Source organism: Oceanococcus sp. HetDA_MAG_MS8, assembly GCA_019192445.1.
GTDB lineage: Bacteria > Pseudomonadota > Gammaproteobacteria > Nevskiales > Oceanococcaceae > MS8.
Window position 1 is genome coordinate 575,942 of record JAHCMK010000001.1, and the last position, 56,607, is coordinate 632,548.

The 56,607-nt window shown below is 57.9% G+C and carries 55 protein-coding genes and 3 tRNA genes (2 of these 58 only partly in view); 40 read left to right on the top strand and 18 right to left on the bottom strand.

What is annotated here, in order from left to right; genetic code table 11:
* From KI787_02310 to KI787_02330, 5 genes are all read left to right on the top strand, one after another.
* A protein-coding gene (locus tag KI787_02310) for an adenosylmethionine--8-amino-7-oxononanoate transaminase (GenBank protein MBV6628765.1) crosses the window boundary here: on the top strand, window positions 1-533 show its final stretch. 820 nt of this gene lie to the left of the window's left edge; the window shows 533 of its 1,353 coding nt (coding positions 821-1,353); the start codon falls outside the window, past its left edge; it ends in the stop codon at window positions 531-533.
* Entirely contained in the window at window positions 533-1,171 is a 639-nt protein-coding gene (locus KI787_02315) for an RlmE family RNA methyltransferase (protein MBV6628766.1), read from the top strand. The genes KI787_02310 and KI787_02315 overlap by 1 nt, the downstream gene beginning before the upstream one ends.
* A 73-nt stretch (window positions 1,172-1,244) precedes the next feature.
* Window positions 1,245-3,152 (top strand): ATP-dependent zinc metalloprotease FtsH, encoded by a 1,908-nt coding sequence (gene ftsH / locus KI787_02320; GenBank protein MBV6628767.1) that lies wholly within the window; start codon window positions 1,245-1,247, stop codon window positions 3,150-3,152.
* A 75-nt stretch (window positions 3,153-3,227) separates the two neighbouring features.
* Window positions 3,228-3,614: an RNA-binding protein gene (locus tag KI787_02325; protein MBV6628768.1), complete on the top strand. Its 387-nt coding sequence runs from the start codon at window positions 3,228-3,230 to the stop codon at window positions 3,612-3,614.
* 211 nt (window positions 3,615-3,825) lie between these two features.
* A complete protein-coding gene (locus tag KI787_02330; protein ID MBV6628769.1) occupies window positions 3,826-5,763 on the top strand; it encodes a HAMP domain-containing histidine kinase in 1,938 nt (645 codons plus the stop codon).
* Between the two features lie 430 nt (window positions 5,764-6,193).
* On the opposite strand, the gene KI787_02335 is transcribed toward KI787_02330, so the two are convergent.
* From KI787_02335 to KI787_02345, 3 genes are all read right to left on the bottom strand, one after another.
* Window positions 6,194-7,384, bottom strand: a complete 1,191-nt coding sequence (locus KI787_02335) for a hypothetical protein (protein MBV6628770.1) — start codon at window positions 7,382-7,384, stop codon at window positions 6,194-6,196.
* A complete protein-coding gene (locus KI787_02340; GenBank protein ID MBV6628771.1) occupies window positions 7,381-7,842 on the bottom strand; it encodes a hypothetical protein in 462 nt (153 codons plus the stop codon). The genes KI787_02335 and KI787_02340 overlap by 4 nt, the downstream gene beginning before the upstream one ends.
* 158 nt (window positions 7,843-8,000) lie before the next feature.
* Window positions 8,001-8,882 carry a DMT family transporter gene (locus tag KI787_02345; GenBank protein ID MBV6628772.1) on the bottom strand — a complete coding sequence of 294 codons (882 nt, stop codon included), beginning with the start codon at window positions 8,880-8,882 and terminating at the stop codon, window positions 8,001-8,003.
* A gap of 63 nt (window positions 8,883-8,945) precedes the next feature.
* Here KI787_02345 and KI787_02350 point away from each other — a divergent pair, with 63 nt between their 5' ends.
* The gene (locus KI787_02350; protein MBV6628773.1) at window positions 8,946-9,383 is read left to right on the top strand and encodes a response regulator; all 438 of its coding nucleotides are present in this window, start codon (window positions 8,946-8,948) and stop codon (window positions 9,381-9,383) included.
* Complete coding sequence (locus KI787_02355) at window positions 9,380-9,745, top strand: DUF423 domain-containing protein (protein ID MBV6628774.1); 366 nt, start codon at window positions 9,380-9,382, stop codon at window positions 9,743-9,745. Before KI787_02350 ends, KI787_02355 begins: the two co-directional genes overlap by 4 nt.
* Window positions 9,746-9,786: 41 nt before the next feature.
* Here the strand turns inward: KI787_02355 and KI787_02360 are convergent, their stop codons facing one another.
* On the bottom strand, window positions 9,787-12,567 hold the full coding sequence (locus KI787_02360; protein MBV6628775.1) for a valine--tRNA ligase: 2,781 nt from the start codon (window positions 12,565-12,567) through the stop codon (window positions 9,787-9,789).
* A gap of 153 nt (window positions 12,568-12,720) precedes the next feature.
* On the opposite strand from KI787_02360, the gene KI787_02365 reads away from it, so the two are divergent.
* Window positions 12,721-14,937 carry a beta-propeller domain-containing protein gene (locus KI787_02365; GenBank protein MBV6628776.1) on the top strand — a complete coding sequence of 739 codons (2,217 nt, stop codon included), beginning with the start codon at window positions 12,721-12,723 and terminating at the stop codon, window positions 14,935-14,937.
* Between the two features lie 10 nt (window positions 14,938-14,947).
* Here KI787_02365 and KI787_02370 read toward each other — a convergent pair whose 3' ends face one another.
* On the bottom strand, window positions 14,948-15,682 hold the full coding sequence (locus KI787_02370; GenBank protein ID MBV6628777.1) for a hypothetical protein: 735 nt from the start codon (window positions 15,680-15,682) through the stop codon (window positions 14,948-14,950).
* Window positions 15,683-15,855: 173 nt separating this feature from the next.
* Between KI787_02370 and KI787_02375 the strand changes: the two genes are divergently transcribed.
* Together KI787_02375 and KI787_02380 are read left to right on the top strand one after the other, a co-directional pair.
* Window positions 15,856-16,239 (top strand): hypothetical protein, encoded by a 384-nt coding sequence (locus KI787_02375; protein MBV6628778.1) that lies wholly within the window; start codon window positions 15,856-15,858, stop codon window positions 16,237-16,239.
* A 15-nt stretch (window positions 16,240-16,254) separates the two neighbouring features.
* Window positions 16,255-17,925 carry a potassium channel protein gene (locus KI787_02380; protein MBV6628779.1) on the top strand — a complete coding sequence of 557 codons (1,671 nt, stop codon included), beginning with the start codon at window positions 16,255-16,257 and terminating at the stop codon, window positions 17,923-17,925.
* Between the two features lie 234 nt (window positions 17,926-18,159).
* Here KI787_02380 and KI787_02385 read toward each other — a convergent pair whose 3' ends face one another.
* From KI787_02385 to KI787_02395, 3 genes are read right to left on the bottom strand one after another with little or no spacing between them, the layout of a single operon-like run.
* Window positions 18,160-19,038: a DnaJ domain-containing protein gene (locus KI787_02385; GenBank protein ID MBV6628780.1), complete on the bottom strand. Its 879-nt coding sequence runs from the start codon at window positions 19,036-19,038 to the stop codon at window positions 18,160-18,162.
* 53 nt (window positions 19,039-19,091) lie between these two features.
* Window positions 19,092-19,571 carry a hypothetical protein gene (locus KI787_02390; GenBank protein MBV6628781.1) on the bottom strand — a complete coding sequence of 160 codons (480 nt, stop codon included), beginning with the start codon at window positions 19,569-19,571 and terminating at the stop codon, window positions 19,092-19,094.
* Window positions 19,558-19,920: a hypothetical protein gene (locus KI787_02395; GenBank protein ID MBV6628782.1), complete on the bottom strand. Its 363-nt coding sequence runs from the start codon at window positions 19,918-19,920 to the stop codon at window positions 19,558-19,560. The genes KI787_02390 and KI787_02395 overlap by 14 nt, the downstream gene beginning before the upstream one ends.
* 57 nt (window positions 19,921-19,977) lie before the next feature.
* Here KI787_02395 and mnmD point away from each other — a divergent pair, with 57 nt between their 5' ends.
* From mnmD to KI787_02415, 4 genes are all read left to right on the top strand, one after another.
* Complete coding sequence (gene mnmD / locus KI787_02400) at window positions 19,978-21,750, top strand: tRNA (5-methylaminomethyl-2-thiouridine)(34)-methyltransferase MnmD (GenBank protein MBV6628783.1); 1,773 nt, start codon at window positions 19,978-19,980, stop codon at window positions 21,748-21,750.
* 67 nt (window positions 21,751-21,817) lie between these two features.
* On the top strand, window positions 21,818-22,465 hold the full coding sequence (locus KI787_02405; protein ID MBV6628784.1) for a glutathione S-transferase family protein: 648 nt from the start codon (window positions 21,818-21,820) through the stop codon (window positions 22,463-22,465).
* The gene (locus KI787_02410) at window positions 22,462-23,151 is read left to right on the top strand and encodes a glutathione S-transferase N-terminal domain-containing protein (GenBank protein ID MBV6628785.1); all 690 of its coding nucleotides are present in this window, start codon (window positions 22,462-22,464) and stop codon (window positions 23,149-23,151) included. Before KI787_02405 ends, KI787_02410 begins: the two co-directional genes overlap by 4 nt.
* 230 nt (window positions 23,152-23,381) lie before the next feature.
* Window positions 23,382-25,565, top strand: a complete 2,184-nt coding sequence (locus tag KI787_02415; GenBank protein MBV6628786.1) for a malate synthase G — start codon at window positions 23,382-23,384, stop codon at window positions 25,563-25,565.
* A gap of 296 nt (window positions 25,566-25,861) precedes the next feature.
* Here the strand turns inward: KI787_02415 and KI787_02420 are convergent, their stop codons facing one another.
* The 4 genes from KI787_02420 to smpB all read right to left on the bottom strand — a co-directional run bounded on the left by KI787_02420 (window position 25,862) and on the right by smpB (window position 30,998).
* On the bottom strand, window positions 25,862-27,133 hold the full coding sequence (locus KI787_02420) for a 2-oxo acid dehydrogenase subunit E2 (GenBank protein ID MBV6628787.1): 1,272 nt from the start codon (window positions 27,131-27,133) through the stop codon (window positions 25,862-25,864).
* A gap of 1 nt (window position 27,134) precedes the next feature.
* Window positions 27,135-28,148 (bottom strand): alpha-ketoacid dehydrogenase subunit beta, encoded by a 1,014-nt coding sequence (locus KI787_02425; protein ID MBV6628788.1) that lies wholly within the window; start codon window positions 28,146-28,148, stop codon window positions 27,135-27,137.
* A gap of 11 nt (window positions 28,149-28,159) precedes the next feature.
* Window positions 28,160-29,398: a 3-methyl-2-oxobutanoate dehydrogenase (2-methylpropanoyl-transferring) subunit alpha gene (locus KI787_02430; GenBank protein MBV6628789.1), complete on the bottom strand. Its 1,239-nt coding sequence runs from the start codon at window positions 29,396-29,398 to the stop codon at window positions 28,160-28,162.
* Window positions 29,399-30,518: 1,120 nt separating this feature from the next.
* Window positions 30,519-30,998: an SsrA-binding protein SmpB gene (gene smpB, locus KI787_02435; protein MBV6628790.1), complete on the bottom strand. Its 480-nt coding sequence runs from the start codon at window positions 30,996-30,998 to the stop codon at window positions 30,519-30,521.
* A gap of 65 nt (window positions 30,999-31,063) precedes the next feature.
* Between smpB and KI787_02440 the strand changes: the two genes are divergently transcribed.
* Both KI787_02440 and KI787_02445 read left to right on the top strand, forming a co-directional pair.
* On the top strand, window positions 31,064-32,341 hold the full coding sequence (locus KI787_02440) for a hypothetical protein (protein MBV6628791.1): 1,278 nt from the start codon (window positions 31,064-31,066) through the stop codon (window positions 32,339-32,341).
* A gap of 58 nt (window positions 32,342-32,399) precedes the next feature.
* Window positions 32,400-32,681: an RnfH family protein gene (locus KI787_02445; GenBank protein ID MBV6628792.1), complete on the top strand. Its 282-nt coding sequence runs from the start codon at window positions 32,400-32,402 to the stop codon at window positions 32,679-32,681.
* A 32-nt stretch (window positions 32,682-32,713) separates the two neighbouring features.
* Here the strand turns inward: KI787_02445 and KI787_02450 are convergent, their stop codons facing one another.
* A complete protein-coding gene (locus KI787_02450) occupies window positions 32,714-33,040 on the bottom strand; it encodes an outer membrane protein assembly factor BamE (protein MBV6628793.1) in 327 nt (108 codons plus the stop codon).
* Between the two features lie 65 nt (window positions 33,041-33,105).
* Here KI787_02450 and fur point away from each other — a divergent pair, with 65 nt between their 5' ends.
* Entirely contained in the window at window positions 33,106-33,555 is a 450-nt protein-coding gene (gene fur, locus KI787_02455; protein ID MBV6628794.1) for a ferric iron uptake transcriptional regulator, read from the top strand.
* Window positions 33,556-33,605: 50 nt separating this feature from the next.
* On the opposite strand, the gene recN is transcribed toward fur, so the two are convergent.
* Complete coding sequence (gene recN, locus KI787_02460) at window positions 33,606-35,285, bottom strand: DNA repair protein RecN (protein ID MBV6628795.1); 1,680 nt, start codon at window positions 35,283-35,285, stop codon at window positions 33,606-33,608.
* Between the two features lie 4 nt (window positions 35,286-35,289).
* On the bottom strand, window positions 35,290-36,177 hold the full coding sequence (locus KI787_02465; GenBank protein MBV6628796.1) for an NAD(+)/NADH kinase: 888 nt from the start codon (window positions 36,175-36,177) through the stop codon (window positions 35,290-35,292).
* A gap of 156 nt (window positions 36,178-36,333) precedes the next feature.
* Here KI787_02465 and hrcA point away from each other — a divergent pair, with 156 nt between their 5' ends.
* The 6 genes from hrcA to KI787_02495 all read left to right on the top strand — a co-directional run bounded on the left by hrcA (window position 36,334) and on the right by KI787_02495 (window position 42,640).
* A complete protein-coding gene (gene hrcA / locus KI787_02470; protein ID MBV6628797.1) occupies window positions 36,334-37,464 on the top strand; it encodes a heat-inducible transcription repressor HrcA in 1,131 nt (376 codons plus the stop codon).
* 32 nt (window positions 37,465-37,496) lie between these two features.
* Complete coding sequence (gene grpE / locus KI787_02475; protein ID MBV6628798.1) at window positions 37,497-38,096, top strand: nucleotide exchange factor GrpE; 600 nt, start codon at window positions 37,497-37,499, stop codon at window positions 38,094-38,096.
* Window positions 38,097-38,180: 84 nt separating this feature from the next.
* On the top strand, window positions 38,181-40,094 hold the full coding sequence (gene dnaK, locus KI787_02480; protein MBV6628799.1) for a molecular chaperone DnaK: 1,914 nt from the start codon (window positions 38,181-38,183) through the stop codon (window positions 40,092-40,094).
* A 165-nt stretch (window positions 40,095-40,259) separates the two neighbouring features.
* Entirely contained in the window at window positions 40,260-41,378 is a 1,119-nt protein-coding gene (gene dnaJ, locus KI787_02485) for a molecular chaperone DnaJ (protein MBV6628800.1), read from the top strand.
* Complete coding sequence (gene dapB, locus KI787_02490; protein ID MBV6628801.1) at window positions 41,375-42,196, top strand: 4-hydroxy-tetrahydrodipicolinate reductase; 822 nt, start codon at window positions 41,375-41,377, stop codon at window positions 42,194-42,196. The genes dnaJ and dapB overlap by 4 nt, the downstream gene beginning before the upstream one ends.
* A gap of 12 nt (window positions 42,197-42,208) precedes the next feature.
* Window positions 42,209-42,640, top strand: a complete 432-nt coding sequence (locus tag KI787_02495) for an acyl-CoA thioesterase (GenBank protein ID MBV6628802.1) — start codon at window positions 42,209-42,211, stop codon at window positions 42,638-42,640.
* Between the two features lie 99 nt (window positions 42,641-42,739).
* Here the strand turns inward: KI787_02495 and KI787_02500 are convergent, their stop codons facing one another.
* Both KI787_02500 and purB read right to left on the bottom strand, forming a co-directional pair.
* A complete protein-coding gene (locus KI787_02500; protein MBV6628803.1) occupies window positions 42,740-43,351 on the bottom strand; it encodes a nitroreductase family protein in 612 nt (203 codons plus the stop codon).
* Entirely contained in the window at window positions 43,348-44,715 is a 1,368-nt protein-coding gene (gene purB, locus KI787_02505) for an adenylosuccinate lyase (protein MBV6628804.1), read from the bottom strand. Before purB ends, KI787_02500 begins: the two co-directional genes overlap by 4 nt.
* Window positions 44,716-44,891: 176 nt before the next feature.
* Between purB and KI787_02510 the strand changes: the two genes are divergently transcribed.
* Together KI787_02510 and rraA are read left to right on the top strand one after the other, a co-directional pair.
* The gene (locus tag KI787_02510) at window positions 44,892-45,398 is read left to right on the top strand and encodes a disulfide bond formation protein B (GenBank protein MBV6628805.1); all 507 of its coding nucleotides are present in this window, start codon (window positions 44,892-44,894) and stop codon (window positions 45,396-45,398) included.
* A complete protein-coding gene (rraA, locus tag KI787_02515) occupies window positions 45,395-45,877 on the top strand; it encodes a ribonuclease E activity regulator RraA (protein MBV6628806.1) in 483 nt (160 codons plus the stop codon). The genes KI787_02510 and rraA overlap by 4 nt, the downstream gene beginning before the upstream one ends.
* Window positions 45,878-45,937: 60 nt before the next feature.
* Here the strand turns inward: rraA and KI787_02520 are convergent, their stop codons facing one another.
* Window positions 45,938-46,564, bottom strand: a complete 627-nt coding sequence (locus KI787_02520) for a pseudouridine synthase (GenBank protein ID MBV6628807.1) — start codon at window positions 46,562-46,564, stop codon at window positions 45,938-45,940.
* A 183-nt stretch (window positions 46,565-46,747) separates the two neighbouring features.
* On the opposite strand from KI787_02520, the gene uvrY reads away from it, so the two are divergent.
* The 15 genes from uvrY to ccmI form a co-directional block, all read left to right on the top strand.
* On the top strand, window positions 46,748-47,395 hold the full coding sequence (gene uvrY / locus KI787_02525) for a UvrY/SirA/GacA family response regulator transcription factor (protein ID MBV6628808.1): 648 nt from the start codon (window positions 46,748-46,750) through the stop codon (window positions 47,393-47,395).
* A 61-nt stretch (window positions 47,396-47,456) separates the two neighbouring features.
* Window positions 47,457-49,274 (top strand): excinuclease ABC subunit UvrC, encoded by a 1,818-nt coding sequence (gene uvrC / locus KI787_02530; GenBank protein ID MBV6628809.1) that lies wholly within the window; start codon window positions 47,457-47,459, stop codon window positions 49,272-49,274.
* Window positions 49,275-49,283: 9 nt separating this feature from the next.
* Window positions 49,284-49,862, top strand: coding sequence for a CDP-diacylglycerol--glycerol-3-phosphate 3-phosphatidyltransferase (gene pgsA, locus KI787_02535; protein ID MBV6628810.1), 579 nt, complete (start codon window positions 49,284-49,286; stop codon window positions 49,860-49,862).
* 47 nt (window positions 49,863-49,909) lie between these two features.
* Window positions 49,910-49,985, top strand: a tRNA-Gly gene (locus tag KI787_02540).
* 50 nt (window positions 49,986-50,035) lie between these two features.
* Window positions 50,036-50,109 (top strand) — tRNA-Cys (locus tag KI787_02545).
* Between the two features lie 76 nt (window positions 50,110-50,185).
* Window positions 50,186-50,272: transfer RNA gene (locus tag KI787_02550), tRNA-Leu, on the top strand.
* Window positions 50,273-50,441: 169 nt separating this feature from the next.
* On the top strand, window positions 50,442-51,125 hold the full coding sequence (gene ccmA / locus KI787_02555) for a heme ABC exporter ATP-binding protein CcmA (GenBank protein MBV6628811.1): 684 nt from the start codon (window positions 50,442-50,444) through the stop codon (window positions 51,123-51,125).
* Entirely contained in the window at window positions 51,122-51,778 is a 657-nt protein-coding gene (ccmB, locus tag KI787_02560) for a heme exporter protein CcmB (GenBank protein ID MBV6628812.1), read from the top strand. Before ccmA ends, ccmB begins: the two co-directional genes overlap by 4 nt.
* Entirely contained in the window at window positions 51,775-52,518 is a 744-nt protein-coding gene (gene ccmC, locus KI787_02565) for a heme ABC transporter permease CcmC (protein MBV6628813.1), read from the top strand. Before ccmB ends, ccmC begins: the two co-directional genes overlap by 4 nt.
* Window positions 52,515-52,670 (top strand): heme exporter protein CcmD, encoded by a 156-nt coding sequence (gene ccmD, locus KI787_02570; GenBank protein ID MBV6628814.1) that lies wholly within the window; start codon window positions 52,515-52,517, stop codon window positions 52,668-52,670. Before ccmC ends, ccmD begins: the two co-directional genes overlap by 4 nt.
* The gene (gene ccmE, locus KI787_02575; protein MBV6628815.1) at window positions 52,667-53,134 is read left to right on the top strand and encodes a cytochrome c maturation protein CcmE; all 468 of its coding nucleotides are present in this window, start codon (window positions 52,667-52,669) and stop codon (window positions 53,132-53,134) included. The genes ccmD and ccmE overlap by 4 nt, the downstream gene beginning before the upstream one ends.
* On the top strand, window positions 53,131-55,095 hold the full coding sequence (locus KI787_02580) for a heme lyase CcmF/NrfE family subunit (GenBank protein ID MBV6628816.1): 1,965 nt from the start codon (window positions 53,131-53,133) through the stop codon (window positions 55,093-55,095). The genes ccmE and KI787_02580 overlap by 4 nt, the downstream gene beginning before the upstream one ends.
* Window positions 55,095-55,628 carry a DsbE family thiol:disulfide interchange protein gene (locus tag KI787_02585; protein ID MBV6628817.1) on the top strand — a complete coding sequence of 178 codons (534 nt, stop codon included), beginning with the start codon at window positions 55,095-55,097 and terminating at the stop codon, window positions 55,626-55,628. Before KI787_02580 ends, KI787_02585 begins: the two co-directional genes overlap by 1 nt.
* A complete protein-coding gene (locus tag KI787_02590; GenBank protein ID MBV6628818.1) occupies window positions 55,628-56,077 on the top strand; it encodes a cytochrome c-type biogenesis protein CcmH in 450 nt (149 codons plus the stop codon). The genes KI787_02585 and KI787_02590 overlap by 1 nt, the downstream gene beginning before the upstream one ends.
* Window positions 56,074-56,607, top strand: partial view of a c-type cytochrome biogenesis protein CcmI gene (gene ccmI, locus KI787_02595; protein ID MBV6628819.1) — the beginning only. Its footprint extends 663 nt past the window's final position; the window shows 534 of its 1,197 coding nt (coding positions 1-534); it begins with the start codon at window positions 56,074-56,076; its stop codon lies beyond the right edge, outside the window. Before KI787_02590 ends, ccmI begins: the two co-directional genes overlap by 4 nt.

Consider the following 56,607-nt stretch of genomic DNA (forward strand, 5'->3'; position numbering starts at 1 on the left):
CGGACTTTCTTTGCTTATCCAAGGGGATTACCGGCGGTTTTCTTCCATTGGCCGTGGTACTGACGCTGGATGAGGTTTACGCGGCGTTTTACGCCGAGTGGCAAGAGCAAAAAGCGTTCTTGCATTCTCACTCCTACACCGGAAACGCGATCGCCTGCGCTGCCGCCAACGCGGTGCTGGACATCTTTGCTGCTGAGCCAGTGTTTGAGCACCTGCAGACGATGGGCGAATTGATGGAGCTCAAGGTCCGGGATCTGCTCAGCGATCATCCACATGTGGCGCATATTCGGCGCCAGGGCATGATGTTGGCCTTGGACCTGGTTCACAGCAAAGACCCGCATCAGGCCTACCCGGCATTAGAGCGGCGCGGTCTGCGTGCCTACCAACACGCTTTGACGAGGGAAACCATGCTGCGCCCCCTCTACAACAGCATGTATTTGATGCCGCCCTACGTAGTGCAACCAGATGACGTGGAGCATTTGTGCAGCGTGTTAGCGGAATCCGTGGATGTGGCCACGCATGATCCCAGCTAATGCCTCGGCGTAGTCGCTCCTCAGGGCGCTGGTTGCAGCGACAGCAGCGCGATCCCTTTGTTAAACAGGCCCAAGGGGATGGTTGGCGCTCGCGGGCGGTGTTCAAACTGCAGCAAATCGATCAACGTGATCGGCTCATTCGTCCGGGCCAAACCATTGTGGACCTGGGCTGCGCTCCTGGGTCATGGAGCCAATACGCGCTGAAAAGGCTCAAAGGGCAGGGCCGGGTATTAGGCTTAGATCTACTGCCGACCGCGCCCTTATCGGGTTTAGAGTTTTTTCAAGGGGATTTTCTATCGGCTCAGGCTATGGCGTGGATAGAGAGTTGCATGCCACAAAAGTCCTCCGTCAACCTTGTAATTAGCGATATGGCCCCCAATCTCACAGGGAACCGGCTACTTGATCAGGCGCGCAGTTTGGAGTTGCTGGAAGCGGCCGCTGAATTTTGTCGTCATCACCTCAAAAATGGTGGGGATTTTCTGTTCAAGGCCTTCCAGGGTGAAGACCTACCGCAATTTGTGACAGGATTAAAGAACGAGTATGCATCTGTTAGCTGGCGTAAACCGAATGCTTCTAGAGACGAAAGTCGAGAGGTGTTCGTGCTGGCGCGGGGCTATCAGATGACGGACAATCGATGAACCGGGGTGGGACATCGTGGTCCACATTGGGCAATAGGCCCTAGGAGTGAAGGTGAACGATCTGGCAAAGAATATGTTGTTGTGGGTGGTGATCGCGGTCGTCTTGATGAGCGTGTTCTCCAGCTTCTCTCAAACCCGCGGCGGAAGCCAGGCAATTGCGTATTCGCAATTTCTTGAACAAGTGAAGAATGGCAATGTTGCCAGCGTGGCCTTAGAGGGCCAGCAGATTATTGGCGAGACGCGTAGCGGAACTCGATTTAGTAGTTACAGCCCCGAGTCTGATAACACCGCTATGATCGGCACGCTGCTCGACAATAACGTGCAGCTCACGGGTCGCCCCCCCAAAGGCCAGCCGCTGCTGCTGCAAATCCTCATCTCATCCTTCCCGATCTTGCTGTTGATTGGGGTGTGGGTGTACTTCATGCGCCAAATGCAAGGCGGCGGCAATGGCCGTGGCGCTTTGTCCTTTGGAAAAAGCAAAGCACGCATGCTGGCACCAGACCAGGTCAAAATCACCTTCGCCGATGTGGCTGGTGTGGAAGAGGCTAAGGAAGAAGTTGGCGAGTTGGTGGACTTTTTGAAAGATCCCTCCAAATTCCAACGGCTAGGCGGACGCATTCCTCGCGGGGTGCTGATGGCAGGCTCCCCGGGCACGGGTAAAACCCTGCTCGCCAAGGCCATTGCTGGCGAAGCAGGCGTTCCCTTCTTCACGATTTCTGGTTCTGATTTCGTGGAGATGTTCGTCGGTGTAGGCGCCTCCCGCGTTCGCGACATGTTCGAGCAAGCCAAGAAACACGCCCCCTGCATCATCTTCATCGACGAGATTGACGCCGTAGGTCGGCACCGTGGCGCCGGTCTTGGCGGCGGCCACGATGAACGTGAACAAACGTTGAACCAGCTTTTGGTTGAGATGGACGGCTTTGAGGGCAATGAAGGCATCATCGTCATTGCAGCGACCAACCGCCCGGATGTGTTGGACCCCGCGCTCTTGCGTCCCGGCCGCTTCGACCGCCAGGTTGTGGTGCCATTGCCAGACGTACGCGGTCGTGAGCAAATTCTGAAGGTGCACATGCGCCAAGTTCCGATTGCTGGCAATGTCAAACCCTCTGTGCTTGCCCGTGCAACCCCTGGTTTCTCTGGCGCTGACTTGGCCAACTTGGTGAACGAAGCCGCCTTGTTTGCGGCGCGTGGCAACAAAAAGCTCGTGGACATGGACGACTTTGAGCGGGCCAAAGACAAGATCATGATGGGCGCCGAGCGCAAATCTATGGTGATGTCCGACCAAGAGAAGAAGCTCACCGCGTACCACGAGGCTGGTCACGCCATCGTGGGTCTGACCGTGCCTGAGCATGATCCGGTGTACAAGGTCACCATCATTCCGCGTGGTCGCGCTCTTGGTGTGACCATGTTCCTCCCTGAAGAAGATCGCCACAGTTACACCAAGCAACGTTTGATGAGTCAAATTGATTCACTGTTTGGTGGGCGGATTGCTGAAGAGATGATCTTCGGTGACAACGCCGTCACCACCGGCGCTAGCAACGACATCGAACGCGCAACCGATATTGCGCGCAAGATGGTCACCAAATTCGGCATGAGCGAAAAACTAGGACCACTGACCTACGCCGAAGATGATGGCGAAGTGTTTTTAGGCCGGAGTGTGCAGCAGACCAAGCATGTCTCTGACGGTACGGCGAATCAGATCGACACTGAGATTCGTCGAATCATTGATGAGTCCTATGAGCGAGCTGTCTCAATACTGAACGACAACGCCGATAAGCTACACATCATGGCAGAGGCCTTGATTAAGTACGAAACCATTGACTCTGAGCAGATCAAGACCATCATGGAGGGTAAGCCCCCCGGTCCGCCAGAAAGTTGGCAGAACAAGGATGATGGTGACGGTGGTGCTACGGCCCAAGCCGACGATGCCAAGGGCGCATCGGACGTGCCTCCGGGAACGCGGCCTGCTGGCCAGCATTAAGCTACTTTCTTGCTAGGTCTTTAATCATGCGGCCCTGCAACATTGCAGGGCCGTTTGTTTTTTAAGCTGTGATGGATGAGTGATTCCGTACGTCTAGACAAATGGCTTTGGGCTGCGCGTTTTTACAAAATGCGGGGCCTGGCCACAGACGCCATCAAACATGGCCAAATTCAAGTGAATGGTCAGCGCCCTAAGCCTTCGCGGACGGTGCGGCTGGATGATGAAATCCACATTGAAAAAGCCGGCCAAACCTGGACCGTACGTGTCCTGGAGTTGAGCGACAAGCGCGGCAGTGCCGCCATCGCTCAGTCTTTGTACGCGGAAACGCCGGACAGCCTTGCTCGTCGTGAGCAGCAAGCCGCGCAGCGTAGAGCCGAGTGGCTGTCCCGCCCGCAACCACCGGAGCATCGGCCAGACCGTCGTGAACGAGCCCGGCTACGCAAGTTGCTGCAGAAAATTTAAGCCGACTTCCCGCAAGAGCGTGGTCTGCCGGCTCCTGTAGTGGAGAGTGAAGGACCTTCAGACTTGGCCGCAGCGCTCGTAAAAGGCAAATTTTTCACAAATTCTGCCTATTGTTGAGCCCGCGCCGGCTAGCGAGGCCTCGGACTTGCATGGCTGCTTCGTGCTTTTTGAGGTGTCGCAGCCAGAGGCTGCGACTTGTGTTGCCTTAGCCATGTCCGGATTCGCCTTCGTTAGTCTGCAGCAGCATTCGCTTTTTCGGCGGATTTTTCCGCTGATGTTTCTATTGGTGTTGCTCGGCGGTGGATTGCTCAGCTTTTTGACGCTGCGTGTGTTCCAGCAGCAGGTACAGCGTTTCCATATCGAAGTGGTCGAAAAGCAAGCGCAGGTTGCAGGACAAAGTTTGCGCTTGTTCATCGAAGAACTGAGCACGCGCAACTTTATGCTCAGCCAGTCACCGGTGCTGGCGCAGCTCGGCCTGCCGCCTGCCCATCAGGCCGACTGGAATAACCAGCCACTGAGCAATGAAACCTCGGCCTTACGACTTATCGACGCCATACTCCGTAGTCAGCCGCAACTACTCGAGGTTGCCGTGGTTCTGCGGGCCAATGATGGTGATGGCCGTAGCTTAAGAGCAACGCGAATAGCTGGTGGCGCCTATTCGCTGAGTGCAGAGCCACTTTACGCTGGCGATTACAACCAGTTTCAAGGAGTTGTGGAGCGTGCTCAGCAAGCTGTAGAGCTGATTGGTTTTGCCGACCCCTCAGACCCGGCCAAACGCGTCGCGGCGATTCAAACAACCGCGCCTTTTATTGCCAATAGAATGCAGGGCAGTGTAGTTCTGCGCAGTTTGGCCCGGCACAGTCTTGGCGCCTTGGATGGCGGCTTAGGCAACCCATCGCAGCTGTATTTGCTCAGCCGGAGTCAGCCTAATATGCCCGTGCCCATGGACGGGCACGAGCTCAGCTCGCCTACGCTCAACACCATCAACACCGAGCTTATTCCCAGCTTAGGGGAAGGAATTTCGCGGCAGGGAAGTTTGGTGTTTTATGCCTTGGGGGCTCAGGCAGGGCATGGCGATATCGTGTTATTGCACACCGCCGGAGAAGTCGGCTCGGCCAGCATTTTGCGCGATGCCTTGCATCAAAACCTGCAAATCCAACTCGTGCTCATTGGGATATTTCTGGTGGCCACCTTCTTGGTGGCTCGCTACATTGCCGCCCCCATTTCCAGTCTGCGGCAAACCCTGGCTGAAAAGCGTGAAAACATCGAAATGGGTGATCTGCCTGAGGGCTCAGATGCCGACCTGCAGGCCTTATTCGAAGTGATCGTGACCAACGCCGAGCGCATTCGTGAGCAGCAGCATAATTTGGCCAAACGTATGCAGACCATGGTGCGGATGCAAGAAGAGCTGAACGAAGCGTATTTGCAGCTCAAACAATCCGAGGCCGATAAGAATGAGCTGGTCAAAGTGACCGCGCATGACTTACGTGAACCCTTACTGGTGGTGAAATCCTGCGGCGCCCTGTTACCAGAGCTGGTTGCAGATCAAGACCTAGAGGGCTTAGAACAAACAGTAGGGTTCATCGATACCGCGATCTCGCGCATGGCGGAACAGCTGGAGCGAATGCGTCGGTACTTCCGCATTGGCGATCATGGTCCGCCTACCCAGGTTGCCGTAGCGGATGTTTGTCAACAGGTGATCTCCGAGCTGAGAGACCAGCAGCGTCTGCACAATGCCACAGTGTTCTTGCATGGCAATGGACAACTGTGGGCCCAAGCAGAAGATATTCACGTCCTGGTTTACAACTTGGTGGATAACGCGCTGCGCTATGCTCGTGACCACGCACCCTGCAAAATTCGCGTTGACGTCAAGCGCGAAGCCGATGCACTGCTGCTAGACATCTGTGATAACGGAATTGGTATCGACCCCGAAAATCACGACAAGATTTTTCGTATGTTCTACCGTCGTGGAAGCAGTGCAGGGTACCGAGGAGGCGGAACCAGTTTGGCGGAATGTCGCAAGATTGCGCGCCTACTGCATGGCGATATCCGCGTAGAAAGCAACCCGGATTATGGGGTGACTTTTCACGTGACCCTTCATGATCTGAAGCCTGACATCAAAGCGGTTCCTAAGCGCAGCGCCGCCTAGGTCTAAAGCTTCGGCCTCGTACTGCGAATGACTCCAAAATCCGGTTCACATCCGTCAGCGACAAGTAAGCGGCACCGCCTCAGAACCCTAGGTGCAACCAAGCCCTGCACATGACCTCCCAATCTAGCAGCCTGCGGTTAACGGTCAAAGACACGCTATAAACGCTGCGTGCCAGCGCACGAGGCTTGTACAAAGCCTAGCAGTTGCTGGTCTCATACATACCACTAGTCCCATGGAGCTCTGGTGCGTTTAGCGCCCAGACCACGCGCTTGCTGCGCTTAGGGTCGATGAGGGCACCAACGCAGGGGCAAATACCCGAAACAAAGGCATCGGATAAGCTTCGCCCAAGAAACCTGAAGGCACTGCCATTCAGCAAAGCAGGCGAGTACCACCGCTGCGATGAATGCCAACCCAATCAAAGCTGGGACGACTAGAAACGATATGCCAGCATCAAGTAAATTGCCTGGGTGTAGCGTTCCATTGGAACCTGAGCAGCGCTGGCACCCTGGCCCTCAGTGCCATCCACATAATGATATTCGGCGAATAGGCCCCAGTTTTGCGCGGGGGCGGAACGCCAGCCAAGGACATGATGGTAGGCAAATTGGGAGAAGCGAGGCTGCCCTGTGCTTTGCGCGAAGCTCCGTCCATCGCGGTCATTGCGATTGGCAAAAGAAGCGTCAAAGCGCAAATACCAGCTAGCGCCGCTGTCCAGGAATCTGCGGTACTGCACGTAGGCACCGTCGGAATCGATCTTCTCGCTGCCAAAAGGGCTTTCTGTAGCCACGTCTGCGAGACGATATTCCGCCGTCAGCTCATAATTTTGCGCACGCCATTGCAGGGAGGCGACGTACAAATCAGCGTCTAGGCTCGTACCGACCAAGGGGTCGCTAGATGGGTTATCGCTTTGGTAATCCAGCCGCGCTCCTAAGTAACTCAAGCCGCCGCGTAAACCGGTACCACCACTGGCTTCAACCAGCCATTGCGCTTGAATGAAGTCTTCGATGTCGATATCGCCCTGACTACCCGGGGGCAGCAAAGCGCCGAAGGCAGACTCAGAATCCCCATCGTAAAGCGTGGCCCCAATGGTGAACTCATGGGTGAGATGCGGCCCCAGATGGGTACCGTAGAGCTGGATGCCATCTGAGGAAAAGAACAAGTCCCGAAGCCCGGCTCCCTCAAAGTACACCGACGATGGCATGGTGATTCCAGGACGGGAGAACACCACATCTCGGGTGGTGTTGTAGAGCCCGTAGGGGTTCTTCACTCGGCCAGCACGCCCGCCAAGGTTGGTTCGCGCAGAGACGGGGCGCTGGTAGTCAAGTTGTAAGAAGTCCACCCGCAATGTGCCATCGGCAGCGTCTCCAAAGCGGCGGGACAATAATTGCCCCGAGAGCAGAGCATTACCGCCGATGACGGTACGCGCATTCAGGGCAACTTCATTGAGGTCAGTGCTGAAATCCTCACTGCCGCTAATCACCTCATTACCCTCAGAGTAAACAAGGCCTTGCGCCATGGCGCCATGGATGTCGAGGTCCAATGCGCCGGCGGCATGACTCATCAGCAGTGTTAGCGCAGCCACGCTCGATGCTGCGAAGGGGCAGCTATGCTTAGGAAGTTTCATGATTTCAGCTCGGTTCTAGCCAGACCTGGGGCGGCCAGAAGTTCTTGTGTCGATAAAGCGCCGTCGGTGACTGGCACATAGCCCAAGGCGCCTGGTGTTTCCCCCACCCGGCGACGCATTTCTTCTACGCTCTCCACCACCTGGGGCACCAAACCGGTTCCGGCAAACAAGGCCTGATCCCAGGCCCTGCGAAGAACATAGGGAAAGGTTCCCAGCAGGTCCCGGCAAAGGCTTTCATGCGCCGGATGTTGCTCGGGAAAAACGAATATTCGTACGGGGGTCCCATCAGGCCAGGTGCGGGTCCGCAGCGTGAAGACGGCGCGTAACAAAGCCTCTTGATCCAACACGGCCAGGTTGGCATCGGGGTTGGCAATGAGCTCTACGGCTCCAAGCCCGGCGGGCGTCTCCTGTGACCGACTCGGCAAGCTAAATAGCAGGCCGGCAAACAGAATTGCCACTAAGCATAAGCGGCTCGCTAGCGCCTGCGTTGCATGAGCAGAACTGCAACTACGCATGGCGATCTGGGAAACATGTGAATGCCCAAAGTCGGAACACTGGCGGCCTGTGGGTTCTTTGACGTGGGCCTCACTACAACCTGTAGAGCGTCAAATTTCCGTCAAGTGGGCGTGGGAAGTCTGGATTTGAGCCGTAAGGCCACAACGCTACTACCGATCACCAAAAAGGTTCCTACCAAGGCCCAAGGACTTGGTGACTCCGCCCATATCAACCAACCTAAAAGCATCGCGAAAACCACCACTAGGTAGTTCAAGGGAGCGACCTGTGCGGCAGGAATAAGCGCATAAGACCGGGTTAATGAGATCTGGGCGATGGTCGCGAACAACCCCGTCCCAAGCATCAGTAGCCATGCCTTGGGGCTAGGCATTTGCCATTGCAGCATGGCCGGGAAGGCGGTCAGCCCCACCGAGAAAGTGGAAAACCAAAACACGATGCGCGGAGCGGGCTCCGTCGATGACAGCTTGCGGATAGTCACAAAAGCCCACCCAGCGAAGACGCCTGCCATGACGGCTACAGCGCCAACCCATGGAGGGCCAGCGACGGCATCTTGATCCTGACCGGGGCCGATAATGAGGGCGACACCCACAAGACCCAAGAGAATGAGTGGCCAAATCCCCCAATGCGGTTGTTCGCGCAGCCAAAGCCAGGCAATGATGGGGACGTACAAAGGGGCGGCGTAATTCAGGAGCATCGCCTGTGCCAAAGGAATATGCGCAATGGCAAAAAAGAAGCTGTACATCGCTACTAAGCCCACCACTGTGCGCAACAAGTGCAGCCCCAAACGCTGAGTCTGCAACTGGCGCAAGGGTTGCCTCAGCAGCAAGGGCAATAAAAATAGCAGGCCAAATGCGTTGCGCAAAAAGGTCACCATAGGAATCGATAATTCCTCGGCGGCGAGCTTGATCAAGGCCCCCATGATGGCGAAGCCCATCGCGGCGGTGAGGGCATGTTGAACGCCGAGGCGGATATTGGTTGGCTGCATCCTCCCATTATCTCCTCTTCGCAGCCTACAATTGTGCTTTGGCGCCATTAATGACAGGACACCATGCAAGCGCGACATTCCAGAATCATGTTGGTCGAGGACAGCGAAGCCGATGTGGCCTTGGCCAAGGAAATTTTTAAAGAAGGCGGCCTTAGCTTCGACCTTCATGTGGCATACGACGGCGTTGAGGCCTTGGCCATGCTCCGCAGGGAGGGTGAGCATGCGGGCCTGCCGCATCCAGACTTCATCTTGCTGGACTTGAACATGCCGCGTATGGATGGACGCGAGTTTTTATCCATCATCAAGGCCGATGCCACACTCAAACGCATTCCCGTGCTGGTGATGAGCACCTCTGATTCGCCGCGCGATGTACTCACCTGCTACGAATTGCAGGCCAATGCCTACATCGCCAAACCTTTGGACATTGACGACTTCATCACTTTGGTGGAATCCATCCGGGATTTCTGGTGCCGCTTTGCGCTTGTGCCGCCCAAAGCATGACTAGTGCCACCTTACAGGGGCTTGCTGGGCTGTATGGACTGTGCGCAGTTGGCTTGGGCGCCTTTGCCGCGCACGGCCTGAAGGCGCGCCTGGATGATTACGCTCTAGACATCATGAATACGGCGACTCAATACGCTATGGTGCACGCCGTGGCCTTGCTGGCCCTGAGCTGTGCACCTGCGGCCAGCCAAGTCCGGCTCGCTGGTTGGGGTTTTGCCTTGGGAGTGGCCCTATTTAGCGGGAGTTTGTACGCCTTAGCCTTAAGTGGGCAGCGCTGGCTTGGTGCGATCACTCCTTTAGGCGGGCTCTTTTTACTAGCTGCTTGGGGATACTTGCTGTTTAGCGCTTTTCGTAATCCCTAGCAGGGCGCCGGGCAATGCCCGGCACCTACTACCTCAGGCATTCAGCTCGCGCCTGCTGCTTCGACCATCGATTGCATTTTTTGCTGCTGCTCGCGAAGTGTTTCCAGACTTTGCTGCTGCTCAGCGGCCAGAGCGCGAGCTCCTTCTACGACTTGCGCAGGTGCGCGGTCCACAAAATTGGCATTCCTGAGCTTAGCTGTTGTTGCTGCATAGTCTTTTTCCAGCTTGGCCACAGCCTTGCTCAATCGGGCCAGCTCAGCTTCAGGATCGATTAAACCGGCCAGCGGTACATGCACATTCATGGCACCAGCGCGCGCTAAGGCGGACTCAGGAGCCGTATCCTCCGAACCCAGAAGCTGTACGGACTCCACACGACCCAGAACGCGAATTTCCGCGTCCAAACGTTGTAGTCGCTGCTGGTCCTGGTCCCTATAGCCCTCCAGCAATACAGCCAAGGGCTTGCCCGGTGGGATATCCATCTCACCACGGATTTGGCGAATGGCCAGTAACAATTGCTGCAACCAGGCAATGTCGGCCACTGCCTCATCATCCTGCTTTTCCAGCTGCGGCACGGGGTAGGGACGCAGGCAAATGGAATCGCAACCCGTCACTCCCGCCAGGGGAGCGACTTTCTGCCAGATTTCCTCGGTAATGAAAGGCATGATGGGGTGCAGCAAACGCAGGATGGTTTCCAAACCACGCGCCAGTGTGCGCCCGGTAGCTTGACGCGCCTGCGCAGTGCCGTCCCGGAGACTGACTTTGGCAAGCTCTAAGTACCAATCGCACCAGTCGTGCCATACAAAATCGTGTAGAGCAGCAGCTGCTAGGTCAAAACGATAGCTATCCAAGTGACGATTCACGTCGGCCTCTACCAACTGCAGTTTGGACACAATCCAGCGCTCAGCCACTCCGGGGCTGCCAGCCTCACCATTATCGGTCCAGTCTTCCAGACTCATGAGGACAAAGCGGGAGGCATTCCAGAGTTTGTTGCAGAAGTTTTTGTAGCCGGCTAAACGTTGAGGATCAAAGCGGATATCCCGGCCGGTGGTTGCCATTGCCGCAAAGTAGAACCGCAGTGCGTCTGTACCGTGGGCAACAATGCCATCCGGGAAGTCCTGCCGCGTCGATTTGGCAATTTTTTCAGCGAGCTGAGGCTGCATCAGCCCCGTGGTGCGCTTGCTGAGCAGATCATCCAAGCTGATGCCGTCGACAATATCCAGAGGGTCAATCACGTTGCCCTTCGATTTGGACATTTTTTGACCACTTGCATCTCGGACCAGGCCGTGAACATAGACCTCTTTGAAGGGCACCTCTCCGGTGAACTTCAAGCCCATCATGATCATCCGGGCCACCCAGAAGAAGATGATGTCAAAACCCGTTACCAGTACGGATGTGGGATAGAACCGGGCTAACTCCGGCGTGCGCTCTGGCCAGCCCAGCGTGGAGAAAGGCCAAAGTGCAGAGGAGAACCAGGTGTCCAGAACGTCTTCGTCCTGATGCAGTACCACATCATCAGCCAAGCCCGCCGTCTGCCTGGCGTGGGCCTCATCCCGCCCCACATAGACGCCACCCTGATCGTCATACCAGGCGGGAATGCGGTGCCCCCACCAGATCTGACGAGATATGCACCAGTCCTGGATATTGTGCATCCATTCAAAGTAGGTCTTGGACCAATTTTCCGGAACGAAGCGAACCTTTCCGCTCTCCACCGCCTCGATGGCTGGAGCGGCCAAGGGGGCAGTCTTCACGAACCACTGGTCGGTCAAGAAGGGTTCCAAGACCTGGCCGGTGCGATCCCCGCGCGGCACCATGAGATTGTGGTCATCAATGCGTTCGACTAGACCTAAAGCACTCAAGTCAGCCACCACGCGGGTACGCGCTGCGAAGCGATCCAGACCTTGATAAGCCGCAGGCACTTGATCGTTCAGCGCTGCCTGCGGCGTCAGGATATTGATGCAGGGCAGGGAGTGCCGTTGCCCCATCTCGTAATCATTAAAGTCGTGTGCCGGGGTGATTTTGACGCAGCCCGTACCAAACTCCGGGTCTACGTAATCGTCAGCAATAATGGGGATTTCGCGCTCGACCAGTGGCAGCAGCACCGTTTTTCCCACCAGATGCTGATAACGCTCGTCATCCGGATGCACCGCAACCGCAGCATCTCCCAACATGGTCTCCGGTCGGGTTGTGGCGACGACTAAGTGCCCGCTACCGTCGCTCAATGGGTAGCGAAAATGCCAGAGCTTGCCTTGTTCTTCCTTGGACTCCACCTCCAAGTCGGACACAGCCGTTTGCAGGACCGGGTCCCAGTTGATCAAACGTTGGCCACGGTAAATCAGCCCTTCCTCGTAGAGGCTCACGAAGACTTCCGTCACCGCCTTCGATAAACCCTCGTCCATGGTGAAGCGTTCCCGGCTCCAGTCCACTGAAGCCCCCATGCGTCTGAGCTGGCGGGTGATGTGCCCACCCGATTCCGCCTTCCATTTCCAAATTTCATCAATAAAGGCGTCGCGACCGAGGTCATGCCGCGATTGCCCCTGGGCCGATAAACGCCGATCAACCACCATCTGGGTCGCAATGCCAGCATGATCGGTGCCTGGTTGCCAAAGCGTGGCATGCCCGCGCATCCGGTGTAGCCGTGTCAGCCCGTCCATGATCGTATCCTGGAAGGCATGCCCCATATGCAAACTCCCAGTGACGTTTGGCGGCGGGATCATGATGCAGTAAGGGTCGGCGTCATGCGTACCAGCGCGAAATACGCCGCGCTCTTCCCAGTTTTGGTACCACTTGGTTTCTATAGAACTGGGGTCGTAGTGTTTATCCATAATGTGCAGGGCAACCGGGGCAGAGCCAATGCAGCGCTAGCCTGCCTACAGACCCGCGAAGGGCCGTCGAGCGAACGCGCCGTGGCATGGATGAATATGGCGAAACATGGAATTATAGGGCTTTGCTGACCGTGCAGCCGGATGGAGGGACCCATGCTCAAGGTGCACACCACGATTCTCGCTCTGAGTTTGGGCAGCCTGGCCGCTTGCGGCTCAGATTCTGTGCCCAGCAAGCCACCGGCGGACTTGGCCACCTCCAAAAGCAGCCAGACATTGCAGGCTTTTGCCGACTGTAGCGCCCTTCGCGAAAATTTCACTCGCAGCCTTAGCCAAGAAGTGCTCAGCGGCTTTTGGGCGGGCCGCCCCTGTTGGGGCTGCACTGGTGTAGTCCCGGAGCCTGGCGCTCCGCCACGTATCGCGCAACCCCGTAGTGATGAGTCGCTAGACGGCCAACCCGTGCCATCGCCTGCCGCAGCTCCAAGCCGCGAGGTCAATCAGACCAACACGCAAGAGCAGGGTGTAGACGAAGCCGATCTTATGGAAATTAGCGCTGATGGGCGCACTCTTATCCTGCTGCATAGCCGCGGGGCGCATGCACCGGCCATTGAGATCTTCGACATCGGCAATTTGGGCCAACCACAGCGACTCAGCCGCCTAGACTTAGACAACAATCGCGCCTACAGGGGCTTGTACTGGCTAGAGGATCAACAGCGACTCATCGTCCTTTCTAACGGTTATCACTTTGGCCCGGTGCCCTTTGCTGCACAATCCACTCCAGCACCCTCAGCACTGAGCCGGGTCCAAAGCTTTGATGTGTCGAGCTTGACTGCGCCCAATGAAATCGGACGCTGGGAGTCTAGCGCCGACCTGATGAGCAGCCGCGTTATCGGCGAACAGCTGCATGTGGTGACTCGCTTCGCACCACCATTGCCCCTGGCTCTACGCGATGACCAAGCCTTTCAAGACTTGGTGTATACGGACTACGCTCAAGCTCTGTGGGATCAGGATGTGGCAGCTCAGGAGCGCTTGGCTCAGCAAATAGAGGGCCGCATTGCAGAGGCGGTGAGCGCTGCAGACATCAGCGAGCTGCTGCCCCTGAACCAAGGCCAAACACTGGCATGCACAGCAGTGTATGCCCCAGAAATTAACCAGCAATTGGGCTTTATTCAGGTGTCCAGCATGGACAGTGACTTGGCACAAAGCCAGGACATGGCGCTGCTCAATAATGCGTGGCAGCTCTATGCCAGTGCCAACAATTTGTACATTGCGCAAACCAGCGCGGGCTGGTGGTTCGATCCTCAGCAGCGCCAGCAAACAGCCATTCACCGAGTACAACTTCAGGGCTCGGGGCCGCCGCTATACACTGGCAGCAATGTGATTGATGGCTGGGCGGCCAATCGTCATCAGTTTTCCGAGCATGCAGGGCATCTGCGTGTTGCCACCACACTCCAAGGCCCGGCATTGTTGGCAGAAGAGCTGCCGTCCACGCGCAGCCTCAACCAGCTGGTCGTACTGAAACTCGATGACATCGACGCGAGTCAAGACTTGGCATTGGTGGGGCAAACACCACGCTTTGCCCCCAATGAAGATATCCGTGCGGCACGCTTTCTGGGCGACAAGGGCTATGTGGTGACCTTTGAATTCACGGATCCCTTGTTTGCCTTTGACCTGACCACCCCCAGCCAGCCACGCATCGCCGCAGAGCTCAAGATTCCGGGGTTTTCAACCTACATCCACCCCCTGGGGCCAGATCATCTGCTCACCTTAGGGCGAGAAGGCGGGCCGGATGGCTTAGGCACCGGGCCAGGTTATCAGCTACAAATTTTTGCCACCGCCGGTGCCTTTGATGACAATCCCGATACCGGCCTGGAGCAGCTCGCAACCTGGGAACCCGCATTGCTCAACGGTGATTACGCCTTTTCCCAGGCCGAAAATGAGCCCTTAGCCTTTGCCTTTTTAGGCGATTCCAGCCGTGGCGACGGCACCCGGGGTCTGCTGAGCATTCCGGCCCAAATTGCTTCGGTGGATCAGAGCCGCGCCTTTAGTGGATTTAGCACCTTTGTCATCGACGCACTCAGCCCCAGCATTGATCCCCTATTAGACCTGGATCACCGTCCGCCATCTGGCGATGCTGGGGAGGGCTGCCCGCCGGGGCGAAGCCCGCCTGGGTTTATCGAGTTCGGATGCTTTGATTTCGCGCCAACGGTGTATGCCGAGCCATTACGCAGCAAGATTGTGTGGGAGCGCGGAGCCGAAGACACCAGGGTGTTCTTCACCTTTAGTGACCATCAGCTTCGCGTTGACAGCCCGGACCGCAATCCAACAGCCATGGCGCGCATTGAGTTTAGAGAGGAGTCCGAGGCCAATTAGGGCCTAGGGTTCAGGCCTCGGGCTGTGTTGGAGTCTGCCGGATGGGGTAGCGCATGCGTATTTGATAGGCCTTGCCCTCGTCATCACGCACATTGGAAATGCCGATGTACTCAATGAGGTCTTTGTTGGCCGGGTTGTAGCTTAGGATCAAGGGGTCTACAAACAGGCCCAACAGACTCGCCACGGAGACCTTAATTCGTACGGTGGACACGCCCTCTATTTCACCGTCCTCCAAACGTTCGGCTTTGAACTTCACGCTACGCAAACTACTCACTACGCAAAAGCGGAAGCTAACGGGATCGCCCTTGAGTAGAGTGTCGAAGTTCGCTTGAACATAAGGATGAAAGCCAGCATCGGCGGCCTCGCAGCGACTACTGTCCACTGCATTGGTCTGGGCTTGCTCCTCGCCGGGCTTTTGTCGGTACATCTCTAAGCCTTCGCCCTTGCGCCGGAGTCCCTCCTCGTAGCCACTGTTGCTCAGCTCGGTGGCGAAGGAGGGCACAAAGAGGCTCTGCTGAAAGTCCACGCTTTTTCCACCGAGGCGGACGCCCTCCGGGCTGGTGTACTCAACCTCATCGGCGATAGGCTGATTGTTCGCGTCGTAGCGAAATTGATGGACCTCGGTATACAGCAGCTCCCCGCTCTCTTTATCGTAGGCCTGACCGACCAACTCTTGAACTGGCTCCAAAGCCTGCGTGGCCCCCATAGCCATGAACAAGGCGGCAGCTGTAGCTACGGATCGCATATAGCTAGAGGTTCGACAGTAGATCACGGTGTGAGGTCCTTCAAAAGTAACTGAAGAGGAGTTCGCGGCCGCGTTGCATTTGGATGCTCAGGCAGGCACCCTGCCAAAGTAAGCGAGCCTCAACATGCTCGCTACAAGCCACTGAATACCAACGCATGTTTTAGGGAGACCTCGTGAATCTAGAAAAAGTCCTCTTTGGCTTTTTTGTTTTGCTGGCACTTACGCTCAACGTCGGCTTCGTTTACGGCGAGATTGACTCGGTAACTCACCACCATGTCTGGGAGCTCTTTGCGGCTTTGGTGGTTTCCTTGATTGCCACCGTTCTCAAGTTTGGTGATCGCACGCACCTGGGCGCCGTGTTGCTGGCGTCCTCTCTGGTCGCAGATTTACATTTGGTGGCCGCGGCCATCGTGTGGGGCGTCAATAGCCAAGTTTTCGCCGCAGGTGAGGAGCCTGGGGTGGTGGCCAGCGTTGTTTCGCTAGCCTGCGGGGCTTTGGTCGCCAACCTTGCCAGCGTGATCTTACTCGTGGTGGAAACTCTGACTCTGCGGCGATAAGTAAGGGGCACAGCCATGAACAGCGTGCTGTTTTTAGTGATGCGTCGCATGCGGCGCCCGCTCATCATGCTGATCTGCGCCTACGCAGTGGCCATTGGCGGCTTGGTGCTCATTCCCGGGGAAGACGACCAAGGGCAGCTTTGGCACTTCGACTTTTTCCATGCCTTTTATTTCATCAGTTTTGTCGGTCCGACTATAGGCCTGGGCGAAATCCCCTATGCCTTGGTTCCTGCACAGCGTTTTTGGGTGAGCTTCTCGCTCTACCTCACGGTGATCTCATGGCTCTACGCCATCGGTAAGATCTTCAGCTTGGTGGGTGAGCCCGCCTTCGTCCGCGCCCTGAGCGAAACGCGCTTTCGGCGCTCTGTCCACAGCCTATCCGAGCCATTTCACCTGATCTGTGGCTATGGAGAAACCGGCAGTCTGCTCGTCGAAGCGCTGTGCGCTCGGGGTTGGCGCTGTGTGGTCATTGATAGCAGTAGCCAGCGTTTAGACGATCTAGAATTGGCCGAGCTGCCCGTCGACATTCCCAGGTTATGCGCGAATGCAGGCGACACCCGTGTATTGATTGAAGCCGGGCTCAAGCATCGTTACTGCCACTCGGTCATCGCAGTGACAAACTCCGACGCGGTGAACACCAAAATTGCGGTGACCTGCAAGTTGTTGCAGCCCGAAAGGATGGTTCTCTGCAGAGCTGATAGCGCTGCGGCCATGGAGAATATGGCCTCCTTTAATACCGACCATATCGTTAATCCGCACACGATTTTCGCCGAGCAGATGGCGCTGGCCATTCGTAAGCCCCATGTGAATGAACTGCATCGGTGGTTGGGCGCGCGTGCCGGCAAGCCGCTCAAGCCGCCGCTTTTGCCTCCTACGGGGCGCTGGATCATCTGTGGTTATGGCCGCCTCGGTCAGGCCGTGCGTCGTTACCTAGATGCCAATGACATCGATGTGACCGTGATTGAACGTGACGCCTCACACTTTAGTGACAACAACAGTGCCATTCAGCACCGAATTATTGGTAGCGCCACCGATCCCGAACCCCTGCATGAAGCGGGCGTGGAGAGCTGTCAGGGGATATTGGCTGGCACGGACTCGGACGCGGATAATTTATCGATCGTGTTAACCGCACGCGACATCAATCCGGACATATACGCGGTAGCCCGGCAAAACCATTTTCGCGAACGCGAACTCTTTGCCGCCGCCAAGCTCCCCCTGGTGGTTGACCTGAACCGGATTTTGGCCTGGCGCATGCTGCCTCTGGCCACGGTTCCTTCGCTGGATGAGTTTCTAGCCTGTTGCCGATCTCAGGAAGACGACTGGGCGCGAGAACTCATGGACAATTTGCGGGCATTAACCGGCGACACCTCCCCAGAAGTGGTCCACGTGCCGCTGTGGGGGCAGGGAAGCCAAGGGCTATGCCAGGCGCTAGCTCGACGTACAGTACGCTTGCGCGATTTGGGGGGGCATATTGATGGTGAAACCATCCCCGTCATCGGCTTGATGCTCAAACGCGCTGAGGAGCGCAGCTTACTGCCGGATCCGGAGACCGAACTCCAGCCCGGTCAGCAGCTGCTGCTCGCAACCGTGGCGCACAGTGCACACCGCTTGGAGTGGCTGATCAAGCACAGTAACCATTGGGGCAGCGCGCCGCGCAGCCACGCTTTGGCAGCGGTTTCGCCGTAGGGAAGCGCTGAAGAAATCCGCGAGCGAAGCAAGGTGGCCCGCCGCCGGAGCGCAGAAACCACAGCATATGGGCGATATGTGAGGAGTTCGACCAATCGGCAGGACAGCCGATTGGGACCGCGCAGCGGCCGCTTGCGGCGAGGGACACGGATGTCCCGAGTCAACACCGCCGGCGGGTCAGATTGCGAGCGCAGCGCATTATTCAGTGCTTCCCTAGGCCAAACCGGTCCGTGACTAACGACCGCTGCGCGGGTCAAAGTCTGCTGCCGACTCCCGCCAGCGTTCGAGCAACTCTGTTTGCTCGGGATTGAGAGGGGTGGGATAGCGCAGAACGATGCGCACGAATTGATCCCCAGGGGCCGTTTTATGCGGTAGCCCACGGCCTTTCAGCCGCAAACGCTGACCACTTTGAGTCCCCGCTGGGATGGTCATTTCAATCGTTCCGCCCAAGGTGGGTACGGGCACCTTGCTGCCCAGGGCAGCTTCCCAAGGGCTGAGCGGCAAATCAATGCTGAGGTTTTTGCCATCCACAGTGAAACGCGGATGTTGACGAATCCGAATCGTGAGCATGATGGGGCTGCGGCCTGCGGCCACACGCATCTTGCTACCGTCGGTGGTCCCGGCGGGAATTTTGACTTTTAAGGTGCTGCCACCGGGTCGCAATAGCTCTCGAGTCGTACCGTGGAAGGCTTCTTCCAGACTGATGTCTACGTCCAGAGACTGGCTTTGCGGTGCTCGGCTAAACCCCGATTCGAAGCCGCCGGCACCTCCACCAAAAGGGCTGGCTCCGCCAGCGCCGAACAGACTTTGGAAAAAGTCACTAAAGCCACCCAGGTCATCTCCGCCATGCCCATGGCTCTGCCAGCCCGGAGGGGGTTGGAAGTTTTGCCCTGCCTTCCAATCTTTGCCCAGACGGTCGTATAACTTGCGCTTCTCTGGGTCCTGCAGAACTTCGTAGGCCTCCTGCAGTGTCTTGAACTTATCTTCGGCGTCGGCCGCCTTGTTGCGGTCGGGGTGATACTCGCGCGCCTTGCGTCGGTAGGCTTTTTTGATCTCGGCCTCGTCAGCCTGTCGGCTCACACCGAGAATTTGGTAATAATCCTGAAATTCCATCTGTTACAGGCTCAAAGAATCTGTGGGAGATATGCGGCCGAGATTGCTCATATTCAATCGTCACTCGGCTTTGGTAAAGCCTGCGGGCGGCGAATGGCGGCTCGTGTCGAACTTGTGCGGGGCGCCTCCTTCAGGTTGCGCTCGCGCGTACGGCTCCGCCGCCATTTGGCATAAAGGCTGAGCCCTGCGTAGACCCCGTCGCTCGCCAGATCGTGAAGACGCCGCATTTCCTGGGCCGTGCGCCGCGTGGCGGGTATTTGTTCCAGAATGTCGAAGGGAATGCTGGCCAATGCGAAATGCGTCGCGCGCGCTGCTCGACCTCCTTGATCCAAAGATGCGGCGACTTGATCTTGAAACTGATCCAGTCGATCCTGGCTCGCACGGGCATAGGCCAACTCACTGAGAAAGGCGTTGACCCGGCGCTGCTGATGCTCATGCAACTCACGCGCTTGCGTGTGCGCCCATACCAGGGACAACACCACAGCCGAGGCCAGCAAGAGCAAAGCCGTTGCCAAAATTTCAATCAGCGGCATGAATGCGCACCTCCGCCATGACATCCCATTTTTCGAGCTCTTTGCGCAAAATGTTGGCCGCTTGCCGGTGGACCTCGCGACGAATCAGGCCCGGCGCGAGATTGCCCAAAATCCCAGCAAAGGCGTGATGCTTGGCGGCGAGTTGCATCGGGTTCAGAATTTCTACGCTAATGAGGCGTTTACGTGGCTGTCCCAATAGTGCGCGGACTTCTTCTGGCGCTGGTGGCGCCAAGTCTAGGACCGGATGCAGCACTCTGGATTGAGTTTTTAATTCTTTGTGGTTGTGCACCAGCAGGGCAATTGCGGCAGACAATAAGACAGCATTCAAGATAAGCAAGGCGATGAGCATGGCAGGGAACGTCGATAAACCGGGGAAGCTCCGGCATGAACATGCGGGAGGATGTGCGTGAATGCTACACCGCAAGCCACTGGGTTCGCGCCGGCTGAGGTGGTGTGGCGCGAGGATGGCACCGCTGTCAGCCCCAAATTCGGAGATGTATTTCACTCCGCCTCAGGCGCAGCCGCCCAGGCTCGCTACGTGTTTATTCAGGGAAATGATCTGCCGGCCCGCTGGCAACGCGGTGAAGCCACGCGGATTGCAGAATTAGGATTCGGTAGCGGCTTGAATTTTTTGCTGAGCGCGCAGTTGTTTTTAGACCATGCGCCGGCGACAGCAACGCTTTATTACCTCGGCTTGGAACTGCACCCCTGGACCAGGACCGATGCGGAGCGCCTACTGCACGATGCGCCTATTGCCGCCCAGCTCAAATCCCAATGGCTGGACGCATTGAACGCGCTGGTTGTCGGTCCCAACCGCATCATCCTGGCCCAAGGACGCATACAACTCACACTGATCGTGGCCGAGGCCCAGCTCAGCTTGAAGCAAGCCAGCTTCCCGGTGGAGTGCTGGTTCCTAGATGGCTTTGGGCCGCGGTACAACCCCGAGATGTGGCAGCCAGAACTGCTGCAAACCATTGCCTCTCAGCTGCAGCCTGGCGGAACATTAGCGACCTGGTGTTGCGCCGGCCCCGTGCGCCGCGAACTTGAAGCCGCCGGACTACATATCGCTAAGCAACCGGGCTTTGGCCGCAAGCGAGAGATGTTGGTCGCGCATAAACCGGGCCTATCGCAGCCACTGCGGGTCTCTAGACTCAAGGTGATAGGCGGCGGGCTTGCCGGCGCATGGACGGCGCGCCTTGCCGCCGAGAGGGGTCTGGAGGTGCAGTTGGTGGACGCTGCCAAAGCCCCGGCAACAGGTGCCTCATGCATGCCCATGTTGATGGTCCGGCCCTATGCCCGCCATCGCGACACTCCCACCGGGCGCTTTTTCTGGCAGGCCGCCGCGTTCAGCGTGAGCAGGCTCAATGCTTGGCAACCACCGGGCTGGCAAGCCTGTGCGATATGGCGGGAGTTTGGTGAGGAAGTGCCCCATTGGTTAGAGCCTGCGGGTTGGCATGATGGGCCTAAGCTCTGCCAATTCCTGCTTGAGCATCCGCGCATTCAGTGTGAATGGCAGCGCAGTATTCCCCCACAGCTGCACAAACTATCGGCCAGCGAGGCTCAGGTGTGGGCGACGGCCGTCCCGCCGCAACCCGTCCAACCTGGTCCTCAGGGAGCAAGCCTGGTCAGAGCGATTCGCGGGCAACAAAGTCTATGGCAATCCGGCGCGCTGCAACTGGGCCAGCATAATCCGCGCGTGGGCCACTGCGTAGGCGTGGAAACCCCTCTAGGGCTGTATTTCGGGGCCTCGCAGGGCTTTGATGACCTTGGCCTCGATCACCGCCCCCATGAAGCCCTGACATACGGAGCGCGCCTACCTAAACCACCGCAAGAGTCTGACCTCGCTCAGATGCAACATTGGACCGGCACGCGCAGGCAGAGCCGTGACCGCTTACCGCTGGTGGGGCCCTGCCCAGATATCCATCTTCAGCCGCAGCCGGGCTTAGCAGCAGGACGCGCCCATCAGACCGACCTGCCGGTTATTGAGGGGCATTGGCTGAACGTCGCACATGGGGCCCGTACGGCCACCAGTGCGGGGCTAGCCGCCAGCCTATTGCTGGACCGCATTATGGGCACGCCATGGGCTTGTTTAGCCGATGAAGCCTTCGCTCTTGATCCGCGCCGGTTTTGGCTACGTGCCTGGCGCCGCGGCGAATGGGAACGGTCAATGCAGCCTTAAGCGCGGGCGCAGCTCAACACGAAGCCGGCGCAGTCGGTATGCTCGGGGTCTACGACAAGGAGGAGACATGACCGGTATGAAGCTTTACGGCGCGCATCGCGCGATTAACTCAGATCGTGTGACCTTATTCCTCGCCGAAAAGGGTGTAGACGTGGTGTTCGTGCCCGTCAATATCATGGCTGGCGAGCACTATGCCCCGGAATATCGGAAAAGCATCGCCCCCAATGCACGTGTTCCGGCCTTGCAGCTAGAGGATGGCACCGTGATCCGTGAGTCGGTCGCAATTTGCCGCTATTTTGAGGAGCTTCACCCGGAGACAGCTCTGTTCGGCCGTGGTGCCTTACAAAAGGCCCAGGTCGAGATGTGGCAACGCCTGATGGAGTTTGAACTCATGCTGCCCATCGCCATGGCCTTTCGGCATGGACACGCTGCGGCGGCGGCCATACAAAAACCGCAAATTGCCGAGTACGCCGAGGCGTGTAAACAGCAAGCGCACAAACGGCTAGAAGTTTTGAATAAAGAGCTGGCTGACCGCGAATACTTGGCCGGGGACTTTTCCATAGCCGACATCACGGCTTACTTGAGTATTGGTTTTGGCCGACTGTCGAAAATTCGCCCTGCGGACGATGCTAGCCATACTCAGAGTTGGTTGGAACGGGTCGCAGCGCGCCCTGGCATTGCCAAAGGCTTGGCCATTATTGGAGGAAAGGCATGATCACCCTCTACACGGCGCCCACACCGAATGGGCATAAAGCCTCCATTGCGCTGGAGGAGCTTGGTTTGGACTATCAAGTGCAGCCGGTCAATATTCTTGGTGGAGAACAGCACCAGGATGCCTTTAGAGCGATCAACCCCAATGGCAAAATCCCTGCGATTGTTGATCACGACGCAGATGATCTGGCGGTTTTCGAGTCCGGTGCCATTTTGATCTATCTGGCAGAGAAGACCGGCAAACTGTTGCCGTCGTCCGGAGCGCAGCGCTATGCCGCCTTGCAGTGGTTGATGTTCCAAATGGGCGGCGTCGGCCCAATGATGGGACAGGCCAATGTGTTCTTTCGTTATTTCCCAGAGAAAATTCAGCCCGCCATTGAGCGTTACCAAAACGAAGTCCGGCGTTTATTTGAGGTGCTTGATCGACACTTGGCGCAGCAAGAATATTTGGCGGGGGAGCTGTCCATTGCCGATATCGCGACCTGGCCCTGGGTGCGCACTGCTAAGTGGAGTGGAGTGGACTTTTCCGACCTAGAGGGACTGAGTCGCTGGGTGGCCAACCTTGCTCAGCGCCCCGCCTTCGCCAAGGGTATTGAGGTTCCGGTCAAGCTGCCCGACCTCACTGAGCTTGATCAAAGCGATAACGCGAAGTCCTTCGTGAAGGGCGCCCAAGGCATGGTTCAGCGCTGATTCTCCAGGTCTTGCCGGAAGCAAACGACATCTTCGCTGCGGTTGCGGGTTAAAATTCAGGGTTCGATGGCGCGCTGGCTTGGACAGGCGCTGCTGTTTTAGGGGTCCACACACCATGGTCATCGCTGCATGAGGCTTTAGGCATGGTGGTGCGTTGGGGCATGACAGCAGTTCTTGATAACGGGGAGGCCAGCAAGTCGCAAATGACCACCGGAATACAGGAATAGCTGATGAGTGAATATCAAAGCGCAGGCCGTCTGCAGGTTGAGTCTGGGCTCAAGACCCTGGTCGACACCCGCATTTGCCCCGGAACCGGCATACAGCCTGACGATTTCTGGTCTGCACTGGATGGAATTCTGAGTGACTTGGTGCCCCAAAACCAAGCTCTGCTCAAGCGCCGTGACGAACTCCAGGCCCAGATTGATGAGTGGCACCGCGCGAATCCAGGCTCTGTTGACCTAGAGTCCTACAAGGGCTTTCTCCGCGACATTAGCTACCTACTGCCTGAGGGCGAAGATTTCTCGATTGATCCGCGCAACATTGACCCGGAAATCGCGGAACAAGCCGGGCCACAGCTCGTTGTGCCGGTGAGAAATGCTAGGTTTGCGCTGAATGCGGCCAACGCGCGCTGGGGCAGCCTTTACGACGCGCTTTATGGCACCGATGCCATTTCCGAAGAGGATGGCTGCGAAAAGGGCGCAGGTTATAACCCCAAACGTGGGGATAAAGTGATCGCCTTTGCTCGCCGCCATTTGGACCAGGCTGCACCGCTTACAGCAGGCAGCCATGCCGGCGCCACGCGTTACGCCATCGTGGAGGGCGCTCTACAAGTCACCCTGGCTGACGGCAGCCACAGTGCATTGAAGCACCCTGAACAACTGCGCGGATACCAAGGCACACCGGAGCATCCTGAGGCCATTTTGCTGCGCAACAATGGCTTGCACATCGAAATTCAGATTGATGCCAGTTCGCCCATCGGCAAAACGGACCCTGCCGGCGTCAAGGATCTGCTGGTCGAGGCCGCTGTTACGACCATCATGGATTGCGAAGACTCGGTGGCCGCGGTGGACGCTGCGGATAAAGCCGAGGTGTACGCCAATTGGCTGGGTCTGATGCAAGGCAACCTGGAAGAAAGCTTTGACAAGGGTGGTCAACGACTCACCCGTAGCTTGAACCCGGATCGTTTCTACACCACCCCAGATGGACAAACACTCCGTCTACCCGGGCGTAGCCTGCTGTTTGTGCGCAACGTGGGTCACCTCATGACCACAGACGCTGTGCTCGACGCTGATGGCCAGCCCATTCCAGAGGGGATTCTTGATGGCATGGTGACCACGCTAGCAGCGATACATGACCTCAAGGCCGATCCCCAAGACCCCCAGCGTAAAGGCAACAGCCGCACGGGCTCGGTGTACATCGTGAAGCCCAAGATGCACGGCCCCGAAGAAGTCGCCTTCGCCAACGAACTGTTTGCGCGTATCGAAGACGCTCTGGGTCTGGAACGCTACACCCTGAAAATGGGAATCATGGATGAGGAGCGCCGCACCACGGTCAACCTCAAAGAATGTATCCGGGCAGCACGCCATCGGGTGGCATTCATCAATACCGGCTTCCTGGACCGCACGGGCGACGAAATCCACACCAGCATGCAGGCTGGGGCGATGGTGCCGAAGACCAACATGAAAGCGCAGCCCTGGATTGGGGCCTATGAAGACTGGAATGTGGACATTGGCCTGGAATGCGGCCTGCAGGGTAAAGCCCAGATCGGTAAAGGCATGTGGGCGATGCCGGACGAAATGGCAGCCATGCTGGAGCAAAAAATTGGCCATCCGAAGTCGGGGGCGAACACGGCATGGGTGCCCTCGCCGAATGGAGCCACACTGCACAGCCTTCACTATCACCAAGTCGACGTGTTCGCTGTGCAGGACGCGCTGAAGGCACGCAGCCGCGCCTCCTTAGACGCCATCCTGACCATTCCGGTGCAGGATAATGTGCAAGACCTGTCGGCAGCGGACATTCAGCAGGATCTTGAGAATAGCGCCCAGGGCATCCTTGGCTACATGGTGCGCTGGATTGATCAAGGCGTTGGTTGCTCCAAGGTTCCTGATATCCACAATGTTGGCCTGATGGAAGACCGGGCGACGCTGCGTATCTCCAGCCAGCATATTGCCAACTGGTTAGAGCATGGCGTGGTCACTCAGGAACAGGTCCTGGACGCGCTCAAGCGCATGGCCGTGATTGTTGATGAGCAAAATGCAGCAGATCCACTCTATCGGCCCATGGCGCCTGGCTTTGATGGTTTGGCGTTTGAAGCCGCCTGCAAGATGGTCTTCGAGGGCACTGCGCAGCCCAATGGATACACCGAACCATTGCTGCATGAATACCGCCGCAAGGTGAAGCAGAGCCAAGCTTAAACAGCGAGGCGTACATCAGCTAAAACGGGCTGAGTGCAAAACATTCAAAGGGCCCACCTATGGTGGGCCTTTTTTTTATGCCTGAGTCGTCTGGTCGGGCAGAGCGTATCGAAGGATGAGCCGGCCAGCGCAGGACGGCAATCACACCGAAATGCTTAGCAACAGAACGCTATCGACCAAGGTCGCATGGCCCAGCGCAGGCTGCACATGCTGTAGTGGGAGCGTGAATAAAGGCCCGGGGGCGGGAGCGGCTGAGGTAGCGCTGGGGGGCGTTACCTCAGCCGGGGCAGGGCGCCTTAATCGTCCACAATCAGCCCGAGTGGCGACTCCAGTTCTCGTTTAAGCGCCTGGATTAGGCTCGCCGCTTGATGGCCGTCAACGATGCGGTGATCAAAGGAGGAAGACAGATTCATCTTCTGCCGCTGCCGTACCTCGCCATCGACCAGTGCCAGCTCTGTACGAACCTTGTTGACGCCAATAATGGCCACCTCAGGCGCATTGATAATCGGCGTTGAGACCAAACCACCCAGTTTTCCTAGGCTAGTGATGGTGATTGTGGAGCCTTGCAGCTCGTCGCGCGTGCATTTGCCTTGGCGAGCCTTGTCGACCAGGGTTGCTATGCCTCTAGCCAAGCCATAGATCCCCATGTTTTGGGCGTTGGCTAAGACAGGAACCAATAAGGCCTGCTCGGTTTGCGTGGCAATGCCTAAATGGACCGCGGATGAGACATAAAGCTGCTCAGTTTCCGCGTCATATGCGGCATTGGCCTGCGGATACTCGGCGAGAACCTTATTTAAGGCGCGCGCAATGAAGGGCAAGAAGCTGAGCTTCGGCCTAGTGCCTGCATCCAGTTCATTGAGCTTTTGCCTGAGCGCCTGCAACTCCGTGACATCCACATCTTCCACGTAGCTGAAGTGGGGTATGCGCTGGTAGCTACTGGTCATGGCCTGCGCAATTCGTCGCCGCAGCCCAATCACAGGCTGTGGTTGAGTATTCTGCGGAGGGCGGAAAGCGGGAAGCGTGGTGGCTTGCTGCGGGCGCATTGATTGCGGAGATGGCAACTGTTGCGCAGCGTCAATGTCGGCCTGACGAATGCGGCCCTGGGGGCCAGTGCCTGGCAGCTGGTGTAGGTCTAATCCCAGCTCCTTAGCGCGCTTGCGCACCGCTGGCGATGCCAGCACCTTGCGCGTCGCTTGAGATGCGGCCGAGACCACCGGCTGGGACTGCGAACTTTGGGGATCGTCGTTCTGTGCCTGCTCCGCAGGCGATGGCGAGCGGGAGGCTGGGGCCTCCGGCGGCTCTTGCCCCTCCGTGCTCGACGGCGCCTTATCCACCGAGAAACGGATCAAGGGGGCGCCGACGGCAACTTTGTCGCCAACGGCGCCATACAGCTCAGCCACGGTGCCGGAAACCGGGCTAGAGATATCGACCGCGGCCTTATCGGTCAGCACATCAACCAGAGTCGCGTCTTCCTCCACCCGATCACCGACGGCAACATGCCACTGTGCAATCTCCGCTTCGGCAATACCTTCACCAATATCTGGAAGCTTGAAGCTGTAGTCGCCCATATCAGTCCTCCATCAGGGTGTACAAAGCGCGCGCGACGCGCTTGGGTCCAGGAAAGTAATGCCACTCAAAAGCATGCGGGTAGGGCGTATCCCACCCCGTTACCCTGGCAATAGGGGCCTCCAGGTGCCAAAAGCAATGCTCCTGAACCAAAGACATCAGTTCTGCGCCGTAGCCGGATGTTTTGGTCGCTTCGTGCAGGATCAAACAGCGACCCGTTTTTTGCACGGAGTCGCGAATGGTGTCGATGTCTATGGGCATTAGACTGCGTAGGTCGATCACTTCGGCATCCACATGCGCTTCCTCAGCACCCGCCATAGCAACGTGCACCATGGTGCCGTAACTAAGGATGGTGCAGGCCGAACCTTCGCGAACCACCTTGGCCTGGCCGATGGGGATGCGGTAGTGCTCCTCGGGCACCTCCCCGCTGGAGTGATTGGCCCAGGGCGTGAGGGGCTTGTCGTGATGGCCGTCAAAGGGCCCGTTGTAGATCCTTTTTGGTTCAAAGAACACCACGGGGTCGTCATCTTCAATGGCCGCAATCAATAAACCCTTGGCGTCATAGGGGTTTGAGGGCATAACGGTTTTCAAACCGCAAACGTGAGTGAAGACGCTTTCTGGACTTTGACTATGCGTTTGCCCGCCGAAAATTCCCCCGCCGCAAGGCGCACGTACGGTGACCGGCGCGGTGAACTCTCCCGCACTACGATGGCGCAGGCGCGCTAACTCGGACACCAATTGATCAAAGGCGGGATAGATATAGTCGGCAAACTGGATCTCCGCCACCGGACGCAAGCCGTACACGCCCATACCCACAGCGGCGCCCAGCAAGCCGCCCTCGGAGATCGGCGTATCGAAACAGCGTGTTTTTCCGTACTTCTTCTGTAAGCCCGCGGTACAGCGAAACACCCCACCGAAATATCCCACGTCTTCTCCGAAGACCAATACCTTGGGGTCGCGGTCCATGCAGATATCCAAGGCGGAGTTAATCGCCTGGATCATGTTCATTTTTGGCATAGCGCTTCCCCTTAGAGCGAATCCATCTGGTCACGCTGCTCGCGCAGATGCCAGGGCATGTCTTTGAACACATCCTCAAACATGGATCGCGGCGAGTCGGGCAATGTGCCCAAAGTGCCATAGCTCTCAGCTTGCTTAAGATCGGCTTTGATGGCCGCGCGCAGCTCCGCTTCCAATTCTTGGTGCTGCTCCTGACTCCAAGCCTGACGCCGAATCAGATGGGTTTTTAGCCGCTCAATGGGATCGCCCAAGGGCCATTTCTCATGCTCATCATTGGGTCTGTAGCCACTGGGGTCGTCGCTGGTCGAATGCGCGGCGGCGCGGTAGGTAAAGTGCTCGATCAGCGTAGGGCCATGGTTGTTGCGCGCGCGCTCACACGCCCACTGGGTCGCCGCATAGACCGCCAAAAAGTCATTCCCATCCACGCGCAGTCCTGCAAGGCCATAGCCAATGGAACGCGCCGCGAAGGTACTTTGTTCACCACCGGCAATGCCTTGGAAGCTGGATATGGCCCATTGGTTATTGACCACGTTGATGATCACTGGCGCCTGATACACCGAAGCGAAGGTAAGGGCGTTATGAAAATCTGCCTCGGCCGTTGTTCCTTCGCCCACCCACGCCGCGGCAATACGGTGATTATGTTCATACGCACTGGCCATGGCCCAGCCCACGGCTTGTGGGGCCTGGGTGCCCAAATTGCCGGAGATGGAGAAGAAATTCGCGTCTTTCACCGAATACAGCACGGGTAGTTGACGCCCGCGGGTGCGATCTTTGGGGTTATTGAAGATCTGGCACATGAGATCCACCAAGGGCCAGTCTCTGGCGACAAGCAAACCTTGTTGGCGATAGCTGGGGAAGAACATATCTTCGGGGTCATGCGCCAGGGCTTGGGCCACGGAAACCGCTTCTTCCCCGGTGCACTTCATATAGAAACTGGTCTTACCCTGGCGCTGGCACCGCAGCATGGCCTCATCGAATAACCGGGTCTTGAGCATGGCGCGCAGGCCCTGCAACAAGACTGTGTCCGGCAATTGTGGATCCCAGGCTCCAACGGCTTCGCCGTTGTCATCCAACACCCGAATCAGACCATAAGCAAATTCGGTCATCTCTTCGTCCGGAGTGTCTACGGCAGGCCTGGGTAAGCTACCGGCGGATGGGATGTCTATATGCGAAAAATCAGGGCTTTCGCCGGGGCGTGCCTTGGGCTCTGGAATGTGCAGGCGCAGGCGAGGACGCTCTTTTGAGGTCATATACAAACTCAAGGTGTCTCCTTAAGTTTGTGAGTTTAGCCCAGCGCTGCATTGGGGTCACCCAGGCAACAAGGCTTGAAAGCTTACGATGCCATCGGGGTAGCAGCTGTTGTGATAGCTCCCAGCTAGCAACGACCACGCTCAGGCCGACTGCCGCCAGGGCTGTCCAATTCCAGTAGGGCTGCTCGGGATTATTGACGGCAATGCTGCGCGCGGTGCCCAGTGGGAGCTGCTCGCAGTCACCCTCACGCAGGAGCACGGTGCGCCCATCTGGGTAGCGGACCACGCTAACCTCACCGAAGTGATCGATGTGGGGCGGGGGGTCTAAATTGTTGTTTGGTGTGGACATGGGCTCAAGCTTGTGAAGTGAATCATGAGCCTCCCCTAGATCTATTTTGCTGCGCCGCAGCATTGGCCGTCAAGCTTGAAATCTCGCCTCCACATCCGCACACTGTGGTTATGGCTGTAATCCCTGAAGCGGGGAGGCTTGTCGGACGCGGGGGCGGTACCCGCCACCTCCACCACTATGGGGGTGAAATAGGCTCGACGGCATGCAAGAACGTAACAGGCAGCTCGGTAGGCGACGACCGTAAATCGCGCAAACTCTATAGTTGCCAATGATGACAACTTCGAGGTAGCCCTCGCGGCATAACCTCCGAGGGCCGTCGCCCTTGTTACCAAAGACCCTGGAAGCCCGCGCAAGCGGGCTTCCTTGCGATTGGCTTTTGAGTTTCATACAACCGGCGGCATGCCCGGCTGGCATACACCAGCCCTTCGATGCGGGCAATCCAGGGGAAGGGTGAAGCGCTCTCTCAGCGCAGTCCTATTAAGCTAGCTACTGGTGTCCTGTCTCCGAAGTTCGTTACATATCAGCGAGTCAGAACGCGGTGTGCCGCTAGGCGCGCTCGCGCAGGAATGGTTGTTCCATTTCAAGCGAGCGCAACACCGCGGAACGCCGCGTTCTGGCTCGCCCGCAGGGAGCCCCTCAAATCGCCCGCTACCGCGTTGCGCTCCTTGGCAAGGGAATAACCATTCCCGGCGGAGCGCGCCTTGTATCGAACGATTTGAGGAGCTCTGATATGCAACGAACTTCAGAGACAGGACACTAACCGGCATCCACTCAATGACGCAGGAGTCGGGCCTTATCTCGGCTCCAATCTCTTTCTTTGATCGCATCGCGTTTGTCATGGGCTTTTTTGCCGCGTCCCACGCCAAACTGCAGCTTGGCCCGACCATGCGACCAATGCATATCTAGGGGCACCAAGGTATAACCTTTGCGCTCGGTCACACCGATGAGCCTGCGAATCTCACGGCTGTGCAGCAACAACTTGCGGGTGCGATTCGGATCGGGCACCACATGCGTCGAAGCTGTCTTCAGAGCCTGTATTTGCGCCCCGATTAACCATGCTTCCCCTTTTTCGATACGCACATAAGACTCCGCCACGCTCGCCCGACCTTCGCGCAGCGCTTTGACCTCCCATCCTTCCAGCACAATGCCGGCCTCGAAATCGTCTTCGATTTGATAATCGTGACGGGCCCGACGATTCTGGGCGATGATGCGGGAATGGGAGCTGGCTTTTTTCTTCTTATTCTTACTCATGAGTGGCGGGTTCACCGCGGGCTAAGGCTGTGCGGAATGTCCATCTGGCCATGAGACGGCGATGGATGCAGAGCCTTAGTGTAGCGTCGCATCTCGTCTGGCTCAGCGCCGCGCTGGGTGGGGTGATGGGCGCTTTGTTTCTTGCGCCAGCCATCCACACGCAAGGGCCCGGTGTTCTATGGGGCTACTTAGCTGCTTTGCTGCTCTTCACTCAGCCCGCCTATCAAGCCGAGGAGGCCGCTTTTCGTCTCGCCGGTCGACCTTGGGTTGTGGCTGCGGCTGATGGTATGCGCATGCGCCATATGCGCCCGATTTGGCTATGGGTGACGGGGGCGGCACTCATGCTGCTGTTACTTTTGTGCAGTCTGATGTTGGCAGCGGCGGCCTTGAGCCTGAGCACGGATACAGCTGCAGCAATGGCGGCAGCAGACCCGACATTGGGCCATATGGCCTTGGTCCTCTTCTTGGTTTGGTGTCTGGCTAGCACCCCCGTTCCCCGTCTAGGTCTGATCCAGCTACTAGGCATCGCTCTCGCATTATGGCTGGGCAGCATCCTGATCATTGGGCTTGCGACTTTGGCTCTACACCCGGTGCCATGGCTGGAGCAGCCGCTGAACATCCCAGCCATTTTTTGCGGCATGCAATACGGCATGCTCTCCAGTCTCCTGGGCCTGGGCATTTACTACGCCATTCGAGTCCAGCCCTATTTGCCTTGGAGCGATGTCACCCAGTCTGGGTGGAGCTGGCCCTGGGCCTTGGTGATCGGTCAAGCCCTATGGACGCTAGCCTTAGTAGGCTGGACTCAGCATTGGTGGGAGACACTAAACGAGCAGCAGGGCTTGTCCTGGCTGCTACATAGTTGGACGCACTGGGCGCAAGGATGGAGTTGGCTTGGTATTGGAACCATCGCTCTGGTATTGATTCTGGGCGCCCGTCTGCTGTTTCTTCCATGGCGGCAATGGCTTTACCACCGCTTTGGTGGGGCTGCTGGCTGGCCTTTACTTGGAATTGCGGCAGTCGGTTTTTTGTTTTCTCTGCGTTTACTCCTGGAGCATGCTCTGGACTACCGCGGCGCTGCCCCATGGTCCATGCAGCTCAGCGCCCACCTGCAAAACTGGGCGATCCCGCTACTCGCAGTCCTCATGCTCAGTGCCATGGTTCGTAGCCTTCCACCTGCAGCCTTGGTATGGGCACAACCAGGTTCCTGGCTGCTCGCCGGCTTGCGCTACCTGTACTGGCGCTACGTGCTGCGCAGCGCGTTGCTTATATGGATTCTCATCGGCAGTGGTTGGGCACAGCGCATGGCCGACTTTTGGCAGCTGAGTTTATTCGCGAAGCACTAAACTACGGCTTGGCAAAGATCTCCTCCGGCACACAGTCGTGAATCGTCCATCTTCAGACATCTGCGTTGAGGTCGCCTATGCGCTGCCCGAGCGGCAATGGCTGCTGGCTCTTGTGCTCGCAGAAGGCGCCACCGTGGCGGAGGCGATTCGCGCTAGCGGCTTGGAAAAGCAGGTACCGCAAGGACTACCGCGCCCGCTGCAAGTGGGCATCTGGGGCAAACCCTGCACACTCGACCAACGGCTGCGCTCTGGCGATCGCGTAGAGGTTTATCGCCCCCTCATCGCCGACCCCAAAGAGGCGCGGCGCCGACGCGCAAAAAACCGGCTCAACAAAAAGTGATTCAGACAGAGCCTGGGCCCAGGGCATCCTGGTTAAGCGGCGACCTCTGCAGGTGTCTCCTCAGCGGTGTCTGCCGTGTCTTCAATTCGGCTGACGACACCATCCGCAAAGTAAACAGTGATGCGCCTGTCGCGCAGCGTCTCTTCGCCGCGCGTGATCCGCAGAACGTAGTCCCAACGATGGGGGGTAATTTCACTGCGCAGCATAGGAGTACCAAGCAGGTATTCCACTTGCACCGGTGTCATGCCGGGCTGGAGTTGGGCGAGCTTTTCCTCTTGCACCACATTGCCCTGGTGGATTGTCACCCTAAAGGTCGAGCAGGCGGATAAGAGTAGGCTAAAGAGCAAAAGCAGTCGCATGGGTGCGCGTCGTTCCATAAAGCGGGATAATAAGAGTTTACCGAATCACGAACAGCACAGTGCCCATGGAATCCAAGGACTTGCGTCGCGCAGGGCTCAAGGTCACCTTACCCCGCCTCAAAATTCTCGAAATCCTCGAGCGAGAGAGCTCGCGCCATTTGAGTGCTGAAGATGTGTATCGGGAGCTCATGGGCTTGGGAGAGGAAAAGATTGGACTGGCGACCGTCTACCGCGTTCTCACGCAATTCGAGGCCGCAGGCTTAGTCACACGCCATAATTTCGATGGTGGGCAGGCGGTCTTCGAGCTGGATGACGGAGAACATCATGACCACATTGTATGTACACGCTGCGGCAAGGTCGTAGAGTTCTTTGATGAGGTTATTGAGAAGCGCCAACGCGACATCAGCGCTGAACATGGCTTCAAACTTCATGACCACAGTTTGGTGTTGTATGGAGAATGCCAACGGACGGACTGTGGCGGCGACGATATCCCCACCAGTGACCGCGCTCACTGAGCGCTAAGGGCCGCTTCCTAGCACCCCGCCGGGCAGCTGCAGGGCAGACCTCAGTCGGCTTGAGTTTCTAAACCCAACATGGCGCGCGCATGCGCGCGCGTCTGCTCAGTAATGTTGCGGCCGCCAGCCATACGGCTGAGCTCGTCCACACGTGCGTCTAAATCCAGCTGGCGCAGCCGGCTAAAGGTTTGGCCCTGCTCAACATGTTTATCGACATAGATATGAGTCGTTGCCAATGCTGCAACCTGCGGCTGATGGGTCACACATAGCACTTGATTATCGCGCGCTAGGTCCGCGAGGTGCTCACCGATAGCTTCGGCAATCGCACCACCCACGCCAACATCGACCTCGTCGAACAGCAGTATGGGAATGTTGACCGCCATCTGGGCGCTCACGGCCACTGCCAGGCTGATCCGCGCGAGTTCCCCCCCGGAGGCCACCTTGGCCAAAGGCTGCGGTGGCTGCCCCGGGTTCATGCTCACCAGGAATTGAACCTGGTTCCAACCGTGCACCGCTGGCGCGCTCTCCTGAGTTTTGACCTCAATCTGTAGCTGCGCATGCGGCAGTCCCAGGGCCGGCAAGCGCTGGCCTAAGGCCTCGGCCAAGCCCAAGGCGGCCTGTTCTCGCGCTTGGCTTAAAGCCTGGGCGGCTTGGGCGTAGGCCGCCTGGGCAGCCTGAATCTCAGCATCCAGGGCTTCTAAGCCCTGCGCATCCTGATCTGCCTGCTGCACTCTGGCTGCCAGACTGGACCAATGCGCAGGCAGCTCGCCCCCGGACACGCGATGCTTACGCGCAAGATCCTCCCAGAGTTCTAGGCGCTGACTAATCTGGGCCAGGGTTTCCGGGTCGGACTCCATAGCTTCGGCCGCATGCTCGCTTTCACGGCGGGCCTGCTGCGCCGCCTCCATCGCCAAAGTGAGCTGCTCGCTGATGGACGCGAGGCTGCTGTCTGACTCCTGCAGGGCATCGGCACGCCGAAGCAGCGCGCCAAGCAAGTCCTCAACGCCGCCATCAGCCGTTAAGGCTTGGGCGATGTAGGCGCAATCCGCGCGACTTTCATCTACGCGGCTCAGCCGCAGGAAGTCTTGATTCAAACGCTCAAGCTCGTCTTCCGCTGGGGCTAATTCCTCCAACTCGGCTAGCTGATACCGGGCCAAGTCCAATTCTGCCGGATCACCAAAACCCTCACTGGCGCGCCGTTCACGTTCGCGGCGCAGGCCTTGCCAGTGCCGGTAGGCCAGCTTCACCGCCTCACGCTGGCTTGTGAGTTGGCCAAAGGCGTCCAGAAAATCGCGTTGGTGGGTCGCCCGCAGCAGAGCCTGATGCGCGTGCTGACCATGAATGTCTAACACCAAGTCCGCAAGCTCTCGCAGCTGCGATACCGTGACCTTCACGCCGTTAATCCAGGCCCGCGAACCCCCATCCGCTTTAATCAGCCTGCGGACCAATAAGCCATCGGGCGTATCCGGGTCGTCCAGGCCGTTGTCTGCCAGCCAAACCCGAGCTGGCGACTGCGCACTCAAGCTGATATCAGCCTGCAGCTCGGTGCGATCGCAGCCGGAGCGCACCATACCACTGTCGGCGCGGGCCCCAAACAGCAAGTCTAAGGCGTCAAATAAGATGGATTTTCCGGCCCCGGTCTCTCCTGTTAAAGCAGTGAGTCCAGGCCCGAAGTCCATCGCCAGTTGGTCCACAGTGGCGAAGTTTGCAATGCGTAATGAGTTGAGCACGGACTTATAAAGGTGGCTTCTCTCGGCCCCAGCTGAGCTTGGAGCGCAGAATGCCATACCAATCGTAGTCAATGGGATGAATAAGGCGCAGGGGCTTTTCCGCCCGGGACACGCCTAAACGCGCGCCCAAACCAAGGTTGATCTTGTCAGTGCCGTCCAGGGTGATAATGGCTTGGTCGCTAGGCGCCACCAAGCGGAACTCAATCACGCTATCTGCCGGAAGAACCAAAGGACGATCGCTCAGCGTATGCGGGCAAATGGGTACTAGGCCCAAAGCCTGGGTCGCCGGATGAAGCATGGGGCCATTGGCGGACAAAGCATAGGCCGTAGATCCTGTGGGCGTGGTGATAATCAATCCATCGGCGCGATGGTGACTAATTAAGCGACCATCAGCGTAGGTGACGTACTCCAACATGGAAACGGGTTCCGGATGACGGATCACCACGTCGTTGATCGCCACTCCCAGGTCTACATCGTCCAAGCTGGCCTGCAATACGAAACGATGTTCTTCCCGATACCGGCCCTGAAGAATCTCCTGCAAGGTTTCTACTGCTGCTTTGGGTGCGATATCCACCATGAAGCCTAAGCGCCCCAGGTTGATCCCAAGCACCGGCAGATCATCAGCCAAAACGACGCGGCTGGCACGTAGCAAGGTGCCATCGCCACCGACGACAATCATCAGGTCGCAGTGGGCGCCCATCTCTTCCAGCGGCACACTCGCCAGGTTCGTAGTGAATGCTTCTGCAGTCCGTTTATCAACCACAGCGGGGACATTCACCGCCTGTAGTCCCTCGACCAACGCGGCCAAGGTCTCCGCCGCGCCGCGCGCATCTTCCTTCACGACGATCCCGCATCGGGTAAAGCCTTGATCCCCAGCTGCCTGATCTAACATCCCCGCGTCGACTTCTGTAGAAAAGCGCAGTCAGCATAGCGGATGCGCACATGACTGGGGCCACATGTTGGGCATGCTTAGTCTGAACCTCTAAGGCCTCAGTGGGCCAGGCTCGCCCGAGTGGCCGCTATCAACGTAGACGCCTGATGGCAGAACATGGAGCCAGATCAGAGGGATGATCTGAGCTTGTTTTCCGCACCTGCTGCCCCTATCTTCCCTCATGTGAAAACGCACAAACCCCGTGATGGCCTTGATTTAGACCTGCGTGCCAGCCTCATTCTGAAGCTGGTGGTCGAGCGTTATCTGGTGGATGGAGATGCCGTAGGCTCCAAAACCTTGGCGCAGATGCCGGGTATGCGGATGAGCCCCGCAACGATCCGCAGTGTGCTTGCCGACCTCGAAGCCATGGGCTTGCTACATGCGGCGCACACCAGTGCCGGGCGCGCACCAACCGCGGACGGTATGCGCTTATTTTTGGAAAGGATCTTTGTGCCTGCTCCGCTATCCGCGCAGGCTGAGCTCCAACTCCGCCGACAACTACAGGACCAGTTAAGACGCGGCCGGGAAGCCGGCAAGGTGGCCGCTGAAACTCTGGCAGACCTCAGCCAGGTCGCTGCTATTGTTAGCTTGCCGCAACGCACTCAGCGGGTGCTACGTCAGGTTGAGTTCATTCGCTTACAACCCCGACGCGTGCTTGCGATCTTGGTCTTCGAGCCTGGCGAAGTCGAGAACCGCATCTTCGAATTGGCGGAGGAGATCAGCGCCGAGCGTTTAACGCTCATTGCCCGTCAGCTCAGCGAACGCTTTGCTGGTTTGCGCCTAGATAGTATTCATCAGCGTCTGCGCCAGGATTTACGCCATTCTCATCAAGCGATCCATCAAGCCCTTGGTGAGGTGGTCGCGGTGCTCGACGACCTCGCGCGCCCCGAGCCACGTCTACGCATTGCTGGTGACCGCCGCCTTGCGCAGCATCAAGATTTGGCTGACCCCGACCGGCTGCGACAGCTTTTTGATGCCCTGGACGAAAAACAGCAATGGATGGAGCTATTCAGTCATTGCCTTCAAGCTGGGGATATGCGGATCTTTTTGGGCGCGGAATCTGGTTTGGACCTACTCGCAGGGTGTGGCGTCATTGCCGTCCCCTACGCGGTGGACGATCAGCACTTAGGGGTAGTCGGTGTCGTTGGTCCTATGCGCATGAATTACGCCAGCGCCATCCCTTTAGTCCAGGCTACGGCTAAAGCCTTGGGTGAACACTTGAATCCGCAGGATCTCAACCCCATCTGAGGCCCTTTGGTGGCCATTAGGGATCCTCTCTCGTGACGGAAAGCAATAAAGACGCGGCGTCTCAGCCGCCCGAGTCAGCGCAAGCCGACCAAGCCAGCACCGAAGCCGGTGCAGACTCCACTGTGGAAGTATCGGTCGACAACCTCAGCAAAGCACTGGAAGAAGCCCAGGCCAAGGCTGAGGACAATTGGCAACGCTTTTTGCGGGCAACCGCAGAGCAGGACAACATTCGAAAGCGGGCTGAACGGGACGTTGATCAAGCACGACGTTTTGCTCTGGAGAAATTCAGCCGAGACCTTATCGCGGTGATGGACAGCCTAGACCTGGGGCTGCAGTCGGCTGAGCAAGATCAGCCCGCGGAAGGCGGAGCCAAGGCCCTGCTAGAAGGCATGCAACTCACCGCCAAGATGCTGCGAGAAACACTCGGTCGCCACGGTATCGAAGTGCTTAACCCCGAGGGCGAGAGTTTTGATCCGGCCAAACATGAGGCCATGTCCGCTGTCCCCAACGCCGAGGTTGCACCGAACACTGTGCTCAATGTGGTGCAGAAGGGCTATCTCTTGCACGAGCGCGTGCTGCGCCCGGCCATGGTTGTGGTTGCCCAGGCACCCGCAGACGGCAACGCATCTTGAATTTGCTCTAAGCACCCCTACAAACACTTGCAAGCTTATTAACGCGCCGCTTCGGTCGCGTTCAACCATAAATTGGAGAATTTCATGGCCAAGACCATCGGTATTGACCTCGGCACCACCAACAGCTGTGTGGCGCTACTTGACGGCGACACCCCTCGGGTGCTGGAAAACGCAGAAGGCGAGCGTACAACCCCATCCGTCATCGCCTTCACCGACGACTCAGAAACTTTGGTCGGTCGCCCAGCCAAGCGCCAAGCGGTGACCAACCCCAAAAACACCTTGTTCGCGATCAAGCGCCTTATTGGTCGCCGCTTTGAAGACGATGTGGTGCAAAAGGACATCAAAATGGTGCCCTACAAAATCGTCAAGGCCGACAACGGTGATGCCTGGGTCGAAGTCAACGACAAGAAGATGTCGGCGCCGGAAGTGTCCGCGCAAATTCTGCGCAAGATGAAGCAGGCCGCCGAAGATTATCTGGGTGAAAAGGTCGACAGCGCCGTGATTACGGTGCCAGCTTACTTTAATGACTCCCAGCGCCAGGCCACAAAGGATGCGGGTCGCATCGCTGGCCTCGAAGTCAAGCGCATCATCAATGAGCCCACGGCTGCGGCCTTGGCCTACGGATTGGATAAGGCCAAAGGCGATCGCAAGATCGCTGTTTATGACCTTGGCGGCGGTACTTTCGACGTCTCCATTATCGAAATTGCCGATATTGATGGCGAGAAGCAGTTCGAAGTGTTGTCCACCAACGGGGATACCTTCCTCGGTGGTGAAGACTTCGACATGCGCGTCATCGAATACATCGCCGACGAGTTCAAAAAAGAGCAGGGCGTTGACTTGCGGGGAGACGCCTTGGCGATGCAGCGTCTCAAAGAAGCGGCGGAGAAAGCCAAGATTGAGTTGTCCTCAACCTCGCAAACGGAAATCAATCTGCCCTACATCACGGCCGATGCCTCAGGGCCCAAGCACCTGACACTGAAGCTGTCCCGTGCCAAGCTGGAGGCCTTGGTCGACGATTTGGTCCAACGCACGATCGAGCCTTGCAAAGTCGCCCTCAAAGACGCCGGCATGAGTGCGGGCGAAATTGATGAAGTGATTTTGGTGGGTGGGCAAACGCGCATGCCCAAAGTGCAGGATGCCGTCAAAAACTTCTTTGGCAAAGACCCGCGTAAAGACGTCAACCCTGATGAGGCCGTGGCCGTAGGCGCCGCGATCCAAGGGGCGGTGCTGTCGGGCGATGTGAAGGACGTGCTGCTGCTTGACGTCACTCCGTTGAGTCTGGGTATCGAAACTCTGGGCGGACGGATGACCAAGCTCATCGAGAAAAACACCACCATTCCCACCCGCAAAACCGAAACCTTCACCACCGCTGAAGACAACCAAGGCGCGGTGACCGTACACGTGCTGCAAGGTGAGCGTGAGCAAGCTGGCGGCAACAAGAGCTTAGGAAAGTTCGATCTGACCGGCATCCCTTCAGCACCACGTGGCACGCCACAGATTGAAGTGACCTTCGACATTGATGCCAATGGCATCTTGAATGTGTCGGCCAAAGACAAAGCCACTGGTAAAGAGCAGAAGATTGTCATTCAGGCTTCGTCCGGTCTATCCGATGACGAAATCGAAAAGATGGTCAAGGATGCCGAAGAGCATGCGGAAGAAGACCGTTTGTTCCGTGAGTTGGTCGATGCCAAGAATCAGGCCGAAGGCATGATCCACGGCGTGGAGAAGTCGCTGACTGACTTGGGCGACAAAGTCGAAGCTGGCGAGAAATCGGCGATCGAAGACGCGATCAAGGCGCTGCGTGAGGCCATGGAAGGTAGCGACAAAGAGGCCATCGACAGCAAGACGCAAGAGCTGGCGGCGGCCTCGGCGAAGTTAGCCGAAAAAGCCTACGCCGAGCAGGCTGCAGGCGGCGCCGAAGGTGAGGCCGCCCAGGCTGAGTCCGAAGATGTAGTCGACGCCGAGTTTGAAGAAGTCAAAGACGACGATAAGAAGTAAGCTGAACACCGCTTGAGCCCGCGCTCCGGGGCGACAATCGCCCCGGAGCGCACGCCAAGCTAAGGCAGCATTCCTGCTAACGATGTCGCTCCACAGCGGCATGGTCCCAATCAGGGCGCGAGATGAGCACATTCATGGTCGCGCCCTTGTCATTGAATAGGCCCCATGAGCAAACGCGACTATTACGAGGTTTTGGCTGTCGGCCGTGACGCCGACCTCGCCACCATCAAGAAAGCCTACCGGCGCTTGGCCATGAAGTACCATCCGGATCGCAATCCGGACGACGCGCAGGCCGAAGAGCGTTTCAAGGAAGCCTCCGAAGCTTACGAAGTGCTATCGGATGAACAAAAGCGTGAGGTGTATGACCGCTACGGCCACGAAGGCCTGAAGGGTGCAGGCGGCGGAGGCGATGGTGGGTTTGGCGGCTTCGGCGACATCTTTGGTGATATTTTCTCGGACATTTTCACCGGCGGTGCCCGGCGCGGCCCGCGGCGCGGTTCGGACTTACGCTACAACCTCAACATCTCCTTAGAAGATGCCGTACGCGGCACGGAAGTAGAGATCAAAATTCCGCAGGCCGTGGACTGCGACACCTGTGATGGCAGTGGCGCCAAGCCCGGCACCCAGCCCACAACCTGCCCCACCTGTAGAGGCGCAGGTCAGGTGCGCATCAACCAAGGTTTCCTGTCAGTGAGCCAAACCTGCCCGCAATGCCGTGGTCGGGGTCAGATCATTGAAGAGCCTTGTCCGGATTGTCGTGGTAGCGGCCAAAAGCGCAAGGACAAAACGCTTAAAGTCACCATTCCACCGGGTGTCGATACCGGCGATCGTATTCGCCTCTCCGGAGAAGGTGAGTTGGGTCAATCCGGAGCCATGGCCGGGGATCTGTACGTCCAAATTGAAGTGGAACCCCATCACTTCTTTGAACGCCAAGACAACCATCTGTACTGCCAAGTGCCGGTAGATATCGTGACGGCGGCATTGGGCGGCGAATTAGATGTCCCCACACTGGGCGGTAAAAGCACCCTGAAGATTCCCCCAGAAACGCAAAGCGGAGCGATCCTGCGCCTGCGCGGCGAAGGCGTCAAACCGGTTCGCGGTGGACCTCAAGGCGATCTTCTCTGTCAGATTAGTGTAGAGACTCCAGTGAACCTCAACCGCAAACAACGTGAGTTGCTGCGCGCATTTGGGGAGTCTTTAGGTGGTCAAGACAACCCTCATAATCCGCAATCACGCTCCTGGTTCGACAAAGCCAAAGAGTTCATTGAAGAGCACATGAAATGACTGCACTAGCAATCGCCATCCACGGCGCTGGAGGCCGCATGGGCCGAGCTTTGGTCGGGCTCATTCTAGACAGCGACGCTCTGGATTTAGTCGCTGCCACCGAATCCGAAAGCTCCAGCGTACTGGGCCAAGACGCTGGGGCACTGGCCGGGCGCGCACCCTGCGGCGTGAGCGTACGTGCGGACTTGCCTGCGGCCTTTGCCAAAGCCGACGTTGTGGTGGATTTCACTCGCCCGGAGGGCACGCTAGACGCCCTTGAAGCGCTGACTCTCAAACCCAAACCCCTGGTCACTGGGACCACCGGCATGAATCCCGCCCAGCAACAACGGCTAAACGATTACAGCCAACAGGCGGCCGTGGTTCAGGCGGCTAACTTCAGTATCGGTGTGAATGTGTGTATTCGCCTTACCGAGCTCGCCGCCAAGGTTTTGGATCAGGATGCCGACATCGAGGTCATCGAGGCGCACCATCGGCACAAGGTAGACGCTCCCAGTGGGACCGCCCTAAGACTCGGCCGGGCCGCGGCTGAGGTCACAGGGCGCAGCTTAGACGCCGATGCCGTGTACTCTCGTGTAGGGCAAACCGGCCCTCGACCACCACGCGCAATTGGCTTTTCGACCATACGCGCTGGCGACATTGTCGGTGACCATACGGTGCTACTTGCGTGTGAAGGAGAACAGGTGGAAATCCGTCACCGCGCCACCTCCAGAGCTAATTTTGCCCAAGGTGCTCTGCGTGCAGCGCGCTGGGCAACCCAACAATCCTCCGGACTCTATGACATGCCAGATGTACTGGGTCTGGCCAATATTCAAGCCTAAGGACAAACCCTCATGCGCCAATCACGAAGCGAACGCGATCCCGGCCTATGGACCTGCGAGCTAGACGTCCGCTGGGGCGACATGGACGCGCTCGGGCATATCAACAACTGCGAATATTTTCGCTATTCCGAAAGTGCCAGGCTGCGTTACTTTGAGGAGTTGTTTGGGGCGGGGGGCTCGGTCTTCGCTGAAGGCGAAGGCCCGATTCTGGCCGACATTGGCTGCGCATTCCATGAGCAGGTGGTTTACCCAGCGAAGCTCGACATCGGCGTCGCTATTACCCGCGTCGGGCGCAGCTCCTTGGATTTGATCACCCCCATCTTTAGGGCGGGTGAAGCGCAGGCAGTAGCAGACGTGCGCGCGGTCTTGGTGTGGTTCGACTATGCCAAGCAAAAGCCCGCACCTGTGCCCGATGTGTTGCGTGCACAGCTCAAAAGTTCTTAACAGACCGTTTAACGATACGCAGGATACTGCTAAGGCTTCGGGGCTCATCTTGATGAGCCCCGAAGCCAGATCATTAGCCAGCGCGTAGCAGCTGGCTGGCTAGGCGAATCCGTCGTCGAAGAAGATGTCTTCCGGCTCCACCAGTCCTGGGCGTGGATGTGGTGGCTGGACAGCCTTGCCTATGGCGATCATCAGGCATATTTCATGGTCAGCGGGCAATCCGATCAAATGCCCGACCCGCTTGAAATCGAAACCGTCCATAGCGCAGGTATCTAGTCCTAGAGCACGGGCCTGAAGCATGATGGCGCCGGCTGCAATGCCACAGCTACGCATGCCTTCATCACGCTGCAAAGTCTCGTCATCGCGATAAAAATCACGAATCTCCGACACCATCTGTGTGGCGACATGCTCTGGCGTATTCCGCCAATAACGCTGCGGATCGCGATCCCATGCCATCAGGTCGTAGCAGAGCACCATGAGCAAAGAGCACTCCGAAACCTGTGGTTGATCCCAGGCCGCCTTGCGGATGTCGGCCTTAATTTGTGGATCACGCACCAGCACATAGCGTCCGTTCTGGATGTTAAATGCGGTGGGCGACAGCCGAGCTGCCGCCTTCAGTGCCGATTCTTCGGCCGAATCAAGGCGATAGTCTGAGTCGAAGTACTTAACCGACCGACGCGCTTCAATGGCTTGAGCAACCGTAAGGCTCATAGCGCGCGGGCCTGTTCGGCAGCGTTACCCACATAGGTTTCAGGGCGCAGCGCTTTGAGCTCCACCTTAACAGCCGGCGGGAGGTCCAAACCATCGACAAAAACGGCGAGGTCTTCGGCATTGATGCGCTTACCGCGAGTGAGTTCCTTGAGCTTTTCGTATGGCTCGGGAATGTTGTAACGGCGCATGACTGTTTGAATCGCTTCGCCTAGAACTTCCCAGTTGCCATCCAGGTCAGCCAACATGCTGGCTGCATTCACCTCCAACTTGCCCAAACCCTTCTCCAAAGCCTGGAAGGAGATGGCCATGTGGGCGATACCCACACCCAGGTTACGCTGCACGGTGCTATCGGTTAAGTCACGCTGCCAACGAGAAATGGGCAGCTTTTCGATCAGATGCTGCATCAGCGCGTTAGCAATTCCCAGGTTGCCCTCGGCGTTCTCAAAGTCAATCGGATTGACCTTGTGCGGCATGGTGCTGGAGCCTACCTCGCCGGCCACAGTTTTTTGCTTGAAATAACCCAGGGAAATGTAGCCCCAGATGTCTCGCGCCATGTCTATCAGGATGGTGTTCACACGGACCAACACCGCGAAATACTCAGCCACGTAGTCATGGGGCTCGATCTGCGTGGTGCATGGACTCAGCTCCAAACCTAGGCCTTCGATAACGCGCCCCGACAAGGCCTGCCAATCGACTTCGGGGTAGGCCGTCATGTGCGCGTTGAAGTTGCCGGTCGCTCCATTGAGCTTGCCGAGAATCTGGACATTTGCCAGTTGCTCGCGCTGGCGTCCTAGGCGATGTACGAAGACGCCGAGCTCCTTCCCCATCGTGGAGGGAGAAGCGGGCTGGCCATGCGTGCGCGACAGCAATGGAACATCCGCCAAACTCAGAGCCAGCTCGCGGATCTTGGCGATGAGGTCGTCCAGTTTGGGGAGCAGGTAATCCTCACGCGCCCGCGTGAGCATCTGGGCATAAGCCAGATTGTTGATGTCTTCAGAAGTACAGGCGAAATGTGTGAACTCGGTGTAGTCACTCACCTCAGGAATGGCCTTGAGCTTCTCTTTCAAGAAGTATTCAACAGCCTTCACATCGTGGTTGGTTGTATCTTCGATGGCCTTCACGCGCTGCGCATCGGCCATGGAAAACTGCTCGAAGATATCCTCGATCTGCGCTTGCACTGATGCATCCAGCGCAGGGATTTCCGCAATTTGCGCCTCTTGCGCCAAAGCCTGCAGCCAGCGTAGCTCTACTCGGAGGCGGTAGCGAATTAGCCCATACTCGGAAAATACTTCGCGCAGACCCCAGGTTTTATCGGCATAGCGGCCGTCTATTGGAGATAAAGCGGTGAGAGCAGACAAACGCATAGCGGTTCCAGTCCAGCGTAATGAACATCGATTCAGGGGCGCCTAGGATACCGAAACCGTCTTCCAACGGCCGTCTGGCATTGTCCTGCGTCGACGGTAGAAGCAGCGCGCCTACAATCACTTTGCTTAGACTGGACAGCTCAATCCTCCATCGTTTCGGCCAACCGCAACACATCATGCCCACACTGACATTTCGCCAAGCCAGCTTATTTGGCTGGTTATTCCCTTTGCTGGCCATGGCCTGGGCCCTCTATCTCCAACATGGTCTGGAGCTCGAGCCCTGCCCAATGTGCGTCTTCCAACGCATCGCCATGATCAGCCTGGGTATGGTGTGGCTCACCGCCTGCGTGCATAACCCTGCAAACGCTGTGATGCGAGGCTTCTACGCGGCGGCGGGCGCGCTCGCGGCTGCCGTTGGCGCCGCCATTGCTGGCCGTCATGTATGGCTGCAGGGGCTGCCGGAGGATCAGGTGCCGGCTTGTGGGCCCTCTTTGGACTACCTGCTAGACATTGCACCATGGCAAGAAGTTGTAGCGACCGTCCTGCGGGGGGACGGCAACTGCGCCATCATTGAAGCCTCATTCTTAGGCCTCTCGATTCCCGCCTGGACTCTCATCACCTTTCTCGGCCTGACCATCTTGAGTTTGGTCATTCCATTGATTGCCAAAACGGAGCACCTATGACTCACGCCACCACCGATATCGCAGATGCGCTAGGCCAAGACGCCCAAGTCGCAGCGCCGATTTTTCGTCACTTCGGCGGCCGCACCCGCTTTCATGGCCCGATCAAAACGCTCAAAGTTTTTGAAGACAACACCAAAGTTCGCGAGATCCTTGAAACACCGGGTGAGGGGCGAGTGTTGGTGGTAGACGGTGGCGCTTCTCCGCGCTGCGCCTTGGTTGGTGGAAACCTCGGCCAACTCGCTGTCGATAACGGGTGGGCAGGAATCGTCGTCTACGGCTATGTGCGTGATGCCGTGGAACTGGGAGCGCAAGCCGTGGGCGTGATGGCCATGGGCACCCATCCTCGAAAAAGCGTCAAGCGCAATAGCGGTGAGTTTGACGTGGATTTGAGTTTCGCAGATTTGCGAATTGGCCCTGGACACTGGCTTTATGCCGACGAGGACGGCATTGTGACAACAACCCAGGCCTATACCGGTTAAACAGCGGCTTGCGCATGCGGGCAGGGGTCATGACGCGCATTAAGATGGAACTGGTGTCGCTTAAGGGCGCCACTGGCTCAGTCTCGCCACATTCGTAGGAGGCAGTCGAATCCACTGTCCCAGGGCGAGGGAACCAAGCTCTAATGGTCCAACACGCGTCCGAATCAGACGCAGGGTAGGGTGACCAATGGCGGCCGTCATGCGCCGGACTTGACGGTTTCTGCCTTCGTTAATGTCGATGCGTAGCCACGTTGTGGGTATGTTCTTACGCTCACGAATAGGAGGCTGGCGTGGCGGCCAGTTTGGGTCGGCGAGTCGCTGCGCTACCAGAGCCTTGGCCGGCCCATCTTTAAGCTGTACTCCCTCCACCAACTCTGCCAGGGCCGAGTCTTCTACAGCCCCTTCGACCTGAACCCAATAGCTCTTGGCCCACTTATGCCGAGGATGCGCCATGCGGGTTTGCAGCTTGCCGTCATTGGTCAGTACCAGCAGCCCCTCACTATCTTTATCGAGGCGACCTGCGGCATAAACGGACTCGGGCAAACCAAACTGCGCCAAAGTTTGCTCTAGGGGTGCGCCGGAGAACTGGCTCAGCACTCCGTAGGGCTTATGCAGTAGAAGGACCTGCGCTTGAGGGCGCTGCGCCTGCCGCCGAAATTTCTGCCGTGCTGGGTGGTTGCCTGTCACGTCTGTATGGCGACCGAAGTGCGGTCGAAGTGAGTAAAGACCGCAGACTAACAGTGTTGCCGTGGCGGCCCCGAATATGTGCTAGAAGAGGATCTGGGCGGCGATCACTAGTCCTACACTGGGCGCCGACCGCAAAGCTATTGCCTGCCGAAGCAGCAATCAGGCTAAAATCAAGCCATGCAAATGATTCGCCTTATTCTCTGTGATGATCACCGCTTGGTGCGGGCGGGGCTGAAGCGCGTTCTCACCGACACCCCAGGCATCGAAGTCGTTGCTGAGGCGGATAACGGCGAAGACGCCGTAGAGCTGGCGCGTCGCCACGAGCCCGATGTGATGCTCATGGACGTCAACATGCCAGGGATTGGCGGATTGGAGGCCACGCGGCGAATTTTGGCGCGACAGCCCGAAATCAAGATCATTGCCGTATCCATGTACGTAGAAGAGCCCTGGCCGAGTCGCCTACTCGGTGCCGGCGCCCGCGGCTACATCAGCAAAGATGCAGCGGCCGACGAGGTGGTATCTGCTATTCGCCGCGTCGCACAAGGCGGGGTGTATGTGGCTTCTAGTGTGGCTGCCAACCTCGCAGCCAGCTTCATCCAGGGGCATGACCCCAAGAGCTCGCCCTTCGATCGGCTGTCCCAGCGCGAAATGCAGGTGATGCTGATGGTCACTCAAGGTCAAAGCAACCAAGTGATCTCTGATGCCCTCTGCTTGTCGCCCAAAACCGTCAGCACCTATCGCTACCGTCTGTTCGAAAAACTCGGTGTGACCAACGATGTTGAGCTGACACGGATGGCAATGCGCTACGGCGTATTAGACGAGCAAGCCTAAGCCGCCTGTCTCGAAAGATTGGCCTGTCCGTGCAGGCCACAATTCATGTTCATCAGCGCCAATGAGTTTTGACGCCGGCCCATTCCTACGCAGTCTGACCACCAAGCCCGGCGTGTACACCATGTACGACGCCGAGGACCGGGTGTTGTACGTGGGCAAAGCGCGCAACCTACGGAATCGGGTGAGCAGTTATTTCAGCTCAACCGCCAAACCGGCCCGTATCGCGCAGATGGTGCGCAAGATTGCCCGTGTCGAGGTCACCATCACGCCCTCAGAAGATCAAGCGTTAATGCTTGAACATGAGCTGATCAAGACCCGGCGCCCCATCTACAACATCCTCTTCCGCGACGATAAGTCCTACCCCTGGCTGCGCATCGGTAGCGGGCCCACGCCGCGCATTGGATTACACCGCGGTAAGCAGCGCAAAGGGGATACCTATTTTGGGCCTTATCCCTCCAGCAGTGCGGTCAAGGAAACTGTAGGCACCTTGCAGCGAACCTTTAGGCTGAGAACCTGCCGGGATAGCGATTTTCGGAGTCGTTCCCGACCCTGCTTGTTGCACCAAATCAAACGCTGCAGCGCGCCTTGCACGGGTGAAATTTCAGCAGCCGAGTATCAGCTTGATGTTGCTGCCGCCATTGACCTGCTGTCCGGACGTGGGGAGCATGTTGTGCATGCTCTCAATGAGCGCATGCAAACCGCTGCCCAAGAGCTGCGCTTTGAGCAGGCTGCGGATTTACGGGACCGCGTCGTGGCCCTGCGGCGGTTACAGGAAAGCCGGGTGGTCACCGACAGCAAAGGAGACTTTGACGTCCTGGCGGTGAGTCGGCATCACGGTTTAGCAGCAGTTGCTGTGATGCCAGTTCGCGGGGGGCGTAGTCTGGGCACACGCAGTCACTTCCCCAGGGAAACCGGGGAGGCGGACTTGGACGAGATTTTGGCCTCCTTTGTGGTGCAGCACTATCTAGAACGCAAACCGCCGCGCGAGATTGTGTTGTCTAGACCCTTGGCGGAAGCCGACAGTATTGGTCGGGTCCTCAGCCTCCAGGCTGAAAAACCGGTGAAGGTCCATTACAAACAGCTTCGCGGCGTGCGCCGTAGCCTGCTGCAAATGACCGAAGAGTCCTTACATTCGGCCTTAGTGGCGAGACTTGCCGAGCGCGAGACTGTGGAGGGGCGCTATAGCGCCTTGCAACAACGTCTGGATCTCAGCACTCTGCCCATGCGGATGGAATGCTTTGACATCAGTCATACCCGAGGTGAAGGCACGCGGGCCAGCTGTGTGGTGTTTGGGAGCCAAGGACCTGAAAAGTCGCAATATCGCCGCTTCAGCATTGAGAACATCACTCCCGGCGACGATTACGCTGCCATCGAACAGGCCGTGAGCCGGCGCTATAAACGCCTTGCTAAAGGCGAGGCCCCCTTGCCGGATGTGCTGTTCATCGACGGTGGCAAGGGCCAGCTCAAAGCTGCTCTCAAGGCTCTCAGAGACTTGGATTTGGATGAACAAGTCCGCGTCGTTGGCATTTCCAAAGGCCCGGAGCGACGGGCGGGGGAGGAAGAACTGCATCTTCCTGAACTGGGTGAGCCCATGATCTTATCGGCTGACGACCCCGCGCTACATCTCATTCAGCAAATTCGGGATGAGGCCCACCGCTTCGCATTGGCCGGACACCGCGGGGCCCGAGCCCGTACACGCACCCGCAGTGAACTGGAAGATGTTCCGGGCTTGGGCGCCAAGCGCCGCGCGGCGTTGCTCAAACAGTTTGGCGGCATGGCCCAAGTCCGCCGCGCCAGCCTCGATGATCTGCAACGCGTTCCCGGCTTATCCAAAAAATTAGCGCAGCGACTGTATGATTTGCTGCATGACACGGACTAAGAGCGCCTAATGCTCACCATCCCCACCCAGCTCACGCTGATGCGCGTGGCCGCCATTCCGGTAATGGCTTTGCTGTATTACCTTCCATTTCCATTGCACACCATCGCTGCCGCCATGGTGTTCATCTTGGCTGCCATTACGGATTGGCTAGATGGGTATTTAGCGCGCCGGCTCAATCAAGCGTCTGCCTTTGGTGCTTTTCTCGACCCAGTGGCAGACAAACTCATTGTGGCCACGGCATTGGTCATTCTGGTACAGCAGGACCCGAGTTTGGCCGTGCTCATTCCAGCGGGGGTGATCATCGGCCGTGAAATTACCATCAGCGCTTTGCGTGAATGGATGGCGGAACTCGGCCGACGGGCCGAGGTAGGGGTTCGCTCCCTGGGCAAGTGGAAGACTGGGTTTCAAATGACCGCCATTGCCATGATGTTGTGGCGAGATGATCTGGGCCCCATTCCGATATACGAGATTGGCTTTGCACTCTTAATCATTGCCAGCGTACTGACGGTATGGTCCATGGCGATGTACTTGAAAGTCGCTTGGCCAATGTTTCGCGAGAGTGAAAAAAACCCAGGAAGTTTTTCTTAAAAGCTGTTGACAGGGGCGCTCTACTTCCCCATAATTCTGGTTTCGGCGCGGGAATAGCTCAGTTGGTAGAGCGCAACCTTGCCAAGGTTGAGGTCGCCGGTTCGAACCCGGTTTCCCGCTCCAAAAGATTTCTCAAAGCCCCGGTCCTCCGGGGTTTTTTGTAAGCGCACCTAGGCTAGGTGGTAGAGTGGTTATACAACGGCCTGCAAAGCCGTGGACGCCGGTTCGATTCCGGCCCTAGCCTCCATAATTTCGGTCAACTCGAATTAATGCTCCGCAAGGAGTGCGCGTTGGGGGCGGACACGGAATTTCATGACAACGTGGCCCGGGTGGCGAAATTGGTAGACGCAAGGGACTTAAAATCCCTCGGGGGAAACCCTGTGCCGGTTCGAGCCCGGCCCCGGGCACCATGGTGTCATGCCTCACCTCTGTACCGGTTGACCTTGGCCGTCCATGGCCAAGGCCCTGCGGGTGACGCTGCGCGTCATCCCAACGCGGCTATCCTGCCGCGTGGTCGAGCCCGGCCCCGGGCACCATGGTGTCATTCCTTACCTTTGTGCCGGTTGACCTTGGCCGTCCATGGCCAAGGCCCTACGGGTGACGCTGCGCGTCATCCCAGCGCGGCTATGCCGACGCGTGATTGAGCCCGCTGCCACACCCATTCTCAGCGTTCAGGAGCTTTGGCATGAACGCGCCGACAAAGAGCTCTTTGCCGGCCTGAGCCTGGATGTGCATGCTGGGGAGCTGCTCCAAGTTGTCGGGCCGAACGGACACGGCAAATCCACCTTATTGCGCATTCTGGCTGGGCTGATCACACCAGACTCAGGGCACAGGCTATGGCGTGGCCGTGAGTTCGGCAGCTGGAAAGATGAGTCACCAGCACCCATTGTTTGGGCAGGGGAGCGCAGCGGTTGGTCCGCCCATCTACCAGTCCTGCAAAACTGGAATTATTTGCACGCTCTGCGCGGGAATACGCCGCCGCCCTTAAAACAGGCTTGGCTGGACCCCGGGTGGGCAGAGCGTCGATATGGCGATTTGTCCACCGGCCAACGCAAACGGACACAGTTAGCCATGGTAGACCTCAGTGGTGCCGCCCTGTGGTTGCTGGATGAACCCCTGTCTGGCTTAGACCGTGAAAAAAGCCAGATCTGGCAGCGACGCATGCGCCAGGCCGCAGACGAGGGCACTGCGGTGGTTGTTGTGAGCCATGAAGATCTATCGGTCGACATCGATCGTCAGCTTGCCTGGAGCACCCAGCCTTGAAGACCATCTTGGGGCGTGAGCTACGCAACTATTGGGGCAATCGATATGAGGCCATGCAGGGCGTTGCCGTGTTTGTCGTTGTTTGCGCCCTGTTTCCACTGGGGGTTAAGCCCAGTAATGAAACCCTTGTCGTCATGGCACCCGCCGTCCTCTGGGCCGCTGCGCTGCTCGCCTGCGTATTCGGCTTGGAAACTTTGTTTCGACAGGAGCTCCGCGACGGTTGGTTAGAGCAGGTCGCCACCTCGGTCTGGCCGCTACCATTGCTCTTAGGGCTCAAGCTACTGGTGCACTGGTGCTTCACTGGGCTGCCTGTGTGTCTAGCGAGTCTTTTTGTGGGATACAGTTTGGGCTTGTCCAGCGAGGCAACTGGCGTTGCGGCCTTGAGTTTGGCCTTAGGCACGCCTGCACTGGTGGGATTAGGCAGCGTTGCGGCAGCGCTCACGGCCAACCTGACTGGGGGCGCTATGCTTTCAGCCTTGTTGGTACTGCCGCTTTATGTGCCAGTCATGGTGTTTGGCGCCAGCGCCATCGAACTCGCCCAAAACGGTGGAGAATCAACAGCTCCGCTATACTTGCTGGGCTGTTTTCTCCTGCTGACGATGTGCCTAGCGCCACTGGCGTCAGCGGCGGCTTTACACGCGGTTGCTGAATGAGCGTCTTGTCCACCACCTTCCATCGCTGGGGCTCTCCGCCCACGTTCTACCGCTTTGCCGGGCGTGCATTGCCGTGGTTTGGCTGGCCCGCCTTGCTACTGATTGTGTGGGGGCTTTACGGGGCTTTATGGCAAGCCCCCGCGGATTATCAGCAGGGCGAAGGCTTTCGCATCATCTACGCCCATGTTCCTGCAGCGTGGATGAGCTTATTCATCTACACCTCCATGGCTGTGGCCGGGGCCATCGTGTTGATTTGGCGGATGAAGGTCGCTGAGGTCTACATTGCTGAGGCCGCCTTGGTAGGCGCCGGCTTCACAGCGGTGAGCTTGGCAACCGGCATGCTCTGGGGCAAACCCATGTGGGGCACATGGTGGGTCTGGGACGCGCGCCTCACATCGCAACTGATTCTGCTGTTCTTATATCTGGGCGTGCTGGCTTTGCACCAAGCCCTGCCTGATGCGCGTACCGCCGCACGCGCTTGCGCCATCCTCGCGGTGGTGGGTGTTATCAATGTGCCCGTGGTGCATTACTCGGTGGAATGGTGGAATACCTTGCACCAAGGAGCCAGCATTACCCGCTTGGATAAACCTGCTATGCCTGCGGCCATGCTGTGGCCCCTTTTGCAAGTTGCATTGGGCTGCATGCTGTTTTTTGGGTGGGTGGTTTTGATCCGCATGCGAGCGGGAATTTTATGGCGAGAACGGCGTCAAAGATGGGTGCAGGAGGTCTTGACTCAGTGACTGAATTTCTCGCCATGGGGGGCTACGCAAAATATTTGTGGCCCAGCATGGGCTTGTTTGTCGCTTTGCTTCTGGGGCTGGCGTGGTCCTCAGTGCAACGTCACCAGCGCACAGTGACACGCCTACGGCAGCAACTAGGAAGAAGGACATGACGCGTCGTCAAAGACGAATGGCCATGGTGATCAGCCTCATCGTCGGAGTGACCGCCATTGTGGTTGTCGCCACTCAGGTTTTTGAACAGAACCTGATGTACTTTTACAGCGCCACAGAATTAACCACGACACCACCATCTGCCGATAGCCGAATTCGTTTTGGTGGTTTGGTCGTGCCAGGCAGCGTGGATCGTACGCCAGGCGAAATTGAGGTGGAGTTCGTGCTCGCCGATTGTGACCACGCGGTTCCTGTGGCCTTTTCTGGGATTCTTCCCGATTTGTTTCGTGAAGGTCAGGGCATCGTCGCCAGTGGCTTCTACCGCGAGGGTGTGTTTCAGGCCGAAGAAGTTTTGGCCAAGCATGATGAAAACTATATGCCCCCAGAGCTGGCCCAAGCCTTGGGTGGGGAGGGTAATCAACACTCCTGTGCCCCCTTCAAAAGCCTAGAAGAGGCCAAGCTATGAGCACTCCAGGCTTGGCCGCGAGCGGTCATCTGGCGCTCGCCTTTGCCTTGGTGCTGTGCGCTACCCAGGCGCTCACAGCGAGCCTAGGTTATTGGCGCCGCAATGCTGCATTGGTCCATACGGCTTCGCAGACCGCTTATGCCTTGTTTGCCGTCACGGCGGCAGCCTTCGCGGTACTGATCACCGCGTTTGTCCAAAACGACTTCAGCATTGCCTACGTTGCCAATCATTCCAATACCTTATTGCCCGTGCACTACCGTGTGGCGGCGACTTGGGGCGGCCACGAGGGTTCGTTATTGCTATGGGCCCTGATGTTGGCAGGCTGGAATATGGCCGTAGCGCTGACCCTGCGCCAGCGCGCCCTGGATGTCAGCGCCGGCGTATTGGCCACCTTAGGCGCAGTGGGCTTGGGCTTCATGCTTTTCATGCTCGGTACCAGCAACCCCTTTGAGCGGGGTTTTCCGGTCCCTACCCAGGGCCGTGATCTCAATCCACTGCTGCAAGACCCCGGCCTGATTTTCCACCCGCCGATGCTCTACATGGGCTACGTAGGGTTTTCCGTTGCTTTTGCCTTTGCGGTAACCGCCCTGGTGCAAGGGCGCCTGGACGCCGCTTGGATTCGCTGGGTGCGACCCTGGACAAATGCAGCATGGGTGTTTCTCACCCTAGGTATCGCACTGGGTAGCTGGTGGGCCTATAACGAGCTGGGCTGGGGCGGATGGTGGTTTTGGGACCCGGTAGAGAATGCCTCCTTCATGCCTTGGTTGGTTGGTACAGCCTTGATGCACTCTTTGGCGGTCACCGAGAAGCGCGGACACCTAGTGAGCTGGACCTTACTCCTGGCCATCGCGGCATTTTCACTGAGCCTGCTTGGCACCTTCTTAGTCCGCTCAGGTGTACTCGTTTCGGTGCATGCTTTTGCCTCAGATCCATCGCGCGGCGTTTTCATCCTCGCCTTCTTCGCTGCGACGGTGGGCTTGTCGCTGCTGCTATTTGCCCTGCGTGGTCATACGGTGCGAATGGCACCGGGGCCGTTATCGCTAGGTTCCAAAGAAGGCTTACTTCTGCTGAACAATTTATTGCTGACCGTCGCGGCCGCGAGCGTCTTGCTCGGCACCTTATACCCCTTAGTCGTAGATGCCATGGGCTTGCCCAAACCATCGGTAGGGCCACCTTGGTTCAACGCGACATTTGTCCCCTTGATGCTGCCTGCACTCGTGCTCTGCGCGGCGGGCTTCTTCGTTCCGTGGCGCTCTGGCCGAGCAGCGGCCTTATGGCGCGCTGCAGCGGTCTGCATACCCATGGCTTTGATACTCAGCCTGTTGCTCATGCTCAGTGCGCGCAGCGACATTCGCCTGAGTGCATGGTTGGGCTTAGCTTGTGGCGCGCTCACTTTGGTGGCGGCCCTATGGGCTATCATCCAGCGGGCACGTCGCGGCTCTGGTTGGACGCGTTCTTGGCTGGGCATGACTGTGGCCCACTTTGGCCTGGGCGTGTTCGCCTTAGGGGTCGGTTTAGTATCGGCAGCAGATTATGAACGCGATATTGCTTTAGCCCCGGGTGAAACGGTGGAAATGGGCGGCTATGACTGGAGCCTCATGCAGATGGGGCCGGTTGAAGGCCCAAACTACGTCGGTGATCGCGGTGTGGTTCAAGTGGCGCGCGACGGCAAGCTCATAGCAACGCTTAGTCCTGAAAAACGCATTTATCACTCGCAGCCGAATAACCCCATGACCGAATCGGCCGTCGATGCCGGTGTACTGCGCGATTTGTATGTATCGCTGGGTGAACCTCTGGGCGCCAATCGCTGGAGTTTACGGGTGTACTACAAACCACTCATGCGCTGGGTGTGGGGTGGGGCCGTGCTGATGGCCTTGGGCGGCGCTCTGGCCATGTCGGACCGACGCTACTATCGGCAACGCCGCACGCAGCCGACGGTTGCCCGGGAGGCCTTGGCGTAATGCGCTACCTGTGGGGCTTACCCATCATCGCGGTCGGGGCCATGATCTGGGTCTTGGCGCAGGGGCTCAAGCTTGACCCTTCAGAGATTGAGTCACCACTTCTGAATCAAGCTGCTCCGGACTTTGCGTCGACTCGCTTGCACGATGGGCTGACAACCTCGCTAGAAGACCTGCGTGGTGAAGTCACTTTACTGAATGTATGGGCGAGCTGGTGTGTGGCCTGCCGGCAGGAGCACCCACTTCTCAACGACATGGCACGCGCAAACGTGGTGCGCATCGTGGGACTGAACTACAAAGACACGCCCGAGCAGGCCAAAGACTGGCTGGCCCGACTGGGCAACCCCTATGCCTGGAGCGTGGTCGACCAAAGCGGCCGTATCGGCATTGATTATGGCGTCTATGGCGTGCCAGAGACCTTCGTATTGGATCAACAAGGTGTGATTCGCGCCAAGCGCATCGGGCCCATCACGCCCGACTATTTGGAGCAACAACTTCTACCCCTGCTGGATCAACTCCGGGCGGAGCAAGGCTAATGCGCAGACTCATTGCATTCTTGCTGCTCAGCCTGGCAGCCCTGAGCGGCCAGACTGCCGATGTTGACCCAGACCGTCTCCGCGCCTTATCCGAGGAGCTGCGCTGCTTGGTCTGTCAAAACCAGTCCATCGCCGAGTCGCAGGCGCCCCTGGCTCAAGATCTACGCGAGGAACTGGAGAGACTGATCCGCGAAGGCCGAACAGATGCTGAAATCCGCCATTGGATGGTGTCTCGCTATGGCGACTTTGTGCTCTACCGCCCGCCGTTGAGGCCTCGCACCTGGGCCTTGTGGTTTGGCCCTCCGGTCCTGGTCGTATTGGGTTTGTTGTTGATATGGGGCGTAGTCAAGCGACAGCGACAACATCCGCCGCTAACGACTGAAATTGACGAAGAAAAGTTGCAAGCCGCCTTGAAAACCGGCGCACACGACCCAGGTCCTAATCAATGACGGGATTCTTTCTCACCGCAGCGCTGGGTACAACCCTTTGGGCGCTGCTCTGCGTGCGTGCATGGCGTGGCGGTGGCAGCGCAGCGTCGCAGCGTCAGGCCATCAATGCGGCAGATTACGCAGCAGGGTTAGATCGCATCAAAGCAGCGCAAGACAATGGCGAGCTTGATGCTCAGCAAGCGCAACAAGAGACCCTCCGGCTTAAACAACAACTACTTCTGGCGACCGAAGCTGAAGCTGAGCAGAGCGCCGCGAGTTGGAGCCACAATCTTCGCGGACCTGCCAAGATAGCTTTGCTTGTGCTTCCACTGAGCTTAGCCAGCATCGTCTTTTTACTCACCCAAGGCCAGGCCCATTGGCCCCAAGCCCAGGTCGCACCCAGCGCCGCCGATGTGGAAGGGATGGTCGCGCAATTGGCCAGCCGCCTCGAGCAAAACCCCGAGGACACCCAGGGCTGGTTAATGCTTGGGCGGTCTTACATGGTGATGCAGCGCTACCCACAAGCAGCGCAGGCCTTGCGCGAAGCGAAT

What these genes read in the sequence shown, in the direction of transcription:
- KI787_02315 (MBV6628766.1), top strand. Translation starts at nt 533, where the DNA reads ATGCCTCGGCGTAGTCGCTCCTCAGGGCGCTGGTTGCAGCGACAGCAG.
- ftsH (MBV6628767.1), top strand. Translation starts at nt 1,245, where the DNA reads ATGTTGTTGTGGGTGGTGATCGCGGTCGTCTTGATGAGCGTGTTCTCC.
- KI787_02325 (MBV6628768.1), top strand. Translation starts at nt 3,228, where the DNA reads ATGAGTGATTCCGTACGTCTAGACAAATGGCTTTGGGCTGCGCGTTTT.
- KI787_02330 (MBV6628769.1), top strand. Translation starts at nt 3,826, where the DNA reads ATGTCCGGATTCGCCTTCGTTAGTCTGCAGCAGCATTCGCTTTTTCGG.
- KI787_02335 (MBV6628770.1), bottom strand. Translation starts at nt 7,384, where the DNA reads ATGAAACTTCCTAAGCATAGCTGCCCCTTCGCAGCATCGAGCGTGGCT.
- KI787_02345 (MBV6628772.1), bottom strand. Translation starts at nt 8,882, where the DNA reads ATGCAGCCAACCAATATCCGCCTCGGCGTTCAACATGCCCTCACCGCC.
- KI787_02350 (MBV6628773.1), top strand. Translation starts at nt 8,946, where the DNA reads ATGCAAGCGCGACATTCCAGAATCATGTTGGTCGAGGACAGCGAAGCC.
- KI787_02355 (MBV6628774.1), top strand. Translation starts at nt 9,380, where the DNA reads ATGACTAGTGCCACCTTACAGGGGCTTGCTGGGCTGTATGGACTGTGC.
- KI787_02360 (MBV6628775.1), bottom strand. Translation starts at nt 12,567, where the DNA reads ATGGATAAACACTACGACCCCAGTTCTATAGAAACCAAGTGGTACCAA.
- KI787_02365 (MBV6628776.1), top strand. Translation starts at nt 12,721, where the DNA reads ATGCTCAAGGTGCACACCACGATTCTCGCTCTGAGTTTGGGCAGCCTG.
- KI787_02370 (MBV6628777.1), bottom strand. Translation starts at nt 15,682, where the DNA reads ATGCGATCCGTAGCTACAGCTGCCGCCTTGTTCATGGCTATGGGGGCC.
- KI787_02380 (MBV6628779.1), top strand. Translation starts at nt 16,255, where the DNA reads ATGAACAGCGTGCTGTTTTTAGTGATGCGTCGCATGCGGCGCCCGCTC.
- KI787_02385 (MBV6628780.1), bottom strand. Translation starts at nt 19,038, where the DNA reads ATGGAATTTCAGGATTATTACCAAATTCTCGGTGTGAGCCGACAGGCT.
- KI787_02390 (MBV6628781.1), bottom strand. Translation starts at nt 19,571, where the DNA reads ATGCCGCTGATTGAAATTTTGGCAACGGCTTTGCTCTTGCTGGCCTCG.
- KI787_02395 (MBV6628782.1), bottom strand. Translation starts at nt 19,920, where the DNA reads ATGCTCATCGCCTTGCTTATCTTGAATGCTGTCTTATTGTCTGCCGCA.
- KI787_02405 (MBV6628784.1), top strand. Translation starts at nt 21,818, where the DNA reads ATGACCGGTATGAAGCTTTACGGCGCGCATCGCGCGATTAACTCAGAT.
- KI787_02410 (MBV6628785.1), top strand. Translation starts at nt 22,462, where the DNA reads ATGATCACCCTCTACACGGCGCCCACACCGAATGGGCATAAAGCCTCC.
- KI787_02415 (MBV6628786.1), top strand. Translation starts at nt 23,382, where the DNA reads ATGAGTGAATATCAAAGCGCAGGCCGTCTGCAGGTTGAGTCTGGGCTC.
- KI787_02420 (MBV6628787.1), bottom strand. Translation starts at nt 27,133, where the DNA reads ATGGGCGACTACAGCTTCAAGCTTCCAGATATTGGTGAAGGTATTGCC.
- KI787_02425 (MBV6628788.1), bottom strand. Translation starts at nt 28,148, where the DNA reads ATGCCAAAAATGAACATGATCCAGGCGATTAACTCCGCCTTGGATATC.
- KI787_02430 (MBV6628789.1), bottom strand. Translation starts at nt 29,398, where the DNA reads ATGACCTCAAAAGAGCGTCCTCGCCTGCGCCTGCACATTCCAGAGCCC.
- smpB (MBV6628790.1), bottom strand. Translation starts at nt 30,998, where the DNA reads ATGAGTAAGAATAAGAAGAAAAAAGCCAGCTCCCATTCCCGCATCATC.
- KI787_02440 (MBV6628791.1), top strand. Translation starts at nt 31,064, where the DNA reads ATGCAGAGCCTTAGTGTAGCGTCGCATCTCGTCTGGCTCAGCGCCGCG.
- KI787_02450 (MBV6628793.1), bottom strand. Translation starts at nt 33,040, where the DNA reads ATGCGACTGCTTTTGCTCTTTAGCCTACTCTTATCCGCCTGCTCGACC.
- fur (MBV6628794.1), top strand. Translation starts at nt 33,106, where the DNA reads ATGGAATCCAAGGACTTGCGTCGCGCAGGGCTCAAGGTCACCTTACCC.
- KI787_02465 (MBV6628796.1), bottom strand. Translation starts at nt 36,177, where the DNA reads ATGTTAGATCAGGCAGCTGGGGATCAAGGCTTTACCCGATGCGGGATC.
- hrcA (MBV6628797.1), top strand. Translation starts at nt 36,334, where the DNA reads ATGGAGCCAGATCAGAGGGATGATCTGAGCTTGTTTTCCGCACCTGCT.
- dnaK (MBV6628799.1), top strand. Translation starts at nt 38,181, where the DNA reads ATGGCCAAGACCATCGGTATTGACCTCGGCACCACCAACAGCTGTGTG.
- dnaJ (MBV6628800.1), top strand. Translation starts at nt 40,260, where the DNA reads ATGAGCAAACGCGACTATTACGAGGTTTTGGCTGTCGGCCGTGACGCC.
- dapB (MBV6628801.1), top strand. Translation starts at nt 41,375, where the DNA reads ATGACTGCACTAGCAATCGCCATCCACGGCGCTGGAGGCCGCATGGGC.
- KI787_02495 (MBV6628802.1), top strand. Translation starts at nt 42,209, where the DNA reads ATGCGCCAATCACGAAGCGAACGCGATCCCGGCCTATGGACCTGCGAG.
- KI787_02500 (MBV6628803.1), bottom strand. Translation starts at nt 43,351, where the DNA reads ATGAGCCTTACGGTTGCTCAAGCCATTGAAGCGCGTCGGTCGGTTAAG.
- purB (MBV6628804.1), bottom strand. Translation starts at nt 44,715, where the DNA reads ATGCGTTTGTCTGCTCTCACCGCTTTATCTCCAATAGACGGCCGCTAT.
- KI787_02510 (MBV6628805.1), top strand. Translation starts at nt 44,892, where the DNA reads ATGCCCACACTGACATTTCGCCAAGCCAGCTTATTTGGCTGGTTATTC.
- rraA (MBV6628806.1), top strand. Translation starts at nt 45,395, where the DNA reads ATGACTCACGCCACCACCGATATCGCAGATGCGCTAGGCCAAGACGCC.
- uvrY (MBV6628808.1), top strand. Translation starts at nt 46,748, where the DNA reads ATGATTCGCCTTATTCTCTGTGATGATCACCGCTTGGTGCGGGCGGGG.
- uvrC (MBV6628809.1), top strand. Translation starts at nt 47,457, where the DNA reads ATGAGTTTTGACGCCGGCCCATTCCTACGCAGTCTGACCACCAAGCCC.
- pgsA (MBV6628810.1), top strand. Translation starts at nt 49,284, where the DNA reads ATGCTCACCATCCCCACCCAGCTCACGCTGATGCGCGTGGCCGCCATT.
- ccmA (MBV6628811.1), top strand. Translation starts at nt 50,442, where the DNA reads ATGGCCAAGGCCCTACGGGTGACGCTGCGCGTCATCCCAGCGCGGCTA.
- ccmC (MBV6628813.1), top strand. Translation starts at nt 51,775, where the DNA reads ATGAGCGTCTTGTCCACCACCTTCCATCGCTGGGGCTCTCCGCCCACG.
- ccmE (MBV6628815.1), top strand. Translation starts at nt 52,667, where the DNA reads ATGACGCGTCGTCAAAGACGAATGGCCATGGTGATCAGCCTCATCGTC.
- KI787_02580 (MBV6628816.1), top strand. Translation starts at nt 53,131, where the DNA reads ATGAGCACTCCAGGCTTGGCCGCGAGCGGTCATCTGGCGCTCGCCTTT.
- KI787_02585 (MBV6628817.1), top strand. Translation starts at nt 55,095, where the DNA reads ATGCGCTACCTGTGGGGCTTACCCATCATCGCGGTCGGGGCCATGATC.
- KI787_02590 (MBV6628818.1), top strand. Translation starts at nt 55,628, where the DNA reads ATGCGCAGACTCATTGCATTCTTGCTGCTCAGCCTGGCAGCCCTGAGC.